This window comes from Falsiroseomonas sp. HC035 (assembly GCF_050563525.1).
In the GTDB taxonomy this organism is placed as follows: domain Bacteria; phylum Pseudomonadota; class Alphaproteobacteria; order Acetobacterales; family Acetobacteraceae; genus Falsiroseomonas.
The window spans coordinates 57,672-114,359 of record NZ_JBNXUN010000015.1 but is presented as its reverse complement, the minus strand read 5'-3'; the positions used below and the strand labels follow the sequence as shown (position 1 = coordinate 114,359).

Below are 56,688 nucleotides of genomic sequence, written 5' to 3'. Positions count from 1 at the left end.
CGCTGCCTCAAGCGCTTCGTGGCCCGCGAGATCTTCGGCTATCTCTGCCGCCCGCCCGGCCCGCCCAAAAATGCTCCAGCAACCGCTTGACCGATATAGGAGCTTCAGAGCCTAAGTTTTTTATGAAGATATTTGAGGCCAAGCTTCGACGCAAAAAGTTGGTCAGTGCTGGCGATTAAGAGGTACCCGTCGCCAGTCGATCGCCCGGCACCCAGGAGTGCGCTACGCAATGCCGACGCCGAATTGCAGGTTCCGCTGCTACGCATTGCGCCGATCACCAAGTGGCGGCCCGGCCTTATTGAGCCTTGCTCCGAACCCACCCAACACAGCAGACTTTAAGGGCACTCCGTGAAGCCGTTCGCTTCCCGGGTTCCGTTCGGGCACCAGGCCAAAAGTTGTCTCACGTAGGCGCCGCGGGACGTCTGGCTAAGCGCCCGGATTTGGGGTAGGGCTGCGTTTGCGGCCTGCGCGGTCGGGAACTCGATTACGCTCCGATAGGATCCTTGCCGGCGATAAATCGTTGCGCTCGGAAATCCGTTCTGCTTAGCCCGATCCACTTCCGGCCGCGCCGCCGCAGCGCTATTGTCGGCGCCGAACACGACGAGCGCGGCGACGGGCGCCACCGGAAGTGCGGAAGACGCCTCACCACGCTCGCGATTCGAGCCGGCGATGTCGTGTGTTGGGGGCGATAGCTGCGGAGGGAGCTCCCATGGCCGCCAGACGAGCGCAGCGACGAGAAGAGCGGCGGCCGCGAGCCCCCCAGCCGTCGCGAGGCCCGGTCCCCAGGGCCGTCCCATCCCGCCGGTAGCCGGCGGCGCGGCTGTCTCGCCCGGACCAGCCGGTGGAGCACCCTGCCGGGGCAGCCGGTCAATGGCTTGGGCTAGCTGGTCCAGATCGTAGGGCCACCGCCGGTCGCTCAGCTCCGCCGCGTTCCGCCGCGCGAGCGGCCTGATCTCCTCGGGTAGCTGATCGGGCGCGGGCATCCTGGCACCTCCGACCAAAACTGGGATGATCGGCATGCCGCGACGCAGGGCAGTGGCTGTTTCCAAGCGTACGACATCGCCCGGGTCGTCGAGGCGGCGAGCGCCCGCCTCGGCGGCTACCCAGGCGGGTCCAATTATCACGAGAGCGCAGTCGGCGCGGTGCAGCGTTTCCTTAATGGCGTCGAGGAAGTCGACGCCTGGTCCCATGCTGTTGATGTCCTGGAAGACGTTCTCCGCCCCGAACCGCTCAGAGAGATCGTCGACCAGCCGGCCGACCCATCCCGCGCTGTCCTCGCGTCGGTAGCTTACAAAAATTATCGGCCGTTCCACGGGCAATCCTCCTCAGCCGACCACTGTGCGCCCGGGGCCGCGGGCGGCCTCGCGGCGCTCCCCCAAAGCGCTGTTCCCGGCCCGGCGCCGAGCGGGAGGCGCGGCGCTCCTCGCGCGGGCGTTGGAGCAGGTCCGATACATGGCCTGCGGCGACCAGTCCGCGGCCGCCTTCGGTTGGGGCCGACCCCTGAAAACAGCGGCCGGGGCCGCCTTGTGGCGAAAGGTCGCACATGCGGCACAGAATGCGCCTTCGTTGGGCAACTCCTCGCCGAGGCGCCGGATCTGGCTGCGGCTGTCGCCGCCGCCAAGGACCTCCGTCGCGTGCTGCGTCGCGAGGGTGGCGAAGGTCTCGAAGCCGCATTGGTCGCCGCGGAGCGCACTTCCCTCGCCAGCTTCGCCGCGAGCCTGCGTCGTGACGCCGATGCGGTGCAGGCCGCGCTCGAGCTCCCCTGGACCACCAGCCCGGTGGAGGGCCAGATCAACCGCCTCAAGATGATCAAGCGCACCATGTACGGCCGAGCCGGCTTTGCCCTCCTCCGTGCCCGCGTGCTCCACGCCGCGTGATGCCGAAATGGCAGCACGGGAAGTGCGGAAGAACCCAGCTCTGAGTGGCAATCAACACCGATGCGCCAGAGCCTCCGCTAACCAGCCGCGACCCCTGTCTCAAAGCATTCGACGACGGACAGGCGTGCGGGCAGCCTGAGTGCGGGGCGCAGGGGACCCGAGAATGGCAGACATTTTCCTCAGCTACGAGAGCGATGACGGCGCGACGGCGCGGCAGTGGCATGCCTCGTGGCTCAGGCACGGTCCTCACCACGTTCCCGCACCGCCCGCGCAAGCTCTTCCAGCGCCTCGATCATTTGGCGAAGCCCATCCCGCGCCGCGACCTGGCCCTCCATCTCGAAGGCGCCGCGCAGCACGTCCGCCAGGAAGTCGAGCTGGTCCAAGGCCGATGCGAACATGAGCCTGGAGCCGTTCCGCCGCCAGGGGCGGAGATAGAGATCCAGCGCCTTGTCAAACCCCTCGCCTGTCGCGAGGGCCCGCAGCACCGCGGCATCCGCCTCGGCGATTCCGTCGAAGAAGTCGCCGCTTTGCGCATAGCGTGGCGCGGCCATGGCCACGACCTGCGCGATCAGCTGCATCGCCGGCTCGAGCGTCGCCTTCGGGTCGCCGAGGCGCACCAGCAGGATGATGGCGGCGGCCTGCATCGACAGGTGGTAGGGCTCGACAGGCTTGGGGTCAGTTGGCTTGGGATCAGCCGGCTTAGGCTCGGGCGGCTTCGCCGCCTCCGCATAGGCCTTCTGCATGTCCCGAAGCGCCGCAAGCCGTTCCGCGCCGGTCCGGAGTTGCGCCAGCCGCTTATGGCAACTGCCCAGGAGCGCGTGGCGCTCCGCCGTCGGATGCCCGATCCCGACGAGGCTCTTGAGCTCCTTCACGGAGGTCGCGATGTCCTTCTGCGCTTGCTTGACGGCCTCGGCCGCCCAGTCGGCGTCGCGAACTCGGCGGATTGCAAGGCGTGCGCGCAGATTAGCGCGCTGTTCGATCACCCGCACCGGCATGTCCGCCCGCTCGGCTTCCATGGCCTTGTTGTACCAGCCCAGGGCCGGCTCCAACTCACCCAGGTCGGCGAAGGTCTGGCCGAGCTTCGCGGCGACCTCGGCATGACCCGTGAAGTCGGCCCCCTTGCGCTGCGCGCCCACCCGGACCTGCTTCAGGCGGTCGAGCAGTTTGCCGAGATCGCGTTCGGTGCCCGTCGCGGCCGCGCCGCGAATCTCGTCCAGGGCCTGGAGAACTTCGGCCGGCGAGGCGAAGTCGCGCAGTACCGGAGCCTCGGCCTTGCTGATTCCCTTGTGCAGCTGCCAGTCGGGCTCGCCGTAGCATTGGTAGGCGCCCCAGGTCGTCGTATAGCCGTAGTCCCGGTAGATGCGCTGGCGCGCCGCCTTCACCGTATCACCGAAGGTGCCGCCGTCGAGCAGGCCGCGATAGAAGGTGTCCGCGAAGGTCTTGGCGGCGGCATCATCCACCGCCCATCCCGCCGCCACCACCGCGCGCGCACCCATCTCGATCAGCTGCACGGAAACGGTGGCCGCCAGCTGCGGCAGGCTGCCCCCGCGGGCACGGAAAACCTCGGCGGCGCGATCGATGGCCCCGACATGGCAGCAGTTCACGAAGGCCAGTTGCGGCGGCACCGGCATCTGGTCGAGCAGCGCCGGGCTCAGGACGAAGGGGCCGCCCAGCACGATACCGGTCTCCTCCGGCCCGTCGGGGCTGAATCGGTGGCGGACCACGCCGTGGGCTGCGATGTGCACGATCGACCAGGCATCCTCGTAGAGCAGGGCCAGGATGCGGGCCGGGCTGGCATCCTGGCCGGTGACCAGGGTGACCTGGTAGCCATGGACGGCGAGCAGGCGGGCCACCACCTCGGCCTCCTCCCGGGCGCCGGGCAGCGGCGGGAAGCCCTTTGTCGGCACCGCGGTGGGATCGCCGACCACCAGGGCGCGCCGATAGGACAGCGCGGCGGCCCGCGGCCGGTCGCGGAACCGCCGGCGGATGAGCTGCCGGATGGCGCCGGCCCGCACCGCCGGCGGCATCCGCCCGCCCTCGGCTTCGCTGCCCGGCTGGACCTGCCATGGCCGCCGGTCGTCCAGCATTTCCCACGGAAAGGACGCGGTCTCGGCATCCAGGATTAGGCGGAGATTGCGATCCTCCTGGCTTCGCTCCTTCAGGCTGTCCGGCCAGAGCAATTCGAACAATGCGCGGCCCGGCGTGCCGAATTGCGGGGCTGCGCCGGACGACCCGGCGACCTGTTCGGCGAACAGGTCGATGACGCGTTCATTATACGCCAGCGACAGCGCCTCGACCCGCGCCCGGCCCGAGGGGGCCGAGAAGTTCAGCGTGCGCCGGTCGCCCTCGCCCTCCACCGTGACCTGCACCGGCTGCCACCAGCCCGGGTCGCCGGTCGATGCCAGTCGCCGGGCACCGCCATCGCGCGACTGAATCCTCGGCACCAGCTCGATCTGCAGCTGCCCGGCATCAGGGCTGGATTGGAGGCGTTGCAGCTCGTGCCAGATGTCGATGGCGCGGTGTTCAAACAATTCGACGATCTGCAGCTCGGCAATGGCGCCGGCCTCGCCGAGCGCACGCCGGGCGCGCGCCGCCGCCCGCACCAGGGCGCCCACCGCGTCGCGGGTCGAAACGCCGCCCTCGCCGGCGCCGACCAGGACCGTGGACAGGGCCCGGCGACGGCGTTCGGCCTCGCCGCGCGCGATGCGCTCCTCCTCCTCGGCCGCGTCGAGATGCAGGAAGCCGCAGAGATAGACCTCCTCCAGCAGGCCACCGGTCAGCTCGCCGGGCACGCCGAGGCCCATGACGATAGCGCCCTCGGGCCGATGGCGGCGATCGAGCATCACCTCCGCTGAGCCGCGCGGCCCCGGATAGAAGTCGAGCCGTTGGCGGGCGGACAGCCGCCCATCCATGAGCCGGTCGATCGCCCGCTCGGCCCCCGAAATGGTATCGCCGATGTAGTGCCCGACCATGACGGGATAATCGGCCATGGCGACATGCCCATGCACCACGCTGACCTTGATCCGCGCGGGCGGCGGCGGCGCCGCCGCGGCCCGCGTGCCGCCCAGGGCGGCGGCGGCGAGTTCCGCTAAATCGGGCTGGATTGGCGGGATCTCCCGCAGCAGCGGCGGCAGGCCGGTGCCGCGCTGCGGCGTGGCCGGCGGCCGATCCGACAGCAGCTGTGTGGCGGCGCGCTGCAGCAGTTCCACGAGGCCCGGAAAGGCATCGGCATGGCGTGGCAGGTCGCCATGCGCCGCGGGCACGAACCAGCTCCGCATGCCCGCCATGATGCCGCTTCGCCACGGCACCCGGCCGTCGCCCTCCGCTGTCATGGCGAAGCGCAGCGGGTCGAGCGCAGCCCCGTCCGCCAGCAGCCGCTCGGGTGTCGGTGCCTGGCCGGCGACGTACAGGACCTTCTCCGCGGCGAAGGGCGCGGCGTCGAAGCGGTCGCGCATCGCGCGGGCTTGGGCGAGGTCGTCCTGATCGGGCAGCACCCAGCCCGCCCGGTCCGGATCCAGGCCCTGCAGTTCCTTCCACGCCGCGAGAGAGAACAGATCGAAGGCCGGATCCCGCGGCAGCATTTCCAGCAGGGCCGGGAAGCGGGCGATGACGGTCAGCAGTTCCTTCGCGTTCTGCGTGATGTCCAGCATGTTCAGGGTCTGCAGCGTCCGGTCGCGGCCGAGCAGCACGAGCGGCACGGCATGGGAGCCGCCATTCGGTGTCCCAAGCATGATGAAGCGGTTGTCTTTGCTGGCGTGGAACCTGTCCCCCACCATGCGGTCGCCGAGCGCCGCACGGGCAACTAGTCCGCCCTGCGAATGGGCGAGTATGCGGACCGGGCGGTCGGTCCGCTTCAGGGCATCCTCCAGCGCGCGGCGGAACAGCAGGCCGGTCGCCTCGATCGACAGGCGCCAGTCATAGGCCCAGGGCACCACGTCATGCGAGGCGGTGAGGTACCGGCAGAGGCCGCCATAATATAGCGCGATGGGGCCGCCCGGGCCGACCTTCTCCGCCGCCATGCCGATCCGGGCGCAGCCGCCGAAGGCCATCTTCAGCGGATCGAGCCAGACCCGCTCCCCATCCACCGTCAGGTGGCTGCCCATGATGCCCGGCAGCACGAAGACGAGCGGCCGGCGCGCATCGTCGCGGGCCGCGGCCAGGGCCGGCATGGCCAGGTCCTGATCGGGCATCAGCGCCTGGAACCCGGCGGCGTCGTCCCTTTCGCGCAGCAGGCCGCGCACCAGCAGGGCCGCGGTACGCTCGTTGCTGAAATAGGCGAAATGGCTGACCGCCGACCCGCGATCGGTGAAGCTGCGCGCGCCACCATCCGGCCGCCGCATGCCGCCATCCATAGAATTCGTGTTCACCACCAGGTCGTGGTCGGTCTGGTAGAACAGGTCGGTGGCGAGGATGGCGAGGCGGCGCAGGAATCCCTCGCCCTCGATGTCGCCGCGAATGGCGGACAGGTCCGCCTTGGTGACCACATCGGGCCGGTTGAGGACCTGGACCAGCGGCAGGCCCGGCATCATGGCCTCCAGCCCCGGCAGCACCGAGGCGTCGGCCTTTTCCTTCACCACGGCGATGGTCAGGGCCTTCAGCAGGTCATAGGCCTCGGCGACCGCCGGAATCGGAACCAGTGTGACGAGAAGGCCCAGCGCGTTCAGCAGGCCGTTCAGCCAGAGGTCGAGGCGATCCGAGGCGAGGATGGTGCCGCGGGCCGGGCAGGCGACGCGGACGAAGCGGTCGACGCTGATCTTCCGGTCCGCCAGCAGGGCGCCGAGCTGGTCGAGAAGGCGCTGCGTGCCGGCATCGAAGCGGGCCTTCTCCTCCGCCGTGAAGGCGGCGTCGCGCCCGACAAGCTGGCCGCGGCACAGCAACTCACCCACCAGGCCGCCACGGCTGTGGCTGACCAGGTGCACCTTGGCCCCGGCCGGCAGGGCCTGCAGCGCGTCGATCGCGTTCTGCACCGGGCTGACGGTCAGCGTCCGATGTTCGAGGGTGAGGATGCGGTTGCCATAGACCTTGGTGAGCTGGCTCCACTCGGTCTCGCGCCCGGCCAGGCCCGAGAAGCTGCCCATCGTCGAGGACGCCGTGCCGTGCAGGAACAGCAGCCAGGGTTGCTCCGAGACCGGCAGGGGAGCGCCGATGGGGGTCAGCGTGGCGCCGTCCCAGTACTTCATCCCGGGCTCTGGGCACTGGCGGTCTTCCACCGCCTGGCCGAGGCGGGCGGCCACATGCTGCCCGACCACGCCGACCAGCGGCTTGAGGCCGAGGACGCGAATGCTGCGCAGCGCCCAATCCACCAGCCCGCGCTCGCCCGACCCTATCGGCAGGGCGGCCGGTATCACCACGGCAGCGGCCTCGCCGCGCGCGACGGGCAGGCCGAGCCGCGCGGCCAGATCGTCCGCGCGGACGAAAATCCGCGCGCCGCCATCGAGTTCGAGCTCCACCACGTCTTGGTCCGCGACCTCGGCCGGCAGGCTGATGGCGGCGCCGCGCAGGGCGCCGGTGCGAAAGGCCTCCTCGACCTCGATCTGCAGCCCGGCATCGGCGAGGGCCTGTTGCGCCTCGGGGCCGACGGGGGACATGGCCTTCACGGCCGGGTCAGGCGCGCCGTGCACCAGGATCTGGACCATGCCCGTCGTCACCCCCATCCGACGATCCGCCGCCGCAGGCACGGGGATCGCGACATGAACTCGTTACCTCACCGTGTAGCGGAACTCGCGCGTCCTGTAACGAAGAACCGAGAGCCTGTCCGCTGTACCGCCCACGGATGCTGAGACACCGAGCTGCAGCCTATGCGGCGAGAGCCGCGGATGAAAGCTGATCCTGCCGAACGGCGGTGGGCGGCCTGAAGCCGTGTCGCTCGATCAGCCAGGCCGCTGACTTGCCGGAGAACACCGCCGCCAGCATCTCCATGGCCTGCCGCTTCCATTCGCCGACCATCGTCTGATGAATGCCGTGCTTCGCCGCCAGTTGCGCCGTCGTCAGCTCACCACGCAGCGCCTCCAGCGCCACCTTCGCCTTGAAATCCGCCGAATACCGCGTCCGCTTGCCCGTCATCCGGGTCCATCCTTCTCGCAGGCGAACCGAGCTTAACCACCTGTCCGAGATCCAGGGACCACCTCAGTCACAAGGGTGCTGACACCGGTCACGTCCGCCGCCGCGATGCCGCCAGTGGCCTTGTTTTACTCCGCCACGCTGGCCTGGTTTTGCTCCGCCGTTGACACAGAGCGGAGCGTAGGCGGGGCCGGACGGCCAAGCCTGCGTCGTACTCGCCTCAATTCGTTACGAGTGGGATTGCCGTGGGATGCGGCGTTGACGATCATGGTGGCCATGAATGGCAAATTGGGTCCAACCTCAAAAGCCGAAGGCTCGCCCTCCTCGGCAACCTGCCGACGGCGCCAGACGGGCTGACCTGTGCAACGACGTGCCGCTCGAGCGAGGAAGATCATGCGCATTTTCGTCTCCTCATCCTTCGAAGATCTAAGGGAGCACCGCTCTGCAGCGATCCGGGTTCTGAGACAGCTGGGGCATGAGGTGCTGGCGATGGAGGACATGATTGCCGGATCGGCGGCACCGCTGGCCAAGGTCATAGAAATGGTCGATCGCAGCGAGGCTTATGTCGGGATTTTCGCATGGCGCTACGGCTACATAACTGATGAAGCCGCTGACCCTCAGAAGCCTGCACTGATCAACATCCCCGTCGTGGGAGGGGCAATTCACGGCCAGACCTCCATTACACACTACGAGTATCTTCGCGCAGTGCAGCGCAAGCTCCCAATCATGGCCTTCCTTCTCGACGAGCAGTATCCGTGGCCGCCGCATTTGATCGACGGTCACGACGTGATGCGTGCTCAGGCACCCAAAGATGCCAACAAAATTCGCGCTCTCAGGCAGATGCTACAGCAGGAGCTGGTCGTATCCTGGTTCACTACGCCGACGGACCTGGAGGCACGCGTCAGCGCTGCGGTCACGATGGCCGGTCTAACGCGCCAGCTTGACCTACAACCAGCGATGGCACTCGGCCCGAATGCCGGCACCCCAGGCGATACCTCTGCTGGATACGGCATCACGAAAGCCATCGTCGCCGCAGGCGATAACCAGCGCGCCTTGAAGCTCGATCTTGCGACGACGTGGTGGTCTACACGCCTCTATCTAATAGCCACACTTGCAGAACGGCTGACTCAGGCCCGACGCATTCTTGTGGTCAACACAACTCTTACAAAATCGCCGGCGGCCGCGGGTCTAGCGGTACCCACGACGGCATCACCCGTCGAGGAGCGCTTTGTTGGGCAGCTTTCCGTGAGCGCAATCCTTTCCATCATCGGTTCCAGGTTGCCTCAACTCAACAGATTCTCGCAATGGCTGCGGGAACGTCCAATTGAATACAACGCGGTGGACGCAGAGATCCACGAACTACTCGACGGCTGGAGTGCTGCATTCAGCGATCAGCTTGGATCACACGCCAACGAGGAAGCGGCGAAGGTCGACATAACCGCCGAGCTGTTGCGTCGCTGGTTTGGCGATGCCCTGCTGCAAGATCCAATGCACATCGCCGACCTGCAACGGGCATCGGTGGTCGATCTGCTTCGCCTGCTTGACTACCCAAACGACTACGTACCTGTGCTCACTCGCCATATTGCCGCCCAAGAAGGCGAGCCGACGATCGAGCGCGTGGATGTCGTGGACAAGAGCGCATTGAATGCAAGACTCGCGCGAAGCTACCTGCTTGAATTGATGGATCGCGCACGGATTATCTGACTGAACCGCCCCAAGTTTGCTGGAGGCTCCAACAGTTGAGAGGATGGGGTCATGAAAAAGAAGACGTCGAACCGATTTTCGCCTGAGGTCCGGCAGCGTGCGGTGCGTATGGTGCTAGACCACGTTGGCGGATTATGCATCTCGATGGGCTGCATTCGCCTCGATAGCAGCCAAAATTGGATGTACCGCCGAGACGCTTCGGTAGTATGTGCGGCAGACGGAGCGCGACGCAGTCCAAAGGCGTGGCTTACGGACCTCACCACCACCTGGACTGGCGAGGGCCAAGCGGCGGTCTTCGTCGCCGTCGACCATTGCAGCGCCGAGTGCGTCGGCCTCCACGCCCGGAACGCGAATTGCTTCAAGCCCTCGAGCCGCTGCGCTGGAGCGTGCGGCGCTGCTTCGGCGGCTTTGCCAAGGGCATCGCGGCGGGCCTCACCGTCCGCCACGACCACGGCTCGCAGTACCTGTCCGATGTCTTCCAGAGGGAGCCCCGTTTCCGGGCCATCGAGGTTTCACCCGCCTTCGTCCGCGCGCCGGAGGGCAATGGCTGCGCGGAACGCTTGATCCGCACCTTGAAGGAAAACCTGCTCTCGGTGCGGACCTTCGACACCGTCGAGGAGCTGCGGCAGGCGCTGATCGAGTTCCGCGAAATCTTCAATGCAACCTGGCAGATCGGGCGACACGGCTTCAGGCCGCCGGCGCTGTTTGACAGGATCAGCTTTCATCCTCGGCTCTCGCCGCATCGGCTACAGTTCGGTGTTTCAGCATCCGCGGGCGGTACAACAGTCACGCCTTTTGAGGGAAGGATCGCCAAGAGCCGCCACCTACTGCGCAACAGAGCCGGCCGGATGTAGACGAGTCACGTCTCGGTGTGACGTGAAGCTCGGCTTCCCCTCCGGCAACTTAGTTGCCTTATGCTTCCGGCCGTATTCCGAGTTCAAAGTGTTTTTTTTGGAGCGAGAAGCCGATGCCTTGCAGGTCCGCAGGCGGTAGGGAACCCTTTGAGTGTACGGTACAGGGTGTAAGCCCGCGTCCTGCGTTTATATGATCAGCCGCCGCTCGACACCGAACTCCCTCATCAACCTTGAGTATTGTTTAAATTCGCGAAGCATCTCTGAGACCAGCCGATGGCTGAGACAGCCCCCAGACAGTTTCATTAGCCGTCTGCAAACCTTATTGAGTGGAGTCTGAAATGAGCATCGGTGTCTTCATATCCTATAATCATACTGATGCACCGATTGCGGTGGCATTAAATCAAAGCCTGCTAGCCCTTTCGCCAGAGCTGAGCGTGTTCATAGACCATTCAGGTCTCGAAGCAGGTGATGAGTATGAGTCTAAACTAGCGCGCTCGATCAGCGCCTCCCAGTGGTTCCTCATCGTCTGTAGTGGGGCACCGCGCCTCGAACGAGATATGGGCTGGTGCCTGTACGAAGCAGGCCAATTTAGACAAAAGTTAGTTTCGGAAAAAAGTGAAAGTCTGATCAAGAGCCGGCTGGTTGCAATTCATGATGATAAGAGGCCTAGACAGCTTTCGCATTTTCAAAGCACTTTTATTTCCGGCCAAGACCGCCTGGGCCGGCCGCTTGATCTCAGGCCCAATATCGAAGACAACATCGCATTCGAGAATACTGAGTTATATTTTTTGTTCGAGGCGATTATCAGGCGATCGCGGGAAGAACCTCTTCGCGATCTATCTGACACGAACGTCCGAAATTTACTTCGAGAAGGCACTAAAAAGGTGATCCGCGCCTTCTTGGACATGCAGGCTGAAGAAAAGCTGCCAGAGATCGTACTACAGCCTCGCATCTCTTTCAGACTTCCGCCGACTGTGGGACGTAAACCCGTGTTGCTGACGGCTGACACCAAAATTACAAGTTACGAATCATCACTTAGCAGTATCTTTGGAATCAATGGCGCCGACACTACTTGGGGGGAGATAAAGCTTCAGTGCCAAGGCGAAAATGGAAATGACGCGGCATGGGTGACCGATATCGAAAAAGCGGCCGGGCAAGTTTCCTTGGATTTAGTTCCGGAGCAGCCTGTTGGACTGTGTGTCTCGAAATCGGATGGAAAATTCTATAGAGTTCTTCTAGCGCGATATGAACCGTTCAAGAGCAAGGCTCGCACCTGCTATGCCGTCTTCATCCCGACTCGCCCTCGTGGCTTTGACTTGCGACAGCGAACATCAATTCTGTTGAGTTCGCTCATTCTTGCGATCCGGTTTAGGCAGAGGATCCTCCCCTACATGGAGAAAATCGAGGCTGCACCATGGAATGCAAAACCCGATAAAGTATTTGCATTAGAGAAGGAGTTAACACAGATAGAAACCGAGGCGCAGGAATTCGGGCTTGTGCTTTCAGACAGCAAACATGACGATCCGCCGCTCCTTGGAATTCTTAGGGAGGGCGAGTCGAAGCAGTTCGTGGAAATTTGCATCGCATCTTGGAAGCAAGGGAGGCCAGCAGTTGGCACTGCGTTCAGCGAATTACGCTCAACTGACGGCGAGCCGCCGGCACTAGAGGTGTTAGAAAAAGTTCAGGAATATATTCTTCGGGAGCTCCAGAAAATCAAACATGTAAATGGGCGGTTCATCCAAATTCTTGCGGAAGAACTTCTATTCACTGAGCGAGTGGGCGTCGGTGAAGAAAGCATGCGAAAAGCTTAGCAGCCCGTTCCCGAATCGGGCCTATGTTGATTCTGTCGCCGTCGGGCGGTGGTGACGGCTCCAAAGCTCCTATATGGTCGAGTTGTCCTCGAGACCCGACCGGATGAAAGGTTGCGCGGGCCGGCGGCGGCCTGCGGCACGAGCGGCACCAGTCCCCAGCCTGCCGGTGCGTCAACAGCGTGGATGCCGATTGACAGGAGGAGCCTCATGGAAAGGTTGTTGTTCATACGAGACTCTGAAGGCGCGCGACGATTGCCCGTGGAAGACGCGCATTGCCAAGCCGAAGCGCGATGGCTTCCTGCGCTGGTACAGCGATGATGCAGCCCGCCGCGCCGCGGTCAACGGTGCTGTCGCGGAAGTGGTGGGAAATCGGAGTGGCGGAGTCTCCGGCGAGTTCAAAACGCAAATCCTGGTGTTGTCGCGCCGGGCGGAGACCACGCCATGGAGCAGGATAGCGTTCAAGGGTTGACCTGCCCCCGATTGGGGAACCACGAAACATGTGGTTCACTACCTGGCCACGGCGCCTGAGTTCATGCGTCACCCTGTGGTAGCCGTACCCGGGGAACTCATCTTGGCTGGTGCCGATGAGCTCCTCCAGCTCGTTGTCCTCTAATGCGGCATCGCCCTCCTGAGCTTGAAAGTAGTAGCTGCTGCGCGGTAACTCGATCACTTGGCACCCCCTTCGGATGAAGCAGGCCTGGGGCCGGTGATGATCGATGATGTTTTGCTGTTGCTCACGAGGCGCAGGCGCGGCGTTTTTTTGCCAAGTCAAGCTCCACTGTGAGCTGACCGACCTCGCGTTCCAGCGCGGCGATCCTGCCCTCGTCCTTGTTAACGATAGAGGCGTCTGCCTTCTCGCTGCTGAGCTCTCCACGGTTGTACTGGGTCAGCCAGAGCTGAAGCAGATTGGTTGACAGGTTGTGGTGCCTGGCCGCATCTCGGCGGCCGATGGCGCCGCTGCGGATGTCCTGGCACAACTGAAGCCTGAACTGCGGCGAGCGGCGGCGGTAGGGGCCTCGGGACGATACGACCTTCTCCTGATTGAAGGCCCGGCCAGCGTGTCAGTTCCAGAGCGCCAAGTGGTCCAGCCGCAGGGGCTCACTCCAACGCCGGATCAGTTCTCAGCAAACCTCCACACTAACGTTCAGAAACCACAGACGCGTCCGAAACTCCGTGCGAAAGCGGCAGATTTCACCTTAGTTCGTCCTCGTATTTTTTCGAAAGAGACCAGCCAAAATCCGGCTTACCGCCCCTCATTCCAGTCTGCTGCCGACTCAGGAAACCTAGGTAACGGAGCTGCTCAAGCCGATAGTAGAGATCCGTTTGAACCGATCTAAATTGGTTGATTATCTCTTCCTGCGGAATATTGACCCGAGGCCCTCGCTGACGAGCGATAAAATCTACGATGTCGCCTTGAGTCGCTCCGATGCGGGCCCGCTTAGCCCCAAAGGTCGCCTTAACCTCCTGCTCAACGTCATCGTCGAAGAACGACTTGTTCTCAACGTATGCGGCGAGGCGGCTCATATGGCCGACGGCAGCAAGGCGGTTCCTGCTGGACCAGCCGAGGGTTTCGTTTACCTGTTCAAGAAGCTGACTTAGGGCTACAATATCCTGCAATTGGCCGCCCGCAGCGCCCCGAAATGGGCCGGGGATATCCTTATCCTTAAGGCCTCCCCCAAGCAATGGTAATGTCTTTTTGGCCTGCGACCATGTCGCCCCGAGCTCGAAAAGCACCCACTGCGACGTAAGACTGTGTGGCGTGAGTATGCCGATGACAATTTCGGAAGATGCAAGTTCCTGCCGGAGCGCATCTGGCGCCATAGCTCCTAAATCGAGCCTATAGCCAGGAACAGATGAGCAACGGATCGCACCTGTTGGAACGGTCATGGCCGCATCTATCATCGTGATAATACGTTGCGCTATTCCAACGTCCTCGTGGGCGTGGCTGATGAACAGCTTGATGCAATTAGCCACAGCGGTGTGATCCTCCCCCTTTGAAGTGATCCGCCTAGAAGTTGGGTTTATACCGGAGTGGTCCGGCCCCCGTCTCTGGTCCGGGTCTACGCAAGTTTTTGGGCTGGTTGACCATGGTCGGCGAAGGCCCTCGGGGTCAAGTTTCCCAGGGCTGAATGCGGCCGCTCTGAAACGCCCCGGGTTCGCCGGAGGCCGGTGAGCTTGAGTCAGGCCGCCATGGCGGCTGGCTCGAGCTGAGCGTAGTAGCGGGCCTCGGCCTCGGCTGGCGGCATGTTGCCGATCGGCTCGAGGAGGCGGCGGTGGTTGAACCAGTCCACTCACTCCAGGGTGGCGTACTCGACCGCCTCCAGCGAACGCCAGGGGCCGCGGCGCCGGATCACCTCGGTCTTGAACAGACCAATGACGGCCTCGGCGAGCGCGTTGTCGTACGAATCGCCGACGCTGCCGACAGAGGGCTCGATCCCGGCTTCCAGAAGCCGCTCTGTGTACCGAATCGAAACATATTGCGCCCCCCTTGTCGCTATGATGGGTCAGGCCGCCCCGCGTCGGACGGCGTTCATGCAGCGCCTGTTCCAAGGCATCAAGAACAAACCCTGCATGCGCCGTCCGCGACACCCGCCAGCCGACGATGCGGCGGGCGAAGACGTCGATGATGAAGGCCGCGTACACGAAGCCCTGCCACGTCGCCACATAAGTGAAATCCGACACCCACAGCACGTTCGGCTGCGGCGCCCGGAACTGCCGGTTCACCTTGTCGGTCGGGCAAGGCGAGGCCTTGTCGGCCATCGTGGTCCTGGTCTCCTTGCCGCGGACCACGCCACGCAGGCCCATCCGCCGCATCAGGCGTTCCACGGTACAGCGGGCCACCGCGATGCCCTCGCGGCAGAGCTGCCGCCAGACCTTCCGCACGCCGTAGACGCCGAAGTTCTCGGCATGGACGCGCCGCACCTCTGCCAGCAGCAGCGCGTCCCGCTGCGACCTGGCCGAGCCCAGGGCGGGATCGGCGCGCTGCGCGACAAGGGCGTGGTAGGTCGACGGGGCGATCGGCAGCACCCTGCAGATCGGCTCGACCCCGTATGCCTCGCGATGATCGTTGATGAAGGCGATCATGGCTTTGATCGGCGGTCGAGCTCCGCCATCGCAAAATACGCCGACGCCTTGCGCAGGATCTCATTGGCCTGCCGCAGCTCGCGGTTCTCCCGCTCCAGCGTCTTGATGCGCTCGCGCTCCTCCGTCGTCGCGCCAGGCCTCTGGCCCGCGTCGCGCTCGGCCTGCCGCACCCACTTCCTGAGCGTCTCCGCGGTGCATCCAATCTTGGCTGCAATCGAGGCGATTGCAGCCCATTGCGAGGCATGATCGCCTCCATGGTCCAGCACCATCCGCACCGCACGCTGCCGGACCTCAGGCGAAAAGCGGTTCGACGTCTTCTTCGTCATGACCCCATCCTCTCAACAGTTGGGGCCTCCAGCAAACTCGGGGCGGTTCACATCGCTGGCCGCCATGGTGGTGCACAGCTTCCAGGCGATCACGTAGCGGGAGAAATCGTCGAGCACGGTGGAGAGGTAGAACCAGCCCCAGCCGATGACCTTGAGGTAGGTGAAATCGGTCTGCCACAGCTGGTTGGGCACGGTGGTCTTGGTGTGGAATTCCTCGGCCGCCTTGACCACGATGTAGGCTGGGCTGGCGATCAGGTCATGCGCCTTGAGCAGGCGATAGACCGAGGCTTCGGAGACGAAATAGCGCGCATCATCGGTGAAGCGCACGGCTAGTTCGCGGGGCGAGAGTTCGGGCTCGGCCAGCGCCAGGTCGATGATCTGACCGCGCGTTGCATCGGCGATGCGGTTCCAGACGCGATCTGGGCGCGAGGGGTGGTCGGCCAGGGCTTCTGGGCCGCCACGCTGGTGGCGGTCATACCAGCGATAGAAGGTCGCTGGCGGGATGCCCAACTGGCGCAGCGTGCGCCGCGCGGGCAAGTGAGACTGCTCGACGAGGCGGATGATCTCGAGCTTCTCGGCGGCGGAACATCTCATGTGCGGTCGTCCCCAGCCGCGATCATGCTTTTTTTAAGCAAGCGCAGCTCGAGCGCCTGTTCGGCGACGACCTCTTTCAGAGCACGGGCCTCGTGGCGGAGTTCCTTGACCTCGTCGGTGGTCGCGGCGCGCGCTGTATCGCCGGCCAGGCGGCGCTTGCCGGCTTCCAGGAACTCCTTGGACCAAGCGTAGTAGAGGCTCTCGGCGATGGCCTCGCGGCGGCACAGGGCGGCGATGCTCTCCTCGCCGCGTAGCCCTTCGAGGACGATGCGGATCTTGTCCTCGGCCGAGTGGTGCTTGCGGGTCGCGCGACGAATGTCGCGCACCAGCTTTTCGGCGGGCGGCTTGGCGGCAGGGGCGGAGGATTTCTGGCTCATCTTCACTCTCCTGGGGGTTACGATGAGCCAGAAATCCTCCTTTCCTCAACATCGCCGTTTTGTCTCAAGGGTGCTGACGTCGGACACGGCCAGCACCATGTTCGAGGTCACGGATTGCGGCTCGATCAGGCCCGGCGAGAACGGCGCCTGCAGCACCCTGGCAACCCATCGCCGATACGCGTCCTCACTGAGCCGGGCGCCGATCGCGGCAATGCCAAGGATCACGCCGAGCGGCGGCAGTACCGCTCCAAGAGTGGGCGCGAGGGCGGGTAGCGCGGTCGTCAGCCATTGGCCCAAGGGGTTCTCGGCGCGGAGCCGATCGGCGAGCGCGGCTGCCGCGGCGATGCTGGAGCTGGCCGGCGCCGCGCTGTCGAGCGGGGCCACGACGGTCGAGAGTTCCGCCAAAAGAAGCCGAGCGCGCTCCGCCTGCGGTGCCGGCAGGGCGTTTGCCGCCGCGGTGAGGAGCGGCCTCCAACGCGCGAGCTCCGCCGCCGCGCTGCCGCTCGTCACGGAGGCGGCGGGCGGCGCCGAAGTTGCGGAGCCTGTCAATGGCGTCGCCTGCACCGTAGCCGCGCCGGGCGACTCACGGCCGGTCCGGGCGCGGGCCGCGCGGAGGCGTTCATCGAGCCGGTTGAGTTGATCCGCCGTGACGTCGAGCGCCACGAGCCATTGGCGATGCTCCGCCTGCAACTCCTCGACCACAAGGTCGGTGAAAGCCACCACGGCCTGCGGGTTGCCCGACGCGATTTCGGCGGCGACGCGGTCGACGCCGGACGCCAGCGCCCGCAGCTTCTCCGCCGTGCGATCGTAGAGATCAGCGTTGCTGCGATCGCGATAGAGATTTTCGCGGTCGATGACATAGGCGCTTACCGCCGTGGCGAGGACGCCTACGACAAAGAGCCATTCGGTGCGGACGTCGAACAGCAGGGAGAACGCCGCCGCGCTCGCCAGCGCGGAGAGGGCAAGGGCGACGCCAGTCCAGAGGCTGGTGATCCCGGCTGAGGAGCGATGGCGTTCCGCGCGTCGCGTATAGTACTTGCGCTGGTCTTCCAGGAGATCGGCACAGACGACGTCCAGAGTCTCGCGAGCCGGTCCAGGCCCAGCAGCCGCCGCGAGCCGCGCGAGCGTTGCAAATTTCTGGCCGCGGGCGAGTTCGGCCTGGGACGGGAGCGCGCGCCAGCGTCCCAGCCGGTCGCCGTCGCGCACGAACTGGCCACTGATCGTGGCGAGGATCGTGAAGACTGTGATTGCCACGCAGCAGACCCAGGTTGCCGTCTCGATCTGCGGTTTCCATGCCGACCACGTCTGTCCGGCAACCGAGCCGGCGAGGATCAGGCCGCTGAGAACACCGACGCCGAGAACAAGGAGATTGAGCGCGCCGAGCAGGCGGAACAGCCAGGTCTGCTGGCGAACGGCCATCGTATCCCGCTCGGGGAACTCGGCAACCCGCGACCGGTATTCATTCGAGCTTGTGATGGTCCGCAGACTCGGCACCGCGGCCGCGTCGTTTGCCGGAGGTGTCATGGCTTGCCCTTATCTTCCTGTGCGCATGGCGTGGTTCCTCGATCCGATGTCCGGGCGTGGCGCCGGGCTTGTCCCGCTGGCGTCGTCACGGCCGAGGTGTGGCTGCGCTTGCATCGGCGGCGTCTTCCAGGAAGAAGCGGCGACGCTGCTCCGCCGTCAGCACAAGCGGAACGGCCGATCCGGTCGGGCCGGCGAATTCTCGCGGCACTGACCCGCGCGCGCGCTCAAGGAGCAGTCGATCGGTTGCCGGGTACGGCCACAGCCGCACCGTTCCGTCATCGCCTGCGCTAACCACCCGAGTCCCGTCCGGGCTGAACGACGCGGCTCGCACCCGACCCATGTGGCCGCGCAGGATCAGCGGCTCGCCGCTGCCGTCGGCTCGCCACAACCGCACGGTTCCGTCATCGCCTGCGCTCACCACCCGTGTGCCGTCTGGGCTGAACGACGCAGCGTAGACGTTATCCTGATGGCCGCGCAGGATCAGTGCCGCGCCGCTGCCGTCCGCCCGCCACAGCCGCACCGTGCGATCCATGCCTGCGCTCACCACCCGTGTGCCGTCCGGGCTGAACGACGCAGCGTACACCGTATCCCGGTGGCCGCGCAGGAACAGTGCCGCGCCGCTGCCGTCGGTCCGCCAAAGGCCTATCGTGCCGCCAACGCCCGCGCTCACCACCCGCGTCCCGTCCGGGCTGAACGACGCGGCGTAGACTTCATCCTGGTGGCCGCCCAGGATCAGCGGCTCGCCGCTGCCGTCGGCCCGCCACAGCCGCACCCCGCGGTCGCGGCCCGCGCTCACAACCCACTTACCGTCCGTGCTGAACGATGCTGTTTTCACGTCACCCCGGTGGCCGCGCAGGCTCAGCGGCTCGCCGCTGCCATCGGCCGCCCACAGCCCTACCCAGCCGCGCGCGCCCGCGCTCACCACCCGCCTCCCGTCCCGGCTGAACGACGCGGCGTTCAGCCCATCCTCGGCTCCGCGCAGGATCAGTGGTTCGCCGCTGCCATCGGGCCGCCACAGCCGCACTACTTGGTCATCGCCCGCACTCACCACTCGCATACCGTCCGGGCTGAACGACGCGGCGTAGACGTCACCTTGGTGGCCGCGCAGGATCAGCGGCTCGCCGCTGCCATTGACCCGCCACAGCCGCACCGTGCCATCATAGCCCGCGCTCACCACACGCGTCCCGTCCAAGCTGAACGAAGCGGCATGTACTCCTCCCCCCAACACTCCTCCCCGGTGGCCGCGCAGGATCAGCGGCTCGCCGCTGCCATCGGCCAGCCGCAGCCTCACCGTGGCGTCAACACCGGCGGTCACCACCCGCATACCATCCGGGCTGAACGACGCGGCGTAGACGTCACCCTGGTGGCCGCGCAGGATCAGCGGCTCGCCGCTGCCATCAGCCCGCCACAGCCGCACCGTGCCGTCCTCGCCCGCGCTCACCACACGCGTCCCGTCCCGGCTGAATGACGCGGCGTACACCACCCGCACATGGCCGCGCAGGATCAGCGGCTCGCCGCTGCCATCGGCCCGCCACAGCCGCACCGTGCCGTCCCGGCCCGCGCTCACCACCCGCGCGCCGTCCGGGCTGAAGGACCCGGCGTTCACCGCCCGCTCGTGGCCGCGCAGGATCAGCGGCGCGCTGCTGCCATCGGCCTGCCACAGCCGCACCGTGCCGTCAGCGCCCCCGCTCACCACCCGCGTCCCGTCCGGGTTGAACGCCGCGGCGATCACCGCGCCCTCGTGGCCGCGCAGGATCAGCGGTTCGCCGCTGCCATCGGCCCGCCACAGCCGCACCGTGCCGTCATAGCCCGCGCTCACCACCCGCGTCCCGTCCGGGCTGAAGGACGCGGCGCGCACTGAGCCTACGTGGCCGCGCAGGATCAGCAGCGCGCCGCTGCCATCGGCCTGCCACAGCCGAACCGTGCCGTCCCGGCCCGCGCTCACCACCCGCGCCCCGTCCGGGCTGAACGACGCGGCGTACACCTCATCTTGGTGGCCGCGCGAGATGAGTTCGATGCGCGGCGCGGCCAGGGCGGCATCCAACGCCGAGGCCAATTCGCCGACCAAGGGCTTGTCGGGCTTCTCAAGGTCGCGCGGTAGGCCTTCGAGGGCCAGCAACATCGCCGTCGTGGCATCGCCGCGTGCCAATTCCTGTCGCACCAGCGGCGCAAGACGAAGCGCCTCGCGGCGCTGAGCTTGTATTAGACGCGCTTCGGCGAGCCCCGCACTGGCTACTGCGGCGTCCCGCTGTTTGGCTTCGCTCCTGGCAAGCCGTGCTGCTGTCGTCCACTGCCAGCCGAGCAGGCCAGCGAGACCAAGGAACAGCAATGCGACCGCTGAGCCCGCGCGCAATTGCCACAGGCGACGCGACGCCAGCTCCCGTATCGTCTTCAGCGCATTCTCCCGCTCACGCTCCCGGTCAGCACGCGCGACCTTGCCTTGCTCCAGGAAGTCCCGCTCGAGAGGCGAGAGCCAGTCCTTGTGTCGCCCGGCCAACGCCAGGTAGTCGTCCAGATCCCCGCCTTGAGCGACGTCTTCCGTCCGCCTTCCTAGTTCTGCCCAGCGCCGCGCGGCGTCCATCAGCCGATCGAGGATCCGCTTGTCCCGGCCTCGCAGGGGTTCCTCGCCGCTGCGACGCAGCCAGCGCCGCAGCCGCGCCCACTGCGTGGCGAGCTGCTCATGCGCGAGCTCGACGCTGCCCGCACCCGCCTCCTCCCCAACTGCCTCGTCGTCGCCCTCCAGCGGCCGACCGCGTCCCGAGACAAGCAGCCGCCGGCATCGCCTGGTGGTGAACTTCCTGGCCACTACCAGTGCATCGGCGGAAAGCTCGTCCTCATGCGCGATGCGACGTGTGAAGCCGCCGCCGTCGCCCGCCCGGACGAGTCGCATGAACAGCGCCTCCGCCACGGTACGCTCCGACGCCAGCAGCATCTCGGGGTCCTGGGCCGCATTGAGGTAGACGTCCTCGGCCGCGGTGGCGAGCGCGCCTTCGAGCCGCCCGATGGCGTCGTAGGCCACGACGAGGTCGCCGCCATGGAGGTGACGACGGCGCCACGCCTCGGTCAGCGCCATTTCGAGCAGCGCGAGGTTGCCGGCTTGGTCGGTGACGTCGAGCAGCACGGCATCGGCCAGCGCCTTGGCATCGGAAGCGGCGATGCCAGCGAGCATGAGCGGCTTTTCGACGGCGGCCCGCAGCCCCTCTGGGCCCATCGCGCCGAGCAGCAAGCGACCGGCCTTATCGTCGGCATTCAGCCGGTTCCAGAGCGGCGTGTGATCAGCGCAAAGATTGAAATAGTCCCGGCGCATGGTGCCGACGATGCGCCGGCTGGTCTCGCCGGGCGGCGCCAGCAGGAGCATCGCATCCAGGAAATCCGTGCGGGCCTGGTCGTCGATCGTCTGCGTCCACAGCTCTTCCAACTGGTCGACGACGAGCAGCAGCTTAGCATCGTGAGGCCCCGACAGCCGCAGCGCGTCAAGGATGGAGGACGCGTTCCGGCTGCGGAGCGCCGGGCCCAGAGCCAGTATCGTGTCGGCCGGGACGCCCGCTGCCCGTGCCGCGGACTGCGCAGCTTTGACAAGTTCTTCGAAGGGATCCCGCCCCGGCCGCATCTCCACGACGTGCCACGCCGCCGCGTCGGGGCGCCTGCCCAGGGGGTCAGCCAGCGCGCCTTCGCGGACGGCGGGGATCAGGCCAGCCTTGACGAGCGATGACTTGCCGGCCCCGCTCTCACCGACGACCACGAGAAGGTTGGTCTTCTTGAGCCTGGCGACGAGGGCTTTCACCTCGGCGTCACGCCCGAAGAACAGGGCGGCATCCTCCGACCCGAAAGCGTCGAGGCCCATGAACGGCTCTTCGACCAGCGCCACCGGCGCGCCCGTTGGCAGGTCGACCGCGGCACGGACCAACTCCTGGATGCCCGCCGGTCCCTGATCGAGCCGGACGCCCTGGAATTGTCGGGCGAATGCTGGCAACAGACCGATATCGGCTGGATCGTCGGCGATGATCGGGATGAACGGGAACCTTCGCCCATTGCGCTGCTCGCTCACCACCCGATCGAGCGCGGCGCGTACCTCGAAGCGTACCCAGTTCCGCGCGCCCTCGCGCGTCAGCAGCAGCGCAAAAGCGGTCGCCTCGTGCTCGACCGCGTGCTCGAGTTGCTCCTGCCAGGGCTCGCCGGCACGCAGGCGGCCGGGCCGCTTGTCCAGCCACACAGTGAGGTCGAGGCCGGTGCTCCGCGCGGCAGACTCGATCGCGTCGGCCAAGGCAAGCGCCCGGTCGCTGTCCGCACCAGCGTGTGAGATGAAAAGGCAGACGCTCACTGGACGGACTCTTGCGACATCGGCGGTGCCTCCCCGTCAGCCATACTGATTAACGCATTGCTTTGGCGCGCTAGCAACGACCTGTTATCGTTTGGGCAATCTATGGAAGTATCGAAAACAAGGTAAGCTCAACGTTTTCGACATTTGGGACTGCTCCGTGGTTGCCGGACGACTGAAAGTTCGAGCTGCGGCAGCTCGACCCCGACGTGGCGGTTACCTTCCTGAACGAGACGGATGGCACTGCCATCATCGGCCACGCGCTGCTCATGGAGGCCTGCTCGCCGATCGTGGCCAGGCACACCGGCAGCGCCACCGACTGCGAATACGAGGTCGCCTGGGCCAACACCAATGCCGTGCGGATGGAATACACCTCGACCGCCGACTGCGCCGGCAATGCCGTCTGCAACCAGCATCGAACACCCGCCTCGCGTCTGCTGAGGGTACCCGCGTCCACGCGTACGCTGATCCATGACCTCCGACCCACGGCATGTGTTGAGCAGGCTTGCAGGCCTGCGCGAAGTTCTGCGAATTTCGTATTTCGGACGGGAGCGGAACTCATGCGGACGCGGTGGGCCCTGGTTGCCGGAACCGGAAGGCGTTTCGGACTGGCCGAGACGACTACGTGGCCGACTGAGGCGATCGGCTCGGCCCTCGCCCGGGAGGGTCACGGCCTCGTGGTCGGCGGCTGGCACGGCGTCGACTACATGGCTGCGGAGGCTTTCGCGGTGGCGCTCGCCGCCGCGCGACCCAACGTCGCCCTCAGCGACCTGCTGATCCAGGTGGTGCCCCGCGGCACGGAACCGGTGTTCCAAGGAGGCCGCGTCGTCTCGGTCGACACCGGTCCCGCCGAGTGGGTCGAGGCGCTGCGCTTTGCCGACGTGGCGATCCTCATTGGCGGGATCGGCGGCACCTACCGCACGTATGCCCACGCGATGCAGGAGCGGAGGGCAGTCTTTCCTGTTGCGAGTGCGGGGGGCGACGCCGCTGCGGTGTTCGCAGAGATGGGCCAGCGGTGGCACGCCGCCGGCGTTTGGGGCGTCTCGCGGACCAGCTTTGAGCGGGTGCTCGGCCACGGCATCCAAACGAAGGCCGATGCCCGGGGTCTCGCCGAGGGGCTTATGATGCTGCTGGCTGACCACTTCGCGTTCCAGGACGCGGAGTTCGAACGCACTAAGCTATTTGTCTCCTACGCTCGCGCAGACCGGGACCTGCTGCTAACAGTGAAAACGCAGTTGCGCTCTATGCCCGAACGGTCCGTAGAGGTCTGGGAAGACAGCGAGATCGCCCCAGGCACCGACTTTGAGAGGCAGATCCAGCGTGCCATGTCGGCCTCGAGAGCGTGCTTACTGCTCGTGACACCGGATTTCCTGTCGTCAGCGTTCATCAGGGAGCACGAACTGCCCTTCCTGGTGAGGGCCTCCGAACACGACTTAATGCGTTTGTTCTGGGTCCATGCCAGGCGGGCGCCGTTCGAAGGGACGGCGCTCGCGGCCAAGGAGGCGGCGCACGATCCGAAGCGGCCGATCGCGGAGATGCCGCCGTCCGAGCAGCGCGAGTGCCTCGCGCAGATCTGCCTTGAGGTGGCACGTTGCTTGCGGGAGGGTGCGCCGCAGGAGGGCGCGAATGGTCCTGTGAAATCTTGAACTACCTTGCCCCAATTGAGACCAAGCCGGGCGCGCTGGACCAAGCGGCGGCACTGCAGTGCTGGGCCTTGCCGCCGGCGTTCCAGCACCTGCGTCACCTGCTGGAGGCGCGCGTGCGCAACCCCGGCAAAGGAGTTCATCCAGTTGCTGCGCTGGTGGAGGTCGCCGCCAAGGAGGTGGTGGCGGCCGCGGTGGCCGATGCCAGGCTAACGATCATCGACGAGCTTGCGGTTGTAGACGTAAGCGTCGCGGCGGCGGCACATTGCGGCGCGGGCTAGCCCTGTGATCGAAGGCGGTCATGGGCAAAGCGCAGACGCTGCCGATCGAGGCTGAGGATGCTCATACGATTGATCGTATGAGCTGCGCGAGGCGCCGGTCGAGGTCATCACCCGCGGCGAGCGACGGCGGATTTGGACGCCCGAGCAGAAGCGCGACATCGTCATGGAGAGCCTGGAGCCGGGCGGCTCGCCGATCGCGGTGGCACGGCGACATGGCATCGGCAGTGGGCTTCTCTACACCTGGCGTCGGCAGATGATGGAAGGCCAGCTCAAGGCGCGGCTGCCTATGCCGCCGAGCTTCGCGCCGGTCTCCGCGGTGCCGGACGGGGCGGAGGCGGCAGCGGAGCCGCCGATGCAGCAGGCGGCGCCTAGGACGGCGCTCTCCGTCGACACCTCGGCCCGGATCGAGATCGTGCTGCCGGATGGTGTGACGGTGCGGGTGGGGGCGGCGGTGGACGAGGCGGCGCTACGTCGCGTGCTGGCCGCGGTGGGTCGCCGATGATCGCCCCGCCTGCCGGATTGCGGGTCTGGCTGGCCTGCGGCGTGACCGACATGCGCAAGGGGATGACGGGCCTGGCGATGCTCGTGCAGCAGGGCCTGGCGGAGGATCCATTCAGCGGTGCCGTCTATGCCTTTCGTGGCCGCCGGGCCGGGCTGATCAAGCTGATCTGGCACGATGGGGTTGGCCTGTGCCTGCTGACGAAGCGACTTGAGCAGGGCCAGTTCGCTTGGCCGACGACCACGACGACAGGCTGCATCGCCTTGTCCACGGCGCAGTTGGCGGCGCTGCTCGACGGCTGTGAATGGCGTGCCCCGGTGCCGCGCCGCAGGCCGGAACTGGCTGAGTAACAGCGCCGCGATTCAGCTGGAAACGGTAGGTCCGACGCGACGGCATCCGGCACCATCGCGGCGTGCAGATCGACCTCGACACGCTGCCCGACAACCCCGCCATCCTGCAGCAGATGCTGCGAGAGGTGGTCGCCGATGCGGCGCATCAGCACGGCGTGCTGCATGCCGAGAACGACAAGCTGCGGCTGCTGATCCAGCGTCTGCTGCGTCAGCAGTTTGGCCGCCGGTCGGAGCAGCTGAGCCCGGACCAGCTGCAACTCGGGCTCGAGGATCTCGAGCAGACGATGGCCGAGAACCAGGCGGGGCAGGATGCGGCGGAGGCGCGGCAGGGCCGCCGCCGCACAGCACCGCCCCGGCGCAACCACGGCGCCCTGCCGGAGCATCTGCCGCGCTACGAGGTGCTGATCGACGTTGAGCAGCGTGACTGCCCCTGCTGCGGCAGCGCACTGCATGCCATCGGCGCGCTCCGCACCGAGCAGCTCGACATCGTGCCCGCCCAGCTGCGGGTCCGCGTCACCCGCCGCCCGCGCTATGCCTGCCGCGCCTGCGAGGGTGCCGTAGTGGTGGCGCCTGCGCCGGAGCGGCCGATTGATGGCGGCATGGCGACGGAGGCGCTGATCGCGAATGTGCTGGTCAGCAAGTTCTGCGACAGCCTGCCGCTGTACCGCCAGGCGCAGATGTTGGCGCGGCAGGGCGTGGTGCTCGATCGATCGACGCTGAGCAATTGGGTCGGCCGGGCCTGCTGGTGGCTGACCCCGCTGTATGACCTGCTCCTCGGCACGGCGCTGTCCTCCGCCAAGCTGTTCGCCGACGACACGACGCTGCCGGTGTTGGACCCCGGCCGCGGCCGGACCAGGACCGGGCGGCTCTGGTGCTATGCGGTCGATGACCGGCCATGGTGCGGCCCGGGCCACCCGGTGGCGGCCTATGTCTACTCCGAGGATCGCAAGGGCATGCGGCCCACAGGGCACCTGGCGGCATTCCAGGGCGTGCTGCAGGTGGATGGCTATCCCGGGTTCAAGCGGCTGGCGGGCGACCGCACCAACGCCTCGGTCAGCCTGGCGTTCTGCTGGGCGCACATGCGGAGGTACTTCTACGAATTCCATGTATCCACCCAGTCGCCGCTCGCGGCCGAGGTGCTGGCACAGGTCCAGGCGCTCTACGCGATCGAGACCCAGATCAGCGGCCATCCCGCCGAACACCGGCGACAGGTGCGGCAGGCGCGAAGTCGACTCATCGTCGAGGCCCTGCATGGCTGGCTACAGGTTCATCAAGACCGCGTCTCCGCCGCCTCGGACTTGGCCAAGGCCATTCGCTGCGCTCTGCGGCATTGGCCGGGCCTGACCCTGTTCCTCGACGATGGGCGGGTCGAGATGGACTCGAATGTGGTCGAGCGCGCCATCCGTCCGATTGCCCTCACTCGCAAAATTGCACTGTTTGCCGGAAGCGATGGCGGAGCGCGGCACTGGGCGATCGCGATGACACTCATCCAGACCGCCAAGCTGAACGGCGTCGAGCCGATGACCTGGCTGACAGATGTGCTGGAACGCATCGTCTCCGGGCAGACCAAGGCCACCGACCTGGGCTCACTGCTGCCGTGGAACTGGAAGCCAAATAACCCTGCCGCGGTATCCGACATCGCAGCGTAGACGCCAGAGATCAAACGGTGCCTACCGTCAACGCAATTCCGCCCCTGTCGTCGCCGCGACGCTCTGATGTCCGCTTTCAAGAGCTTTCTGCAGCTGGGATCGCCGCGCGAGGCGGTTGCCTGACTCTGGCCGAACACGGGAGGAGGCGAGGCGGATAGACGTCGGTGATCAAGCTCTGATCCGCGGGTTGGCTACCGCATCTCCGATTATGCGTCCGGGGCGTTCCCGATCTTACTGCGGGCGTCGGTCTGACCGGCCACAAAGCGTCAGACGGGAGTTCCCCTGCCGTTGCCTCGCCCCCACCCTTGCCCAGCCCTATGACCGCAGCGTGGGTGGGCTGCGCCTACGCGGACTTCACCTCCTTCCCGATCGCCCAAATGAACCCTGCGAGTTCACGTGCGACAGCGGTGACGGCGACCGTCAGCTTCTTGCCGCGCGCCGAGAGCGCTCGATACCTGCCGCAGAGCCGCGCCTGCGCCTTGTGCGCAATGTCGCGCACCGCGGGCGAGACGTGCCGATGCTGGTAGAGCTTCTTGGCGCCGACGCGTGGCGGATGCCGATAGGTCCATGCACTCTCGACGAGTGCCCGTCGAATTCGTCCGTTCCCGGCTTTGGTGATGCCGAGGCGGCGCACCGTGTCGCCTGTTGAGCGCTCGCCCGGCACCAGGCCGAGATAGCCCATAAACTGGCGCGCACTGTCGAACCGGGCGAGGTCACCGATCTCGGCAGCAATCGCCACCGCTGTTGGCACCCGGATGCCGCGCAGTGCCTGCAAGGCCTCGACGAGCGGCGCCAGCGACCACCCCGGCATGAACTCGACGATGGCCACCTCGATGCGCTCCAGCCGCTCCTTGGCGTGCCGGGCTGCCAGGATGAGCTCCTGCAAAACGAACTGCTGGGGCGGATGGTCGAAGGCCTGCTCGGCCAGCCAGCGCTCGTGTCGGGCGCCCCAGGTGGTCTTCCCGGGGAATGCGCGCCCATGCTTCAGAAGCATCGACGAGATCGCTTGGCGCTTTCGGCGCAGATCATCGACAGCGGCCCCGCGGGCGCGTGCCAGGTCGCGCATCGCCTCGTGTGCCTCGTCTGGCACCCATACGGCGGTCAATTCACCAGCCCGGAGCAGCCGAGCCAGGGCAGTCGCGTCGCGCCGGTTCGTCTTGACCCTGTCGCCCGGCTTACGCGGGATCAGCGAGGGCGCCACCACGGTGCAGGCGTGACCAAGGGCAATCACCTGGCGATAAAGGCCGTAGCCGGTCGGTCCGGCCTCATAGCAAACATGCAGCTTACCGTGCCGCGCGGCCAGCCGGGTCAGCAGCTTCCGCACCACATCGGGACTGGCGTCAACTTCGCCGATATAGCGCACCTCACCAGTTCGGCCGGGCTCCGCAACAGCAATTGCGTGCTTCAGCTTCGCAGCGTCGATCCCCACGAAGACGGTGCTATCATCCTCCACGGCTCGTCCTCCCTGCGCTGAGGATAGGCCCGCCCCTGCGGGCAACCCTCGTTCACCCGCGCACTGTAGGACGAGCCACCAACCTCCACGGCGGACATACGGTCTTACCTGAAGCGGGCGGGTCCTGCTGATGGCGAGGATTGGTCGCCTCGGTTACGCCAGTAGATCTGCTGCTCCTCCGCAACAATGGCCTCAACGTTCTCGACGAAGCAAAAAGGCCTCTTCCTCCTCCGCTATGCCATGGTACTCGCTCGCGCCGTTTGTATAGAGCCGGACCTCACGCTTGATCCGCTCGCTGGCGCCTCGATATGCGGCCCACGTTTCCTCGTAGCGCGCGATCTGGCGCCACCCCTCCAACAGCGCCACGGTCACGCCGAGCAGCGCAGTCAGCACCGGGATATGTGATGCCCCACCGAAGACCTGTAGGAAGGTGGTCGCCGCGCCGGCCGCGACTATAGCGATGCCAAGCGCTTGCGCGCGTGCTTTGAAGCGCAAGGCGCGCTCGCTATACCAGCGCCGCTGCCCGCCGAGGTCGTGCTCGAGGTACTGCTCGGCTTTAAGTGCCCTTGCCGACGCGCGCGGGTCACGCTCTGAGACCTGTTCCGCTGCCAATCTGTCCTCCGTACGCTCGAGCCGCCAAACCGAAAACAATTCTATCAGCTAGGCGATCGAACGAAACGGTCTTCCCGACAGACCTGTTGGCGTGCATGAGCTACACTGGCCCGGCAGCGCGCGAGATTCGACCGAGGCGTCAGCGAGGTGCTTCGATCGGCTTTCGATGTCGGTGATAGTTCATAAAAAGACGAGGCCCACATCATCGATCCCATCCTAGAACACCGCAACGAATAAAGCTGACCATCGTGCGTGACGATAACATGGAGACAACCGCTGCCGTCAGCGATAATGTAATTTTTCTTCCGGTCCACAATGGCCAGCTGACGCGGCAGCTTAATTATCACTACGAAATGCCTGTCCGACATCAGTCAAAAGGTGCGATCCTGATGACCAGGAAAATCGACCTGAGCCTTTTGCGAAAATCCGTTTTTGATTTGGAGGATTTCCAAATTAGCGGCTTTGCAGCTTGCCAACTGATCTTGTTTATGAAAAATGCCTGTTTGTAACTAAGAATGTCCGCTTCGCGCCAAGTTTGGAGGCACCGTAATGAGTGAATTGGAAAATAGACTATCAAAGATCTCCATCGTATATGGTGATATATTCAAGATGCCTGTCGACATTTTAATTCTAAAATACGCCGATGCGTTTCGCGGGGCGGACTTAAGGGCGGCCGAGATCTTAGGTATCTCGAATAAAATATCGCTGAGCCGAGGCGAACATCGAAGCTTTAGAAGCAATGAGAGAATTGCCGCTCCCTTAATTTGTTTTGTGGGTGTGGGGCGATTGGGCGACTTTCGGTATCAACAAATTCGAGAATTTGGTAGAAATGTTCCTACCATAGCAAAAGTCGTACAGCCGGGCGCGCGACAGTTGGCGATTACGATTCACGGCCCAGGCTACGGCCTCGACGAGCGAGAAGCAGTGTTCGCGCTTTTTGCGGGCATTATTGAAGCAGGTCAACCGACCGAAAGATTTGATAGCAAGGCCGACATCTCGATCATCATTGTCGAAAAAGATAAAAAAAGATATGGGCGAATCCAAGGTTATCTTGATGAGTTCCTAAAGTTTTTTGCAGGACAACTTTGGGATCAACGTCTTTCTTTCGGAAGGGATGATGCAGCTTTTAGGGGTCAGTTTGAAAAGGATACGCTAGAGCTAATGCAGTTTGGTGCGGTCTCGGAAGAAAAGCCACATGTCTTTGTTGCAATGCCTTTTGCTAAAGAGTATATTGATGAATGGGAGCTTGGGTTACGTGAGCCAGTTAATGAGCTAGGTTTTCTTTGTGAACGAATGGATGCCGAGGTTTACACTGGAGATGTCTTGCAGCACATAAAGAGGCGCATCGAGAGCTGCAACGTACTTCTGGCGATCCTGACTGGAGACAATCCAAACGTTTATCTTGAGATTGGATATGCATGGGGCAAGGGAATACCAACCGTGCTGGTAGTGCGTGAAGGGCACAAGGTTCGATTTGATGTTCAAGGCCAGCGCCATTTGACATACGAAAGTGTCTACGATTTGCGGAAGAAAATAAAGACTGAATTAGAAGACTTAAGGAAGCGTCGGTTGATTTGAAGCCTGATGTCCAAAACCGCGGATCCGAGGATCTCCAAATCGATGAGGAGTGAGAGAAGGAAATGATACCGCGCTGGCTCAAGAGATATTACCCATCTGCTGCGCTGTATAAGTGGAAGGTCCGCCACATCCGCGCCGATCCTCCTGCTGACATTCCTACGAACCGGCGCTCGAGCCTGACGTCCCGCGGTCGCAGAGCGTGGCGCGGGCGAATGACCGTCGCATGGTGAGCAGCATCATCTACGTTATCCGCGATGGATTGCATGAGCATGATATCCCCGCGGCCGACGGGCCGGGCGGGTAGGTATGGGATCGCTTCGTGCTCTGGAGCCGCCCGCAGCGTGTTCGACCGCTCCTTTAGACCACTGGCCGCCGCTGCTGGACCGGGCAATCGGTTGGCAAACCAGGGTCGGCCGGAGGTCAAAGTTCCACGCCATCTGCGGCGGCGAGGACCTCTTCTGATGCTGCTGACAAAGGGGCAGGCAGCGACCATGACGAGAGAATCGACCGTGTCGGAATGAGCCACGTCCATCGGCGGATTCAGCCCCAGGTCCGGTCCGAAGCCGGGCGCCGGAGGATCACGTCGCCGTCGCGGAGCAACTGCTGCACCAACTCGCCGGCGGCGACCTGAGCCGCATATTCATGACCTGTGCGCCTCGCCTAGCCCCGGTCGTTTAACTGCATCGCTTAGGCGAGCGCGTCCGCCACCTCCTCCGGCATGGCCGGTCTCAGGACTTGGCCCTGATGCTCTACCGGCTGCTCTGCCGGAACATACGCCCTGGCCTCGCGGAGCTCGCGGAGTATGCCCGCCACGGCGGCGTCAATGGCCGGGACTGGCAATGCCGGGAGCAACCCGCAACCCAGGCCTCGCGCCTCCGCAGCCGCCTCTGCAACGCTCTTGCTAGCGTCGAGACGGCGGCATTTGAGGCGGCTCGCATGCGCCGCAAGGTCTCGGGATCGATAGGGTCGGACGCGTCCATGCCGATCAGCATGTTCTACTTATGTTCTAGCCGCAAGTGCGAAGGCCGCTGGTCTCATGAAGGCGCGAGTATCAACGTCTCGCGCGTTCGGAAGTTAGGCGCAACGTGATGACGTCGTAGGCAAGATAGCCGCTACCAGGGCGCGCTCCGCTTCACCAATTCATCTCTAGGTTGTTGATTGTCACTGAGTGTCAAACGGCGCGGAAACGGGGCTCTGGCGCAGTTTCCGTGCTGGTTTTGGCGTTGATGTAGGGAGCCTGCACCGAGGGAGCGCTACCGATGCACCTCCTGGACCCACGTCCTCTTCTGCCCGCTGGTCTTCTGGTCGACGCATTGGACATCGGCGCCGACTGCATCACCATTCTTGCCCACCCAGCGGCAACGGCCTGCTGTTGCCCGTCCTGTGGCGAGCCGTCCGGCCGAGTGCACAGCCACTACCAGCGGCGACTGCTTGACCTGCCCTCGCACGGGCGGATTGTCGAACTTCGTTTGCGGGTGCGCCGCTTCCGCTGCTTCACGGCCGCCTGCACGCGACAGACCTTCGTGGAGCCGCTGCCGACCGAGGTCGCCGGGCGCTCTGGGCAGCGCACTTCACGGCTGGATGGTTTGGTCCAGCATCTCGGCATGGCGCTGGGTGGCCGGCCTGGCGCCGGCCTCGCTCAGCGCCTGATGTTGCCGGTCAGCAGGGACACGCTGCTGCGTGTGGTGCGGAGCCGTGCGCCGCCCCGACCTGGGCCGATCCGTGTCATCGGGGTTGACGAGTGGGCGTGGCGGCGGCGCCAGCGCTACGGCACCATTATCTGCGAGCTGGAGCAGCGGCGGATCGTCGACCTGCTACCTGACCGTGAAGCTGCCTCGGTGAAGGCCTGGCTGCGCGCGCATCCGGAGATCGATGTTGTGGCCCGCGACCGTGCAGGTGGCTTTGCCCGTGCGGCCAGCGAGGCCGCGCCCAATGCGATCCAGGTCGCCGATCGCTGGCACCTCATGGAGAACGCAAGCGCCGCCTTCCTGGAAGCCGTACGCGCCGTGCTGGGCCCGATCCGCCGGGCCCTCAGCCGCGGCGCAATCAACCCGGACCTGCTGAGCGCCGCCGAGCGTCTGCAGTACGAGGGCTACCTTCGGCGCCAAGAGGCGAACAACGCCATCCGCGCGATGGCGGCTGTCGGCACGGCCATCAAAGAGATCGTCCGCCGCACCGGCCGAAGCCGCAAGCTGGTGCGGGCGGTGCTGCGGCATGCCGAGGACGAGGTGTTCCGCGGCCGCACCAGCAGCCTGGACCCGTGGCTGCCGCGGCTGGAGGAGCGGTGGGAGGCCGGGTGTCGCAACTCAGCCGACCTGTGGCGCAACCTGCGCGCCGAGGGCTTCGGTGGCTGCTCGCGGGTCGTCACTGAATGGGCCACGCGGCGTCGGCGCAGCGAGCAGCCCGATGGCGGCGCAGCCGGCAGGATGCCGCCGGCCAGGACCATCGCGTGTGGATTCCGACGATGTCGGCCGCCTGTTCCGAGGCGAAGTCGGCCACGTATTCCGAACTCATGTCGGCCGGCCATTCCGATTGATGTCGGCCGGGTGGTTACTGGTCAGCGGGCAGGTTGTTGTCTCCATCGGGTAGGCGGTTCAGGTCAAGCGTCTGGTGCTGTCGCGGCCGTCCGCTTCCGTCGCAGGCTGTCGCCGCGGAGCTGGATGCGGTGCGCGTTGTGGACGAGGCGGTCCAGGATGGCGTCGGCCAGGGTGGGGTTGCCGGTGATCAGATCGTGCCAGCGGTCCACCGGCACCTGGCTGGTGATCAGCGTGGCGCCGCGGCCGTAGCGGTCCTCGGCGAGTTCCAGGAGGTCGCGCTGCTGCTCGGGCCCAAGTGGCTCGAGACCCCAGTCATCGAGGATCAGCACCTTCACCGCGCCCAGCGTGCGCATCAGCCGCGCATGCCGCCCGTCGCCGCGCGCCAGGCCGAGGTCGGCGAACAGCCGTGGCACCCGCTGGTAGAGTACGGAGTGGTTGTCGCGGCAGGCCTTCTGGCCGAGGGCGCAGGCCAGCCAGGATTTGCCGACCCCAGTCGGCCCCTCGATGATCAGGTTCTCCCGCGCCTCGATCCAGCCGCCCAGCGCCAGCTTCTGGAACAGCGGCCGGTCGAGGCCGCGGCTGGTGCGCCAGTCGATGTCCTCGATGCTGGCCTGGTGCCGCAGCTTGGCGAACCGCAGCCGCGCCTTCAGCCGCCGGTCCTGCCGATCGGCGATCTCGCGGTCGAGCAGCAGGCCGAGCCATTCGGCAGGGGCAAGCTCCCCGCCGCTGCGGCTCTGCAGATCCTCGAATGCTCGCGCCATGCCGGCGAGGCCGAGCTGGCGCAGCTGGTCGAGGGTGGGATGGGTCAGCATGGTCTGTCTCCTCAATGGTAGTAGCCGGAGCCCCGGAGGTTCGGGTGCAGCAGGGGCAACTCGTCGCTCTCCCGCGGCCGGCGCGGCGCCGGCTGGCGGTCGAGGTTGTTCTGCAGGATCGACTGGATGGAGCCGTAGGACCGGGCGCCGATCTCGAGGCCTCGTGCGCAGGCTGCCTCCAGCCGGTCCCGCCCATAGGTCCGCAGCAACCGCAGGATGCCGAGGCAGGCACGGAACCCCTGCTCGGGATGCGGCCGGCTTTCCAGAATGATCGCCGTCAGCGCCGCGGTGGACGCACCGATGGCCGCCGCCTCCCGCCCGATCCGCTCGATGGTCCATTCAGCATGGCGCCGGTGCGCCTGCGGCATGTGCTCGGTGAGCGTGGTGTGCCGGCCGCGCAGGCCTCCACGAACGTGCACGGCGACGCGCTCGCCCTTGTGGAACAACTCCACTGTTCGGGCGGTGACGCGGGCCTCTACCTGCTGCCGCAGCAGCCGGTGCGGCGCCGAGTAGTAGTGGCCGTCGACATCGACGTGGTAGTCGAGCCCGACGCGGCGGATCCGCCATTCGGCGTAGACGAACGGCTCCGCCGGCAGGTCGGCCAGTGCCGGGCGGTCCAGCTCCTCGAACAACTGCCGCCGGCTGACCCCGAGCCTGCGCATCGGCCGGCCGTTCAGGTCCACCAGCAGCGCCGCGATCGCCCCGTTCAGCGCCGCCAGCGAGCCGAACCGCTGATGCCGCAGCCGCGCCAGTATCCAGCGCTCCACCACCAGCACGCCGGCCTCGACCTTGGCTTTGTCACGTGGCCGCCGGATCCGCGCCGGCAGGATCGCCGTGCCGTAATGGGCCGCCAGGTCCCGGTAGGTCGGGTTGAGGCCGGGCTCGTACCAGTTGGCCCGCAGCACGCCGCTCCGCAGGTTGTCCGGCACGATCTGCCGCGGCACCCCGCAGATGAACTCCAGCGCACGGACATGCGCGCCCACCCAGTCCGGCAGCGTCTGCGTCCACACCGCCTCCGCGTAGGTGTAGCTCGACGCCCCCAGCACCGCGACGAACACCTGCGCCGTGCGCACCTCGCCAGTGGCGGGATCGATCACCTCCGCCGTCTGCCCGGCGAAGTCGACGAACAGCCGCTCCCCCGCCGGGTGCACCTGCCGCATCGTCGGCGACAGCCGGCCCTCCCAGCCGCGGTAGAGGTCGCACCAACGGCTGTAGCCGTAGCCGCCGGGCTGCTCGCGCCGGTATTCGTCCCACAGCAGCATCAGCGTCACGCCCGGTCGGCGCAGCTCCCGGTGCACCGCGACCCAATCCGGCTCGGCCTTTCGTCGCAGCCCGACCTGCGCACCCCCGCCGGCGAACAGCAGCGCCTCCAGCGCGCCGTCCGTCACCGTCGCCGGCAATGGCCAGATCAGCCCCGCCGCCGCCGCCCGGTCCAGGCACAGCCGCGCCGTGCTGCGCGCAACGCCCACCGAGCGCGCGATCGCCCGGTCGGTCGCGCCCATCTCGTATTTCAGCCGCAGGATCTCTCGCACGCGTCGCATCGACACTCTCTCGGCCGGCATCCAGCTCCCCCTCTCGCGTCCATCGCGAAGGGGGCCCGGACCCCGCCCAGCCGTCGAGCAACCACCACCCCTGCAGGGGTGGCCGACTTCAAATCGGAATGGCCGACTTCATCTCGGAATCACCGGCCGACATCAAATCGGAAACGGTGGCCGACTTCCGTCGGAATCCGCACCATCGCGCGGGTCATGCTCGCCGGCCGCGACCGTCTCGCGCGGGCGGAGGCGGTGATGGTCGCCACTGTCGAGGCGGCTGTCCCGGCGCTGGCGACGGCACGTGATCTGGTCGAGCGCCTCCACCGCATGTTGCGGTCCCGAACATCAGACGCATTGCCGGCGTGGATTACCGATGTCAGTGCCAGCATGCTCGCCGCCTTCGGGCGGGGCATCGCGCTTGATCAGGCGGCAGTCCGCGCGGCGCTGACCGAGCCGTGGTCCAACGGCCCAACTGAGGGATGCATTACCAAGCTCAAGCTTGTCCGACGGCAGATGTACGGCCGCGGCAAGCTTGACCTGCTGCGGGCGCGGCTACTCGTCCCTGCGTCGCCATGACCAGCACGGAAACTGCGCCAGAGCCCTTGTTCCATGCCGATCCACACGTTGGCGGCCCGAGGAGAAGCTGCGGATCCTGGCGGAGTTGGACGAGCACGGTGTCAGGTTCGACGACGTGGCGCGGCGGCGTGACTTCAGCCGCAGCCTGCTACGGCAGTGGCGTGATGCGCTGCGGCGCGGCCGGCTTGCTTCGGGTGTTGCAGCTTTCGTCCCGCTGCGCGTCGTGCCTGAATTGCGGGACCAGTTGCTCCTGCCTCACTGGCGGCCTGCGCGGGTCCTGACGGCGAGCCGGACGAGCGCATCGAGATCGTGTTGGCCGACGATACCGCGGTGCGGGTGACGGAGCGGATCAGCACCACGGCACTGCGTCGCGTCCTGGCGGCGCTGCGCGGATGATCCCGGTTCCCTCCGGCGTACGGGTATGGTTGGCGGTCGGCCACACCGACATGCGCCGCGGCATGAGTGGTCTGGCGCTGCAGGTGCAGGAGGCACTGGGCCGCGATCCTTATGCCGGCGATCTCTACGTGTTCCGCGGGCGCCGCGGTGACCTGGTCAAGATCGTCTGGCACGACGGGCTTGGCATGTCCCTTTATGCGAAAAGTCTGGAGCGGGGACGCTTCATATAGCCTGCGCCGGCGGACGGATCGGTGGCGATCTCGGGCGCGCAGCTGGCCTAGATGCTCGACGGGATCGACTGGCGGAACCCGCAGCGGACATGGCGGCCGGAAGTCGCGGGTTAGGTCGCTGCACCCTACAGGAGCTTCAGAGCCCTTCTCAGCCATGCTCCGTGTATCCGAGCATTGCTCACATAAATTATGGTCCTTGGAAGATCCAACTAGCGGATTGGCAATCCGCATATGGGGTCGCTAATAGCAACCCCATGCTGGTTTGCAAAATCTGTCGTGTCGATCGCTGGGCGCCCAGCCCTACGTTCCGGCAGCAACAGGCATGCTACTGTTCTAAGATCCCCCGGCGGCATCGCGATGTTCCAAACTTGAGCCCCCCCGCCTTCAGTCACCAAGACTAATCGTGTTCCATCGGGCGAGAACGTGCCCGCCACAATGGGAGTCTGCGCCCACGGAGGACTGCGGCGAAGTGGGAGCCCCACGCGGACGCCGCTTGAGAAATCCCACAGCTGGGCCCTGCCATCATTTCCAATAATAAGAAGTTTAGATCCGTCTGGGCTGATTGTAGAATTATATACCGCAGTGTCATTACGTATAGCCTGACCCGCCGCTAATCCAGTAATAACATCTTTGGCTTGCAAAACCCCATCCTGCTCATATAACCTGACGGGGCGACCGTCGATAAAACCAACTGCTATAAATGTCTTATTTTCGGGTAAATCATTTACTAACACTGAGGTAGTCGAGATCATTCTAGCTGCGGAAGACAGGTCGTCCATAATCCAGATCTTTATCAAATCATCTGAGGCCGTAATCATCTGCCTCCCATCCGGATGAACTGAAATAAATTTCAGCCCATCTCCATGCTGATCATTAAACTCGGCAAATCTCGATTCATGAATATCCCAAAAACGGATCGAGCCATCTCGAGTTCCGATAATTAGCCACCGATCGTGATTTGCAAATGTATGGACCGTGATCTCGCGTTCAAATCCAATTCCTGCGACCTCGATGACTTCTTCGTCATAATCCACTTCTGATTCGGCCGTGACGGGGGCTCTATTTCGTCGAATTCGTACTGCCCCACTATCATCTACCACCGCCATCGTTCTTCCGTCAGATGCCAGTACCGCATTCTGAAGATTTGTACCATTCAAGTATCTCACAAAGCCACGGCTTGTATCCCAAAGTCGGATAGTGCCGTCAAGGGATGCCGTAACGATTTTAGAGCCGTCGGAATTTGAAGCTGAGGCGCGAAGCGCCGTATCATGCTGAACGTCTGGACCTACTTCTGCACGTGAACTAATATCCCAAACGCGGACAGTTCCATTAGCAGAAGACACAATCAGCCGCCTTCCATCAGAACTAAACGTCGCCATAACTACTGGTCCGGGATGATGAAAAGGAGAGCCCATCTGCTCTCCGGTCATGCCATTCCACAAGTACACAGCGCCGTCACCTCCGAATGTGATCAACTGGCTCCCATCATGATTGAAACTAGATGGACCCAACAGTCCGTCATAATACCCGTTTCGTAAAGGCGCACTGATTTGCTCGCCGGTCAAAGTGGCTCGCAGATCAGCGAGATTGCCGGCCGTTATGAGGAAGCGGGCTCCATCTGGACTGAAGGTAGCTGAAACGATTTCCCCTCCGCGACTTGGAAGTTCAATAGACGGGCCAATCGGCCGGGCGTCGGCGCTGTTCCATAGTCTTGCCCTCCAGTCACTATCAACTGTAAGTACTATTGAACCGTCGCGGCTCAATGCCAGTTGTATTATCTCACTTCCCTGCAACATTGGATTGCCGTTTGGCATCCCAGTCTGACTATCCCATAACCTGGCCGTCCCGTCGTGCGATGCAGTCACTACTCGTGTCCCATCCCAGCTGAATAAAGCAGCGCTTACACGGCCGGTGTGGTTCATTGTTAAGCCGATTTGCCGCGTCGTAGCGACGTCCCAGATTCGGACAGTATTACCAGAGACAGCAAATACTCTGTTACCATCCCGGTTGAAGTCGCCAAAGGCGATTTGTTCCCCGTCAAAAAGCGGAGGTCCGATTTGCTGCCCTGTGTCAGTAGACCACAGTCGAGAGTCGGTCGATTCAGAAATGCTTAAAATGTGTCGTTCATCGGTGCTCAAGCGAACTTGGGTCACCAAGCCGGCATGGCGGAGAGGCGGTAAAATTTCCAGTCGCAGACCCAACGCCTGCCCGAGTACAATAAGCGCCCGCTGCACAACTGGCCGCCGGTCGGTCGAGCTTCGCGGTAAAGAAGCGAGAGCAAGCTTGAGTGCATCGGAGCCCCTCCCATCCCGGTAATGCGTTTCGGCTAAGGCGGCCAGCGCCATAGATTCGTTTGCAACAGCGGCATTTCGCTGCCGCATCGCCACCCATGCTGCCGCACTCGCAGCCATGAAAAGCACCGCGAGTACGGTTGTAGCCAAAGTAGCCAAACGGCGCGTCAGCCGGAATTGGCGGACATCCTCGCCATCAAGCTCGTCTTTTGACTTACGTAGCAGCGTCGCAGCGAGATCAAGGACCGCTTGCCGGAATCGTGAGTTTTCTACGGTGAGTTGTTTAGGCTGCTGCGCCCAGCGCATATCAACGTACAAAGGTTCTTGTTGAAATACGCCTGCCAAACGTCGCGGTAAAGCGGTTGTGATTAACCAATTAAAATCGCGGTCGACCTCATTCCAAAAAATTTCCCCGCTCGTGAGAACTATTAATATGGTGCTAGACGATCGATTTTTTAACCACCAGTCGATCTCCCTTGCGACCCAAGATGATGTAGAGGCCATCGGTGAAGCTAGAAGAACGAAGTATTGCGCATGACTGAGTGCAGATTCTATCGAATCCCAGAGACCCGGGCTGGCAGACAAATTAGTCTGATCTAAAAATACGCGCAAACTGCGCAGACGGTACCAGGGCTTTGCAACCCGATGAAGAGAATATTGCAGAGCTGGTGCAAGAAGGCCATCGGTCGCATGGCTATAGGATATAAAGGCATTATAAATCCCACGCTGCTCCATATTGGTCCTCCCAAAAGACTCTGGCGGTGTCACCAACCTCGGCACAGCCAACGTCTGCAAATGACCGGGAAAGTTAGCGGCGTGGACGCCATGTGTTTAGCGTCTGTAGGGGCTCTGATGACCTGCCGCCGATCGGGGATCCATGGGCTATGAGAGACTTGGCCCGTGTTCTGGCCTGGCCGTCTGGCCCTGCCGGAGCGGAGCGTAGGCGGTGCCAGACGGCCGCGGCAACACCGCTTCCGGCGCCGGCGGCCGATAGCCCAGCGCACTGTGCGGCCTGACCGTGTTGTAATGGCGCCGCCAACGCTCGATCAGCACCTCCGCCTCCCGCAGCGAATAGAAGATCTCCCGGTCCAGCAGCTCATCCCGCAGCTTGCCGTTGAACGATTCATTGTAGCCGTTCTCCCAGGGGCTGACGGGCTCGATAAACAGCGTCTTCACGCCAATCCGACCGAGCCAGCCGCGCACCACCTTGGCCACGAATTCCGGCCCGTTGTCGCAACGGATATGCTCCGGCGGCCCGTGCTTGACAAACAGATCCGTCAGCGTCTGGAGCACGTCATCCGAGCCAAGCCGACGCGCCACCACGATCGCCAGGCACTCCCGCGTGTACTCGTCGATCACCGTCAGCATGCGAAACCGCCGCCCGTCATGCATGCGGTCCTGCACGAAGTCATACGCCCATGTCTGAACCGCCCCGGGTTTGTCGGAGGCCCCAACTGTTGAGAGGATGGGGTCATGACGAAGAAGACGTCGAACCGCTTTTCGCCTGAGGTCCGGCAGCGTGCGGTGCGTATGGTCCTGGACCATGGAGGCGATCATGCCTCGCAATGGGCTGCAATCGCCTCGATTGCAGCCAAGATTGGATGTACCGCCGAGACGCTTCGGAAGTGGGTTCGGCAGGCCGAGCGCGACGCGGGCCAGAGGCCTGGCTCGACGACGGAGGAGCGCGATCGCATCAGGACGCTGGAGCGCGAGGTTCGCGAGCTGCGGCAGGCCAATGAGATCCTGCGGAAGGCGTCGGCGTATTTTGCGATGGCGGAGCTCGACCGCCGATCGAAGCCATGATCGCCTTCATCGACGATCACCGCGAGGTCTACGGTGTCGAGCCGATCTGCAGGATGCTGCGGATCGCCCCGTCGACCTACCATGCGCGTGTCGCGCAGCGAGCCGATCCGGCAAAGGCTTCGCCTCGCGCCCAGCAGGACCTGGTGCTCATGGCGCAAATCCGGCAGGTGCATGCCGCCAACTTCGAAGTCTACGGCGCCCGCAAGGTCTGGCGGCAGCTCTGCCGCGAAGGCATTGCAGTGGCCCGCTGCACGGTGGAACGCCTGATGCGGCGGATGGGCCTGCGTGGCGTGGTCCGTGGCAAGGAGACCAGGACCACGATGGCCGACAAGGCCTCGCCTTGCCCAACCGACAAGGTGAACCGGCAGTTCCGGGCGCCGCAGCCGAACGTGCTGTGGGTGTCGGATTTTACCTATGTGGCGACCTGGCAGGGCTTCGTGTACGCGGCTTTCGTCATCGACGTCTTCGCCCGCCGCATCGTCGGCTGGCGGGTGTCGCGGACGGCGCATGCAGGGTTTGTTCTTGATGCCTTGGAACAGGCGCTGCATGAACGCCGTCCGACGCGGGGCGGCCTGACCCATCATAGCGACAAGGGGTCCCAATATGTTTCGATTCGGTACACAGAGCGGCTTCTGAAAGCCGGGATCGAGCCCTCTGTCGGCAGCGTTGGCGATCCGTACGACAACGCGCTCGCCGAGACCGTCATCGGCCTGTTCAAGACCGAGGTGATCCGGCGCCGCGGCCCCTGGCGCTCGCTGGATACGGTCGAATACGCCACCCTGGAATAGGTGGACTGGTTCAACCACCGTCGCCTCCTCGAGCCAATCGGCAACATGCCGCCAGCCGAGGCCGAGGCCCGATACTACGCCCAGCTCGAGCCAGCCCCCATGGCGGCCTGACTCAAGCCCACCAGCCTCCGGCGAAACCGGGGCGGTTCAGGGAGCAGAAGACCCCGCGCTTGAGCCGGCGCCGGGTGAGCGCCGAGAAGAAGCCCTCCACGGCGTTGAGCCAGGACGCGCTGGTGGGCGTGAAGTGGAAGGTCCAGCGGGGATGGCGGACCAACCAGGCGCGCACCTTGGGGTGCTTGTGGGTGGCGTAGTTGTCGACGATGGCGTGAACCGTCTTACCGACCGGCACCGCGGCCTCGACCTGATTGAGGAAGCGGATGAAATCCTGATGGCGGTGGCGCTGCATGTTGCGGCCGATCACCGTGCCGTCCAGCACGTTCAGCGCGGCGAAGAGCGTCGTCGTGCCGTGCCGGATGTAGTCGTGGGTCATTGTCCCGGCTCGGCCCTTCTTCATCGGCAGGCCGGGCTGGGTGCGGTCGAGCGCCTGGATCTGGCTCTTCTCGTCGATCGACAGCACGACGGCATGGGCGGGCGGATCGACGTAGAGGCCAACGACATCGCTGAACTTCTCGGCGAACCTCGGATCGTTGGAGAGCTTGAACGTCTTCATCCTGTGCGGCGTCAGCCCGTTGGCCTGCCAGATGCGCTGCACGCTGACGGCGCCGATGCCGGCCGCCTTGGCCATCGCGCGGACACTCCAGTGCGTGGCCTCACCAGGCGGGTCGGCCAGTGTCAGGTCGAGCACGCGCTGGACGGTCGCGGCGGGCAGCGGCGGCTTGCCGGGCTTGCGCGTCTTGTCGCGCAGCAGGCCATCGACGCCTTCCTGCATGAAACGCTCCTGCCACCGCCAGACCGCCGGCTTGGAGAGACCCGAGCGGTGCATGATCTCGGTGGTCCCGCAGCCGTCGGCGGTGGCGACAATCACCCGCGCACGGGCGGCGTGCTTCTGCCGGGTATTCCGACCCGCGACGATCGCTTCGAGACGAATGCGATCCTGCGGCACGACCGAGACGACGATGCCTGCTCTCATTCCAAGAGCTTGGACCACACTACCCGCTCAGGGAATCCTCTGAATGGGGCAATCCACTAGAGACGCAGGTCAAGGCCTTCGTCAGCCACTACAACCATCAGCGCTACCACGAGAGCCTGCGCAATCTCACACCAGCCAATGTCTACTTTGGCCGTGGCCAGACCATCCTGCTCGAACGTAAACGCATCAAGCGGCAGACCATCTAACAGCGCGGCTTGATCCGCCACCAGCACGCCGCCTAACCTCAAACCCGATGTGCCAGAGCCTCCGTTAGCCAGCCGCCTACGCTGTCTCAAAGCATTCGACGACGGACAGCTCACGAAAACCTTCATGACGGCCCCGCCCTCCGCGTCTGGCCTGAGACCAGGTTTGTCAGATGTCGATGTTCATGATGTTGTCGGCGATGTGCCGGCCGAGCTTTTTCTCCAGCGGGTCTTCGGCTGCGGCAATCGTGGCGGAGCTCAACATCAGCTCACGCTGCTCGGTGCTGACCGAGGCATTCACTTCCGACAGCCGGGCAAACAGCACTTGCGTCAGGACGCGCGTGGCGGTCAGGCTGAAATGCACCGCCTTCAGCGCCGCGCCGCCACCGTCGCCTCCATCGATGAAGTTGATCCCAAACTGCGCCACCGACGCCCTCTGGCTCTTGCGCCGAAACAGCGTGAGCCAGGGTGCATCCTCGTCCATCGCCTGTAGGCCCTGCAGGACAGAGATGACTATTGAGCCCGCGGCCGCCGCCGGCCCCAGTGCCGCGGCCAGCACCGGGATGATCGCCTTGTGCAGCTCCGCATCCCGGTCGGAGATCTCCTGCGTTGCCCTGACGCCCCCGACCGGCACCCAGCCGACCTGCCCGAGCACCGTGTTAAAGCTGCCGAACCACGCGCGCGGGTCTTGGTCGCCCGGATTGGCTTTCTCCGCGGCCAGCTGCGCTAGAAGCAGGCTGTTGCTGATGGCGGGCCGGATTGCCTCCCCCACGCGGCTGGTGAACTCGGTCAGCTGCGAGCCGATGGCGACGCCCTGCGGGGCATCGGTGAATTCCGGCGGCCGGGGCGGCGCATCGCCTGGCCCGCGGCTGCGCGCGGAGGGGAGTTCGACAGACTGGATATAGGCTGCAACGTCGCTCATTACGCGCTCCTCCCAACCACTGGCCCGTACAGCATCGCCCGATAATTCGGGGCAGATCAACGCCAGGCTTCGAGTGGCGCATTCGGCGCAAGGTCCGGGATGCGCGCGATCCAGTCGGCTTCGCCGAAATCCACACCGCCGTCCCGCTTGCGCGCGAAGCCAGGCACGCCCGCCTCGACCCGCAGGTCGTTCAGCCGGTTAAGCCAGCCGCGCAGAAAGCGGTCCTGCCCAGGGGCCTCCGCAAAGCGGTGGTAAAGACCTTCGCGGATGGAGCAGTAGCGCGCCACTGCGTCGGGCGGGTCGCAGGCGTCGCAGGCCGTGCGCGTGTTCGGGCCGAAGGCGCCGTCGGCATCCACCCCAACGGTCTGCTGCAGGATCTTCACGGCGCGCCCTGGCCCCATGTTTACCGCCGTGTCGAACTGCACCAGGTCCAGCTGCGCGCGCAGCACGTCGCAACTGGCCTTTTCCCAGTAGCGGCTGCGGTAGATCGCGCCGAGCTCCGCATCCGAGATGCCGGCCACATCGGTGGCGGGCAGCCTGTTCGCGGCTCGCCAGGAATCATACACTTGCTGGGTGACGCCCTTCATCGTCCGCCCGCCGCGGTCGGCCGGGTCATCGCTTAACCCACCTTCCCAACGCAGTACGAAGCGCAGCGCGCCATCGAAGCCACTGGCCATTGCCATCCTCCTGGTTCACCCCGACGCCATCCCGGAAGCCGCATCCTGTAGCTCCCGCCGGACCTCGGCGAGCCGGGCGAGCAGCGCGGCCCGCGCCGCCTCTGCCATGCCCGACGCCGCGCCCAGCACGTCCTCGTAGAATTCGAGCTGCTCGCTGACCGACATCAGCTTCACCGGTGAGCCGACATGGCGCCACGACCGGTGATAGCGCTCCACGATATCGCCCCAGCTCGCCGCCTCAGCGTCCAGCCCGGCCATCGCCGCCATCAGCGCCGCGTCAGCGGAGGCGATGAGCTGCCAGAAATCGTCCGCGTCGGGCGCCACGCTGCCGCGCAGCTCCTTCAGCAGTGCGATGACCTCGGAATCGACCGGATGCCCGGCGCGGAGCGCCAGGCAGAGCCCTGCCGAACACAACATGAGCTGCGGATAGCGGTGATCCTGGCCGGGCCCGGGCCGCGCCCGCTGAAGCGCGATCGCGCGGTCGTAAAGCTCCGCCATGCGGCGGAGCTCGTGCTCCACGTCGGTCCCCTCGCGCGGCGACGGCGGGCCGAGCGCCAACAGCTGGGCGAGCCGCTTGGCGCAGCCGCCCTGCAATGCAAGCCGCTCGGCCGTCTCGCCGAGCGCCTGCGTCAGTCCGACCAGCCGCGTCTCCGCCTCGGCGACGACGCGGACCGCGTCCGCAAGCACGTCACGATCTATCGGCCTTTTGCGCGCCTCCGTGCAGGCCTGTCGCACCTGAAGATTCGCGAGCTGCTCGACCGCCCGCACCCGCCCGCGCGCATTCGGCTCCGCGACGGCTGCTGCGTAATGCCCGATCGCGTCGGCAAGGTCACCCAGCTGCGCATGCGCGTCGGCGAGCGCGAAGCGCAGGTCCGCGTCAGAGAGCCAGCCCTTCCGCTCCGCCTCCGCCGCTACGGCGGCGAGCCGCTTGCGCTGGCCGTCCAGGAAGCGGCCGATCGGCTGGCTCGGGTCGCGCTCAAGCCCGATATTCGCTTCCTCCGAGACCTGCTGCGCCGCTTCGATCGCCTCGTCCACCAGCGCGAAGCTTGGTGCGGACGCGGTGGCGCCAGCGGCCGGCGGCAGGAAGTCGCTGAGCCGGAAATCGGGGTCGCCGTAGCATTGATAGGCGCCCCAGGTATTGCCGTCCGGCCGCAGCGCGTAGGCGGCGCGCCGGGCCGCGAGCGTGGCGCTGCCGAAATCCGCGCCGTCGAGCATCTCCTTGTAGAAGCGCAGCGCGAAAGCCTCTGCCGCGTCGTCGTCCACCGCCCAGCCTGCTGCGACGACGCAGCTCACGCCGGAGCGGATCAGCTCGACGGCGACGCCCGCCGCGAATTCCGGCCGGCCGGCGGCGGTCGCCTGTCGCGCCCGGTCCTCGGCGAGTGGGTCTACCTTGCCGAGGTGGCAGCAATTTACGAAGACGATGCTCGGGCAGACCGGCAGCTTCGAGAGAACGGAGGGGCCGAGCACCACGCCGCCACCAAGTACCACGCCGGTGACCACACGCTTCGCGCCGTCCGGGCCAGGCAGGGCCTCGTTGACCACGCCATGCGCCGCGATGTGCACGATTTCCCAGGCCTCCGCGAAGAGCTGGCGGCAGACCTGGTCCGGCATGACGCCGTCTCCGACCAGGACCTTGGCGGTGAAGCCCGTCTCCCGCAGCAGCTTGTGCACGGCCTTCGCCTCGCTCTCGGCCGAGGGCAGCCTCGCGAAGCCCTCGGTCGGAAGGCCTCGGGGGTCGCCGATGACGAGCGCGCGGTGGCCATGGCGCAGGCGCACCGGCTCGCGCCCGCGCGCCTGCGCCAGCTGGCGCACAAGGCCCGCGCGCACGGCGAAGGGGCGCTGGTCCCCGGCATCGCGGTCAACGATCCAGGGCCGCCGGTCGTCCAGCAGCTCCCAGGGGAAGCGGGCGCTCCGCTCGTCCAGGATCAGCCGGCGGTTCCGCTCCTCCGCGCTGCGGTCCTTGAGCGACTGAGGTAGCAGCATCTCGAACAGTACACGCCCGGCCGAGGCCGGTGCGCCGGGCACGTCGACGTCGCCGATGGCGCGCGCCACCAGCGGCTCGACAAGGTCGAGATCGGCGGGCACCGCCTGGGTCTCCGCGCGCGCAAGCCCGTCCGCCACCTCGAAGACGAGGTTGCGGTCATCCCGGCTCTCACCGGTCATCCGGATGGTGATCGGCAGCCACCAGCCGTTATCGCGGCCCGGGGCGCCGCGGCGCCTGCGTCCAGGGCGCGTCTCGATCCGCGGCGCCAGCTCGAAGACGCGGCCGAACTCCGGCTGCGTCTCGACGGCCTTGGCTGCGGCGTGCCAGATGGCCAGCGCGCGGTCTTGGATGACCTCGACGAACTCGATTTCCTGGAACCCGGCCCAGACCGCGGCGCCGGCAGCTGGCCCCGCAGTCTCGGTCGATGTCAGGACCGCCTGCGCCTCGGCCGCCGCCCTGAGCAGGGCGATCACCCCGTTCGCGACCGCGAGGCCGCCATCGCCCGTGCCGACCGCAAGGACGCTGAGGCCAAGCGGGATGGGCTCCGCTTTCTGCCTGGCCCCAGCCGGCCGGTCGGCAGCGCGGCGGCGGTCCTCTTCCGCGGCCGCGAAGGCGAGCAGCCCGTGCCGCAGCGTCTGGCGCAGCGGGCCCATCGAGAGGCTCGCGGACTGGCCGAGGCCGACCACAACAGCCCCGCATGGCCTCGCGGCAGGGTCGACGACGACCGTCACGGAGCCGAACGGACCGGGGTAGAGGCCGAGGCGGCGGCGCTCGGTGAGGCGGAAGCCGAGCGCGCGGTCGAGCTGCGCCTCGGATCCCGCGAAAGTGTCACCCTCGTAATGGCCGACCAGAACCGGATGGCGGGCGAAGGCGAGGTGGCCATGCGCGACGGTGAGCCTGATCCGCGCGCGGTCTGCGGCAGGCCCGCTCATTGCGCGGCGCCGCGCGGCGTTGCCGGCGGCGTCACGGCACCGTCTGCCGGCATCGCGTTTGTCTCCCTGGCTTCGCTGGCCCTGGCCGCCCGGCGCGACGCTACCGGCTATGTTGCGGCGGTGGCAAGCGAAACTGCCGCGCCGTCGCGGCTGGCGCTGTGCCGGCGCGGCGCTTGCCGGCCTGCCACGAGCGTGATCGCGGCGGAGATATGCGGCATGGTAATGAAGATGCCGGGCCTCGCCTCGCGCAGGCGTTTGAACGGGAGCGGGACACCGATGAACAAGCTGGATGTCTGGGACGCGAAGTACGGCCAGCCCCGGCCGCGCAGGCTGCTCGCACTCGACGGCGGCGGCATTCTCGGCGTGATGACGCTCGAGATCCTCGCCGTGATGGAGCGGCAGCTCGCGGAGACAACAGGCGCCGGGAAGACGTTCAGGCTTGGCGACTACTTCGACTATGTCGGCGGCACGAGCACCGGCGCCATCATCGCAGCCGGGCTCGCGGTCGGGATGACCGCGGGGCAACTCCTGGACTTCTATGTCGAGACCGGGCCGTTGATGTTCGAGAAACGGTTCTTCCTGCAGCGGATCCGCAGCTTCTACGCGGCCGACCCGCTGCGCGGGAAGCTGCAGGAGGTGCTTGGGGCGCGGACGCTTGGCGCATCGGATCTGCGCTGCCTGCTGCTGGTCGTGACGCGAAACGCCACGACCGACAGCCCCTGGCCGGTCACCAACAACCCCTTTGCGCGCTACAACGAGGCGGGACGCGCGGACTGCAACCTGCAGATCCCGCTCTGGCAGCTGGTACGTGCCAGCACCGCCGCGCCGGTCTACTTCCCGCCGGAGGTGCTGCAATGGGACCCCACCGATCCTGCCAAGACCTTCGTCTTCGTGGACGGCGGCGTGACGCCCTACAACAACCCGGCACTCCTGCTCTACCGCAAAGCCACGCTTCCGCAGTACCGGCTGGGCTGGCCGACCGGCGAGGACAAGCTGACGATGGTCTCGATCGGCACGGGCTCCGCTGCCCGGCTGGACCAGGACCTCGACGCGCGCGGGCGCCTCATTCCCGCCGACGTCGCGCGCCTTCCGGGCGTGCTCATGGGCGGCGCCAATGTGGACCAGGACATCAACTGCCGCGCCGTCGGGCGCTGCGTCTTCGGCGCGCCGATCGACCGGGAACTTGGCGACATGCGCCCGCGGCACGGTGACCCGCTGACCGGGGAGCCCGTGCCGCTGCGCGAGGATTGCGGCCGGGCGTTCCTCTACGCGCGCTACGACCCGGACGTTACGCGGGTGGGGCTCAACGCGCTCGGGCTGCAGGACATCGATCCCGACGAGGTCCAGGCGATGGACTCCGTGAAGCACATCGCCGCAATGCGCCGCGTGGGTCGCGCCTATGCCGATCGCTTCGTGGACATGAGTGTCTTCGGCGACCCCGCCGCAGGCCAGTGAGTAGAACGCTAGCCAGAAGGAGCAGGCTTGGTGCAGGACCATCACAATGCGCCCGCCGCGGTGGTCGCCCTCGCCGGGCGGCGCGTGGACGCCGAGGACGCCGAAACGCAGCGCTTCCCCTCCACGCAGGTGCCGCTGGTCCGGGAGCGGCTCGCCGAGCTGCTTGCCGCCGAGGGCGCGGAGGCGCTCGTCTGCTCGGCCGCCTGCGGCGCCGACCTGCTGGCGCTTGAGGTGGCGGAGCGGCTCGGCCTGCGCCGCCGCATCGTCCTGCCCTTCGCGCTGGGGCGCTTCCGCGAGACATCGGTGGTGGACCGGCCCGGTGACTGGGGGCCTGTCTTCGACCGGCTGGTGGCGGCCGCGGAGGCGGCCGGGGACCTGGTGGTGCTCGAGGCCGGCGACGGCTCCGCCGCCTATGCCGCCGCGAACGAGGCGATCCTGCGGGAGGCGCGGGCGCTCGCCACTGGTGCGCCACGTCGGCTTGTGGCGGTAGTGGCCTGGGAGGGGTCGGCGCGGGAGGGGAGCGACGCTACCGAGGGCTTCCGGCAGCTCGCCACGCAGGCCGGCTTCGAGCCGCGCTTCGTCCCGACGCTCTGAACGGATGACCGGGAGGCAGTGGGGAACATGCAGCGCGCTTTTGTCATCCGCCCGTTCGGGACGAAGACGGACACCAAGGGCAAGGCTGTCGACTTCGAGGCGATCCATTCGGCGCTGATCGCGCCGGCGCTCGCCGCCACCGGTCTCGGCGGCGGCACCACGGGCGAGATCGTCGAGGCCGGCAACATCCGCGAGGACATGTTCGCGCTCATCATCGAGGCCGACATCGTCGTCTGTGACATCACCGTGCATAACGCGAACGTCTTCTACGAGCTCGGCATCCGCCACGCGCTGCGGAAGAAGCGCTCCGTGCTGATCAAGGGCGGCCCGGTCGCCGATGCGACCCCCTTCGACATCCTGACCGACCGCTACCTCGCCTATGAGGTGGACGATCCCGGACGCGCCGCGGGGAAACTGGCGGAGGTGATCCGCGCCACACTGGCCGACGACCGGGCGACCGACAGCCCCGTCTTCAAGATGCTTCCCGCCCTGCCGGAGGTCGATCCGACATCCGTGCAGATCGTTCCGCAGGACCTGGCGGAGGAGGTGGCCCGCGCGGCGGCCGCGCGGTCGCCCGGCTGGCTGCGCCTGCTGGCCTCTGAAGTGGCGGGGCGACGCTTCCAGTGGCCGGCGCTCCGGCTGATCGGGCAGGCCCAGTGGGATGCCGGCGATTACGAGGGCGCCCGCCGGAGCTGGGAGCAGGTCCGGGCGAACGACCCGGATGACCTCGCCGCGAACCTTGCCATGGCCAATCTTTTCGAGCGGCAGTACAAGGCCGGGCAGCGACCCGAATCGCTCGAAGCCTCGAACCACGCGATCGCGCGCGTCCTCACGAACGGCCGCGCGAGCACCGAGCAGCGCGCGGAAGCCCTGGCGCTCGAAGGCCGGAACACCAAGACGCTCTGGCGGCTGGATTTCGAGAAGCTGCCGGATCTCGCAGCCCGGCGGGAGCGGGCGACGAACCGCAGGCTGCTGAAGGCCTACGAGGCCTATCGCGCCGCCTACCTCGTAGACCTGAACCACACCTGGTCGGGCCTCGCCGCCCTGCAGATGGGCATCGTCGCGCAGGAGCTGGCCCGCGAGCCATCATGGGAGGACGCCTTCGACGACGCCGCCCAGGCGGCGGCCTATCGCAGCGAGCTGGACCGCCAGGTTGAGTCGCTCCGCGCGGTGGCGCGTCTCGTGGTGCAGGCAGCGCTCGGCCGTCTCCCGCGTGGGCACAAGGACCGGGTCTGGGCAGAGATCAGCCGCGCCGACCTCGCTTTCCTAAACGGGGAGAGCGCGCAGAAGGTCGCGAAGGCATATCTCGATGCTTTGCCGCGCAGCAACTTCTTTGCCTGGAACGCGGCCAGGACGCAGTTGGAGCTGTTCGCCACGCTCGGTATCCGCGCGGAGATCGCCACGGAGGTGATTAGGGCTGTGGATCCGGAGATCCGGCGGCCCGAGCCGGATCCGGCGTTGCACATGGTCGTCTTCGCCGGCCATCGCGTGGACGAGCCAGGCCGCGCCGAACCGCGCTTCACGCCCGCGATGGAAGCACAGGTGCGCGCGCTGATCCGCGATGGGCTGAGCCGTCGCCAAACCGATGGAACGCGGCTGCATGTGCTCGCCTCCGGCGCACCGGGCAGCGACGTCATGTGCCATGAGCTGTGCCAGGAGCTCGGCATCGCCAGCACGATGTGCCTGCCGATGCCGCCGGACGATTTTGGCCGCCTCGCCTTCGGCAGGCTGGATGACTGGCGCTCGCGCTTCCTGAGGCTTCTCGACGCAGCGGCACCGCTCCAGCTCGGCGACAGGGAAGGGCTGCCGCGCTGGCTCCAGGGCTCCGGCCTCGACCCCTGGGAACGCGGTAATCGCTGGGTGCTCGAGATGGCGCGCAGCGCCGGCGCACGGAAGGTGACGCTGGTCGCGCTCTGGGACGGCAAGCCCACCGGCGCCGCGCTTGGCGGCACCGCCCACATGTTGGAGCTGGCGCGCAACGCGGGGACGATCGACGTGGTCGTCCTCGATCTGCCGCTGCCGTGAGGGGTGGCCCTGGCCCCTCCGCTCAGTCCCTCGCGCGGCCACGGCGGGGTGGACTTCCCCCCATGGAGTGGAGGGGTGAGATCAGAGCATCATGCGGCTGAGCGCATGGCGGTCGCTTCCATTGTCCGGCGTCAGCACCCTTGGGACAGATGAGCAGAGTTGAGGAACGGAGGATTTCTGGCTCATCGTAACTGCCAGGAGAGTGAAGATGAGCCAGAAATCCTCTGCCCCCGCCGCCAAGCCGCCGGCCGAGGAGGTGGTGCGCGACATCCGCCGCGCCACCCGCAAGCACCACTCGGCCGAGGACAAGATCCGCATCGTCCTCGAAGGTCTGCGCGGCGAGGAGAGTATCGCCGCGCTATGCCGTCGCGAGGCCATCGCCGAGAGCGTGTACTACGCCTGATCGAAGGAATTTTTGGAAGCCGGCAAGCGCCGCCTGGCCGGCGACACGGCCCGCGCCGCCACGACCGACGAGGTCAAGGAATTGCGCCAGGAGGCCCGCACGCTGAAAGAGGTCGTGGCCGAACAGGCACTCGAGCTGCGCTTGCTGAAAAAAAGCATGATCGCGGCTGGGGACGACTGCACATGAGGTACCCGGCCCACGAGAAGCTCGAGATCATACGCCTCGTTGAGCAGTCCCACCTGCCGGTTCGGCGTACGCTGCGCCAGTTGGGCGTGCCGCCGGCGACTTTCTACCGCTGGTACGACCGCGACCAGAGCGGTGGCCCGGAAGCCCTGGCCGACCGGCCTTCGCGGCCGGATCGCGTGTGGAATCGCATCCCGGATCCGACACGCGACAAGATCATCGACCTGGCGCTGGCCGAGCCGGAATTGTCATCACGCGAACTCGCCGTGCGCTTCACCGAGCAGCAGCGCTACTTCGTCTCCGAAGCCTCGGTCTATCGCCTGCTCAAGGCGCACGACCTGATCACCAGCCCGGCTTTCATCGTGGTCAAGGCGGCCGAGGAGTTTCACACCAAAACCACCGCGCCCAACCAGCTGTGGCAAACCGACTTCACCTATCTCAAGGTCATCGGCTGGGGCTGGTTCTACCTCTCCACAGTGCTCGACGACTTCTCGCGCTACGTCATCGCCTGGAAGCTCTGCACCGGCATGGCCGCCAGCGACGTCACCGAGACGCTGGAGATGGCGCTCACCGCCTCAGGCTGCACCCAGGCCCGCGTGCGGCACCGACCGCGCCTGCTGTCCGACAACGGGCCCTGCTACATCGCGGGTGATCTTGCCAAATGGCTCGCCAACAATGCCATGGGCCATGTCCGTGGCGCGCCTTGCCATCCGCAAACTCAGGGCAAGATCGAGCGCTGGCACCAGACCCTGAAGAACCGCATCCTGCTCGAGAACTACTACCTGCCCGGCGACCTCGAGGCGCAGGTCGAAGCCTTCGTCGCTCACTACAACCATCAGCGCTACCACGAGAGCCTGCGCAATCTCACACCAGCCGATGTCTACTTCGGCCGCGGCCAGACCATCCTGCTCGACCGCGAACGCATCAAGCGGCAAACCATCCAACAGCGCCGCTTGATCCACCAGCAACACGCCGCCTAACCTCAAAACCCGATGCGCCAGAGCCTCCGTTAGCCAACCGCCTCCGCTGTCTCAATGCATTCGACGACGGACAGTGAAGCCATGGTTTTATGACACAGTAGTGCTAAAGACACGCTGCATGCTCGACGAAACTCGTGGAGTGCGGCGTTGTTCGATGGGAGTCGCTACTCAATGCGGGACTGCGCCGCGTCAGGGGCCGGCGTATCGAGGCCGCAAATCGGATCTGAGATGCGAACTCCGTAGCGATTAGCCAAGGCAGTCAGATCCTTGTCGATGAGCAGGGCGCAAGCTGCTGCGGTGATCGGCCCTCCTGGCCATCCAACGTCCCACAGCCGTGCGGTGCCGTCCCAAGAGGCCGTGACCACATGCGCACCGTCAGAGGAGAAGTAGGCAGACTGCACTGGCCCCGCGTGTCGCATGGGCGAGCCGATCGGTGCACCGCTGCTTGCATCCCACAGCTGCGCCGTGCTGTCCGATGAGGCAGTGACCACGCGCATGCCGTCCGGTGAGAAGGAAGCGGACAGCACCGCTCCGTCATGGCGCAGAGGCAGTCCGATTGAGGTACCGCTGCTTGCATCCCAAATATACGCCCTGCGATCCATAGAAGCAGTGACTATGCGCGTGCCATCCGCGGAGAAGGCGGCGGATAGCACCGGATCTCTGTGACGCAGAGGCACCCCGATCAAGGCACCGCTGCTTGTACTCGACAGCCGTGCCGTGGAGTCGTTTGAGACGGTGAGTACCTTTGTGCTGTCGGGAGAGAAAACGGCATAATGCACTAAACCGCCATGTTCGATAGCCATACCAATCGCAGCGCCGCTGCTTGCATCCCACAGCCGCGCCTTGCTGTCTCCTGAGGCGGTGACTACGCGCATGCCGTCGGGCGAAAAGGCGGCATTAGTCACGGTCCCAGCGTGAGGCATTGGCGCGCCGATAGGAGCACCGCTGCTCGCGTCCCAAAGCCGCGCCGTGTGGTCCAGCGACGCGGTGACGACGCGCGTGCCATCTGGGGAGAAGGCAGCGGAATGCACGGCCCTGTCATGGCGTAGAGGCACGCCGATTGAAGCACCGTTGCTTGCATCCCAAAGCCGTGCCGTGCGATCCAAGGAGGCGGTTACGATGCGCCTTCCGTCTGATGAAAAGGCGGCGGACCGCACCGTATCTCTGTGACGCAGGGGCACGCCGATCGGAGCGCCGCTGCTTACTTCCCACAGCCGTGCCGTGCCATCCGATGAGGCGGTGACGACGCGCGTGCCGTCCGGAGATAAGGCGGCGGACTCCACCTGCCCATTGTGCCTCATGGCCAAGCCGATCGGAGTGCCGGTGCTCGCATCCCACTGCCGCGCCATGCCGTTCCGGGACGCGGTAACAACGCGCTTGCCGTTCGGCGAGAAGGCGGCAGTTTCCACCGCTTCCTCATGCCGCATATTCGGCCCAATTGGGGCACCGCTACTCGCGTCCCACAGCCGCGCCGTGCCGTTGCCCTCAAAGACGTTGCTGGCGCCGGTGACAACCCGCGTGCCGTCCGGGGAGAAGGCGACAGACTGCACCGCCCCCTCGTGGCGCATGGCCAGCCCGATCGGGGCACCACTACGCGCATCCCACAACTGTGCAGTTCCGCCTTCGGAACCGGTGACCAAGCGCGTGCCATCCGCCGAAAAGGCGGCAGCGATCACCGCTCCTCCGTGCTGCATGCTTGGCCCGACCACCATGCCACCGCCTACGTCCCGAAGCCGCGCCGTACCATCACTGGAGCCAGTAACCACGCGCGCGCCGTCTGGCGAAAAGGCGGCTACATTCACAACCTGCTCGTGGCGCATCGGCTCGCCGGTTGAGACACCGCTGCTCGCATCCCATAACCGCACCGTGCGGTCCCACGATGCCGTAATCACGCGTGTGCCGTCCGGCGAGAAGGCGGCTACAGACACAGTCTCGCCATGGCGCATCGGCTCTCCAAGTGGAGTACCACTGTTCGCATCCCATAGCCGCGCTGTTTTGTCTTCTGAAGCGGTGACCACGCGCGTGCCGTCTGGCGAAAAAACCGCAGACAGCACCGGGCCCTCGTGGTGCATGTGCTCTCCAATAGAGGCACCGCTGCCAGCATCCCACAGTCGCGCAGTTTGGTCTCCTGACGCGGTAACGATGCGCGTGCCGTCCGGCGAAAAGGCTGCGGACAGCACCGGGCCCTCGTGGTGCATGGCCTCACCAACCGGGGCACCGCTGCTCGCATTCCACAGCCGCGCCGTGCTGTCCCCCGAGGCGGTGGCGACGCGCGTGCCGTCGGGGGAGAAGGCGGCGGACCAGATCGGCCCCTGATGGCGCAGCGGCCAAGCAACTTCAGGCCTTCCCGCCGTGCCAAGGCCCATGCCGCGTATGGAACTCGCCAGCATTGGGCGTGGGTCGCCTCGGTGCCGTGGCCAGGACGCGAGAGCTAGCGCGACCCCATCTGCGTGCTGCCCCTGCAGACTGGCCGACTCGGACAGCGCCGCAAGTGCTCGGCTTTCATTCTGGATGGCCTCAGCGAATTGGCGCTCCGTCTCAATCCTCTGGAAGTAGAAGGCAAATGCCGCCACGACAGCGGCTGCAGCGGAGATGCTGATGGCAGCGACCGCAGCATATGCCAGCCGGATCGCTCTGCGCCGCTGATGCAGATCCTCCCCTGTAATCGCATCCTTGTCTACGCCGCGGAGTGTTGCCGCAAGCGAGGCAACCGCATCTCGGAAGCGCGGGTCCTCAATGTGAAGGTCACGATCGGGGACGGCAACCCAGGTGAGGTCAATCCAGAGCGGCTCGCGGGTCAGACCGCCAAGGGCCGCTGGCGGCAGCGCGGTTGTAGCGGCAGCGTCGATCGTCCCGCGCGCCGCGTCCCAAACTATGCTTCCGCCGGTCAGTACGATCAAGAGACTGGAGTCTCCCTTGCTGGCCAGCCAATGCGCTATCTCGCGGTCCACCCAGCATGAACGCGCCGCTTCGGGTGAGGCCATAAGGAGGAGGAAGCGAGAGTTGTCCAGCGCCGTTTCGATCGTGCCCCAAAGGTCGGGTCGTGCCCCGAGGTTGGTCTCGTCCCGGTATAGCCGCAGCGCGCGCAAACGGTACCAGGGCTTAGCAAAGCGGTGCAGCGCGCGCTGAAGCGTATCGGCAATCGCCTTCTGGCGGGTGTCATGACGGTAGGAGATGAAGCCGTCGTAGGTTGGTGCACTAGCACCCACTGCGTTTGAATGTCCCAATGTTTCTTGCAGAGGTGGCTCAGTCATCTGAACTGCGGATATCTGCGCCATTATAACCTTCTCCCCATTTGTCCATCGCCACAAGCGGTGAGACAGCGGAGGCAACTGACTGACGGAGGTTCTGGCCTCACTTCCGAGGAAAATAGACTATATGCTGGTTGTGGATCAAGCGTAGTCGCGGCAACGAGGCCCTTCTTCCGTTGTGGGCGGTGAATGTGCTGGGTCGGCGCGGGGGTGGAGCTTCGGGCGGACGTTATGGCCGACAGTATTGGTGACGCGAAGGGTGGCTGGTAGCGCCGGGTCGAGGTTCTGACAAAGTCTTACCGCCGGCGGAAGTGGTCGGACGACGACAAGGCGCGGATCGTGGCGGAGACGCTGGAGCCTGGTGCTGTCGTGGCCGAGGTGGCGCGGCGCTGGCATGTCTGTTCGCAGCAGGTGTTCACATGGCGGC

31 protein-coding genes, 13 pseudogenes and 2 other annotated features (1 of these 46 cut by a window edge) are annotated in these 56,688 nt (G+C 65.7%); of the genes and pseudogenes, 23 read left to right on the top strand and 21 right to left on the bottom strand.

Going from position 1 to position 56,688, the window contains the following annotated elements; all coding sequences use genetic code 11:
* Window positions 1–335: 335 nt before the first annotated feature.
* Window positions 336–1,313 (bottom strand): toll/interleukin-1 receptor domain-containing protein, encoded by a 978-nt coding sequence (locus ACLF3G_RS23705; protein WP_430671864.1) that lies wholly within the window; start codon window positions 1,311–1,313, stop codon window positions 336–338.
* Window positions 1,314–1,673: 360 nt separating this feature from the next.
* On the opposite strand from ACLF3G_RS23705, the pseudogene ACLF3G_RS23700 reads away from it, so the two are divergent.
* A pseudogene (locus ACLF3G_RS23700) lies at window positions 1,674–1,877 on the top strand (transposase); the annotation flags it as partial.
* A 233-nt stretch (window positions 1,878–2,110) separates the two neighbouring features.
* Here the strand turns inward: ACLF3G_RS23700 and ACLF3G_RS23695 are convergent.
* Both ACLF3G_RS23695 and ACLF3G_RS23690 read right to left on the bottom strand, forming a co-directional pair.
* Window positions 2,111–7,531, bottom strand: a complete 5,421-nt coding sequence (locus ACLF3G_RS23695; RefSeq protein WP_430671863.1) for a DUF7379 domain-containing protein — start codon at window positions 7,529–7,531, stop codon at window positions 2,111–2,113.
* Window positions 7,532–7,754: 223 nt separating this feature from the next.
* Window positions 7,755–7,940 (bottom strand): annotated as a pseudogene (locus tag ACLF3G_RS23690) (transposase); the annotation flags it as partial.
* A gap of 390 nt (window positions 7,941–8,330) precedes the next feature.
* Here ACLF3G_RS23690 and ACLF3G_RS23685 point away from each other — a divergent pair.
* The 4 genes and pseudogenes from ACLF3G_RS23685 (at window position 8,331) to ACLF3G_RS23670 (ending at window position 12,306) form a co-directional block, all read left to right on the top strand.
* Window positions 8,331–9,641, top strand: coding sequence for a DUF4062 domain-containing protein (locus tag ACLF3G_RS23685; RefSeq protein WP_430671862.1), 1,311 nt, complete (start codon window positions 8,331–8,333; stop codon window positions 9,639–9,641).
* A gap of 51 nt (window positions 9,642–9,692) precedes the next feature.
* A pseudogene (locus ACLF3G_RS23680) lies at window positions 9,693–9,843 on the top strand (IS3 family transposase); the annotation flags it as partial.
* A gap of 41 nt (window positions 9,844–9,884) precedes the next feature.
* Window positions 9,885–10,440: pseudogene (locus ACLF3G_RS23675) on the top strand (IS3-like element ISMtsp5 family transposase); the annotation flags it as partial.
* Window positions 10,441–10,833: 393 nt separating this feature from the next.
* A complete protein-coding gene (locus ACLF3G_RS23670; RefSeq protein WP_430671861.1) occupies window positions 10,834–12,306 on the top strand; it encodes a toll/interleukin-1 receptor domain-containing protein in 1,473 nt (490 codons plus the stop codon).
* 223 nt (window positions 12,307–12,529) lie between these two features.
* On the opposite strand, the gene ACLF3G_RS23665 is transcribed toward ACLF3G_RS23670, so the two are convergent.
* The 7 genes and pseudogenes from ACLF3G_RS23665 to ACLF3G_RS23635 form a co-directional block, all read right to left on the bottom strand.
* Window positions 12,530–12,976, bottom strand: a complete 447-nt coding sequence (locus tag ACLF3G_RS23665; RefSeq protein WP_430671860.1) for a hypothetical protein — start codon at window positions 12,974–12,976, stop codon at window positions 12,530–12,532.
* 64 nt (window positions 12,977–13,040) lie between these two features.
* The gene (locus ACLF3G_RS23660) at window positions 13,041–13,283 is read right to left on the bottom strand and encodes a hypothetical protein (RefSeq protein WP_430671859.1); all 243 of its coding nucleotides are present in this window, start codon (window positions 13,281–13,283) and stop codon (window positions 13,041–13,043) included.
* Between the two features lie 214 nt (window positions 13,284–13,497).
* A pseudogene (locus tag ACLF3G_RS23655) lies at window positions 13,498–14,247 on the bottom strand (hypothetical protein); the annotation flags it as partial.
* A gap of 239 nt (window positions 14,248–14,486) precedes the next feature.
* Window positions 14,487–15,716, bottom strand: a pseudogene (locus ACLF3G_RS23650) (IS3 family transposase).
* Window positions 15,316–15,432 (bottom strand) — a sequence feature (AL1L pseudoknot). Its footprint overlaps the pseudogene before it by 117 nt.
* Window positions 15,717–15,764: 48 nt before the next feature.
* Window positions 15,765–16,687, bottom strand: a pseudogene (locus ACLF3G_RS23645) (helix-turn-helix domain-containing protein); the annotation flags it as partial.
* 45 nt (window positions 16,688–16,732) lie between these two features.
* The gene (locus ACLF3G_RS23640) at window positions 16,733–18,211 is read right to left on the bottom strand and encodes a hypothetical protein (protein WP_430671858.1); all 1,479 of its coding nucleotides are present in this window, start codon (window positions 18,209–18,211) and stop codon (window positions 16,733–16,735) included.
* A gap of 85 nt (window positions 18,212–18,296) precedes the next feature.
* A complete protein-coding gene (locus tag ACLF3G_RS23635; RefSeq protein WP_430671857.1) occupies window positions 18,297–22,532 on the bottom strand; it encodes a TIR domain-containing protein in 4,236 nt (1,411 codons plus the stop codon).
* 206 nt (window positions 22,533–22,738) lie between these two features.
* On the opposite strand from ACLF3G_RS23635, the gene ACLF3G_RS23630 reads away from it, so the two are divergent.
* From ACLF3G_RS23630 to tnpC, 5 genes are all read left to right on the top strand, one after another.
* The gene (locus tag ACLF3G_RS23630) at window positions 22,739–24,175 is read left to right on the top strand and encodes a toll/interleukin-1 receptor domain-containing protein (RefSeq protein ID WP_430671856.1); all 1,437 of its coding nucleotides are present in this window, start codon (window positions 22,739–22,741) and stop codon (window positions 24,173–24,175) included.
* Window positions 24,172–24,453: a hypothetical protein gene (locus tag ACLF3G_RS23625; RefSeq protein ID WP_430671855.1), complete on the top strand. Its 282-nt coding sequence runs from the start codon at window positions 24,172–24,174 to the stop codon at window positions 24,451–24,453. The genes ACLF3G_RS23630 and ACLF3G_RS23625 overlap by 4 nt, the downstream gene beginning before the upstream one ends.
* Window positions 24,454–24,535: 82 nt before the next feature.
* Window positions 24,536–24,955, top strand: coding sequence for an IS66-like element accessory protein TnpA (gene tnpA, locus ACLF3G_RS23620; RefSeq protein ID WP_430671867.1), 420 nt, complete (start codon window positions 24,536–24,538; stop codon window positions 24,953–24,955).
* Window positions 24,952–25,302 carry an IS66 family insertion sequence element accessory protein TnpB gene (tnpB, locus tag ACLF3G_RS23615; protein ID WP_430671854.1) on the top strand — a complete coding sequence of 117 codons (351 nt, stop codon included), beginning with the start codon at window positions 24,952–24,954 and terminating at the stop codon, window positions 25,300–25,302. Before tnpA (ACLF3G_RS23620) ends, tnpB (ACLF3G_RS23615) begins: the two co-directional genes overlap by 4 nt.
* A 113-nt stretch (window positions 25,303–25,415) precedes the next feature.
* Window positions 25,416–26,951 (top strand): IS66 family transposase, encoded by a 1,536-nt coding sequence (gene tnpC / locus ACLF3G_RS23610; protein WP_430671866.1) that lies wholly within the window; start codon window positions 25,416–25,418, stop codon window positions 26,949–26,951.
* Window positions 26,952–27,294: 343 nt separating this feature from the next.
* Here tnpC and ACLF3G_RS23605 read toward each other — a convergent pair whose 3' ends face one another.
* Both ACLF3G_RS23605 and ACLF3G_RS23600 read right to left on the bottom strand, forming a co-directional pair.
* The gene (locus ACLF3G_RS23605; RefSeq protein ID WP_430671853.1) at window positions 27,295–28,404 is read right to left on the bottom strand and encodes an IS110 family transposase; all 1,110 of its coding nucleotides are present in this window, start codon (window positions 28,402–28,404) and stop codon (window positions 27,295–27,297) included.
* A 192-nt stretch (window positions 28,405–28,596) separates the two neighbouring features.
* Window positions 28,597–29,016 (bottom strand): DUF4231 domain-containing protein, encoded by a 420-nt coding sequence (locus ACLF3G_RS23600; RefSeq protein ID WP_430671852.1) that lies wholly within the window; start codon window positions 29,014–29,016, stop codon window positions 28,597–28,599.
* Window positions 29,017–29,264: 248 nt separating this feature from the next.
* On the opposite strand from ACLF3G_RS23600, the gene ACLF3G_RS23595 reads away from it, so the two are divergent.
* The 3 genes and pseudogenes from ACLF3G_RS23595 to ACLF3G_RS23585 form a co-directional block, all read left to right on the top strand.
* The gene (locus ACLF3G_RS23595) at window positions 29,265–29,525 is read left to right on the top strand and encodes a hypothetical protein (protein WP_430671851.1); all 261 of its coding nucleotides are present in this window, start codon (window positions 29,265–29,267) and stop codon (window positions 29,523–29,525) included.
* 40 nt (window positions 29,526–29,565) lie between these two features.
* Window positions 29,566–30,594, top strand: coding sequence for a hypothetical protein (locus ACLF3G_RS23590; protein ID WP_430671850.1), 1,029 nt, complete (start codon window positions 29,566–29,568; stop codon window positions 30,592–30,594).
* A gap of 1,259 nt (window positions 30,595–31,853) precedes the next feature.
* Window positions 31,854–32,861 (top strand): annotated as a pseudogene (locus tag ACLF3G_RS23585) (ISL3 family transposase); the annotation flags it as partial.
* Window positions 32,862–33,193: 332 nt separating this feature from the next.
* Here ACLF3G_RS23585 and istB read toward each other — a convergent pair.
* Together istB and istA are read right to left on the bottom strand one after the other, a co-directional pair.
* On the bottom strand, window positions 33,194–33,943 hold the full coding sequence (gene istB, locus ACLF3G_RS23580; protein ID WP_430671849.1) for an IS21-like element helper ATPase IstB: 750 nt from the start codon (window positions 33,941–33,943) through the stop codon (window positions 33,194–33,196).
* Between the two features lie 11 nt (window positions 33,944–33,954).
* On the bottom strand, window positions 33,955–35,484 hold the full coding sequence (gene istA / locus ACLF3G_RS23575; RefSeq protein WP_430671848.1) for an IS21 family transposase: 1,530 nt from the start codon (window positions 35,482–35,484) through the stop codon (window positions 33,955–33,957).
* Between the two features lie 207 nt (window positions 35,485–35,691).
* On the opposite strand from istA, the gene ACLF3G_RS23570 reads away from it, so the two are divergent.
* The 3 genes from ACLF3G_RS23570 to tnpB (ACLF3G_RS23560) are packed head-to-tail and all read left to right on the top strand — an operon-like array spanning window position 35,692 to window position 36,680.
* Window positions 35,692–36,054 (top strand): transposase, encoded by a 363-nt coding sequence (locus ACLF3G_RS23570; RefSeq protein ID WP_430671847.1) that lies wholly within the window; start codon window positions 35,692–35,694, stop codon window positions 36,052–36,054.
* The gene (locus ACLF3G_RS23565; RefSeq protein WP_430671846.1) at window positions 35,978–36,394 is read left to right on the top strand and encodes a transposase; all 417 of its coding nucleotides are present in this window, start codon (window positions 35,978–35,980) and stop codon (window positions 36,392–36,394) included. The genes ACLF3G_RS23570 and ACLF3G_RS23565 overlap by 77 nt, the downstream gene beginning before the upstream one ends.
* 52 nt (window positions 36,395–36,446) lie before the next feature.
* Window positions 36,447–36,680, top strand: coding sequence for an IS66 family insertion sequence element accessory protein TnpB (gene tnpB, locus ACLF3G_RS23560; RefSeq protein WP_430671845.1), 234 nt, complete (start codon window positions 36,447–36,449; stop codon window positions 36,678–36,680).
* A 209-nt stretch (window positions 36,681–36,889) separates the two neighbouring features.
* On the opposite strand, the gene ACLF3G_RS23555 is transcribed toward tnpB (ACLF3G_RS23560), so the two are convergent.
* Together ACLF3G_RS23555 and ACLF3G_RS23550 are read right to left on the bottom strand one after the other, a co-directional pair.
* Window positions 36,890–39,706: a TIR domain-containing protein gene (locus ACLF3G_RS23555; protein ID WP_430671844.1), complete on the bottom strand. Its 2,817-nt coding sequence runs from the start codon at window positions 39,704–39,706 to the stop codon at window positions 36,890–36,892.
* Between the two features lie 147 nt (window positions 39,707–39,853).
* A pseudogene (locus tag ACLF3G_RS23550) lies at window positions 39,854–40,390 on the bottom strand (integrase core domain-containing protein); the annotation flags it as partial.
* Window positions 40,391–40,444: 54 nt separating this feature from the next.
* Here ACLF3G_RS23550 and ACLF3G_RS23545 point away from each other — a divergent pair.
* Window positions 40,445–41,673: pseudogene (locus tag ACLF3G_RS23545) on the top strand (IS3 family transposase).
* Window positions 40,729–40,845, top strand: a sequence feature (AL1L pseudoknot). (Overlaps the previous pseudogene by 117 nt.)
* Window positions 41,674–41,710: 37 nt before the next feature.
* Here ACLF3G_RS23545 and ACLF3G_RS23540 read toward each other — a convergent pair.
* Window positions 41,711–42,652: pseudogene (locus ACLF3G_RS23540) on the bottom strand (IS630 family transposase); the annotation flags it as partial.
* Between the two features lie 56 nt (window positions 42,653–42,708).
* Between ACLF3G_RS23540 and ACLF3G_RS23535 the strand changes: the two are divergent.
* A pseudogene (locus ACLF3G_RS23535) lies at window positions 42,709–42,858 on the top strand (integrase core domain-containing protein); the annotation flags it as partial.
* A 166-nt stretch (window positions 42,859–43,024) separates the two neighbouring features.
* Here ACLF3G_RS23535 and ACLF3G_RS23530 read toward each other — a convergent pair.
* Genes ACLF3G_RS23530 through ACLF3G_RS23520 form a run of 3 tightly spaced genes read right to left on the bottom strand, consistent with a single transcriptional unit; the run spans window position 43,025 to window position 47,370 of the window.
* A complete protein-coding gene (locus ACLF3G_RS23530; RefSeq protein ID WP_430671843.1) occupies window positions 43,025–43,777 on the bottom strand; it encodes a hypothetical protein in 753 nt (250 codons plus the stop codon).
* Between the two features lie 56 nt (window positions 43,778–43,833).
* Entirely contained in the window at window positions 43,834–44,454 is a 621-nt protein-coding gene (locus tag ACLF3G_RS23525) for a glycoside hydrolase family 108 protein (RefSeq protein ID WP_430671842.1), read from the bottom strand.
* A 15-nt stretch (window positions 44,455–44,469) separates the two neighbouring features.
* Window positions 44,470–47,370, bottom strand: coding sequence for a CHAT domain-containing protein (locus ACLF3G_RS23520; protein WP_430671841.1), 2,901 nt, complete (start codon window positions 47,368–47,370; stop codon window positions 44,470–44,472).
* On the opposite strand from ACLF3G_RS23520, the gene ACLF3G_RS23515 reads away from it, so the two are divergent.
* The 4 genes and pseudogenes from ACLF3G_RS23515 (at window position 47,278) to ACLF3G_RS23500 (ending at window position 53,010) form a co-directional block, all read left to right on the top strand.
* The gene (locus ACLF3G_RS23515) at window positions 47,278–48,825 is read left to right on the top strand and encodes a patatin-like phospholipase family protein (RefSeq protein WP_430671840.1); all 1,548 of its coding nucleotides are present in this window, start codon (window positions 47,278–47,280) and stop codon (window positions 48,823–48,825) included. The two genes, ACLF3G_RS23520 and ACLF3G_RS23515, sit on opposite strands and share 93 nt — an antisense overlap.
* Before the next feature lie 30 nt (window positions 48,826–48,855).
* On the top strand, window positions 48,856–49,419 hold the full coding sequence (locus tag ACLF3G_RS23510) for a hypothetical protein (RefSeq protein WP_430671839.1): 564 nt from the start codon (window positions 48,856–48,858) through the stop codon (window positions 49,417–49,419).
* A 27-nt stretch (window positions 49,420–49,446) separates the two neighbouring features.
* Entirely contained in the window at window positions 49,447–51,444 is a 1,998-nt protein-coding gene (locus ACLF3G_RS23505; RefSeq protein ID WP_430671838.1) for a tetratricopeptide repeat-containing protein, read from the top strand.
* 208 nt (window positions 51,445–51,652) lie between these two features.
* A pseudogene (locus ACLF3G_RS23500) lies at window positions 51,653–53,010 on the top strand (IS3 family transposase).
* A 164-nt stretch (window positions 53,011–53,174) separates the two neighbouring features.
* Here ACLF3G_RS23500 and ACLF3G_RS23495 read toward each other — a convergent pair.
* On the bottom strand, window positions 53,175–56,288 hold the full coding sequence (locus tag ACLF3G_RS23495; RefSeq protein WP_430671837.1) for a TIR domain-containing protein: 3,114 nt from the start codon (window positions 56,286–56,288) through the stop codon (window positions 53,175–53,177).
* A 258-nt stretch (window positions 56,289–56,546) separates the two neighbouring features.
* Between ACLF3G_RS23495 and tnpA (ACLF3G_RS23490) the strand changes: the two genes are divergently transcribed.
* Window positions 56,547–56,688, top strand: the 5' portion of a protein-coding gene (gene tnpA, locus ACLF3G_RS23490) for an IS66-like element accessory protein TnpA (protein WP_430671865.1). Its footprint extends 167 nt past the window's final position; 142 of the gene's 309 nt are visible here — the first part of the coding sequence; the start codon lies at window positions 56,547–56,549; its stop codon lies off the right edge, out of view.

Excerpts from the sequence above, each read along its gene's own strand:
- ACLF3G_RS23505 (WP_430671838.1), top strand. The coding sequence starts at position 49,447 with ATGCAGCGCGCTTTTGTCATCCGCCCGTTCGGGACGAAGACGGACACC.
- ACLF3G_RS23555 (WP_430671844.1), bottom strand. The coding sequence starts at position 39,706 with ATGGAGCAGCGTGGGATTTATAATGCCTTTATATCCTATAGCCATGCG.
- ACLF3G_RS23640 (WP_430671858.1), bottom strand. The coding sequence starts at position 18,211 with ATGACACCTCCGGCAAACGACGCGGCCGCGGTGCCGAGTCTGCGGACC.
- istB (WP_430671849.1), bottom strand. The coding sequence starts at position 33,943 with ATGCTGACCCATCCCACCCTCGACCAGCTGCGCCAGCTCGGCCTCGCC.
- ACLF3G_RS23590 (WP_430671850.1), top strand. The coding sequence starts at position 29,566 with ATGAGTGAATTGGAAAATAGACTATCAAAGATCTCCATCGTATATGGT.
- ACLF3G_RS23530 (WP_430671843.1), bottom strand. The coding sequence starts at position 43,777 with ATGAGCGACGTTGCAGCCTATATCCAGTCTGTCGAACTCCCCTCCGCG.
- ACLF3G_RS23525 (WP_430671842.1), bottom strand. The coding sequence starts at position 44,454 with ATGGCCAGTGGCTTCGATGGCGCGCTGCGCTTCGTACTGCGTTGGGAA.
- ACLF3G_RS23570 (WP_430671847.1), top strand. The coding sequence starts at position 35,692 with ATGCTCGCCGGCCGCGACCGTCTCGCGCGGGCGGAGGCGGTGATGGTC.
- tnpC (WP_430671866.1), top strand. The coding sequence starts at position 25,416 with ATGCTGCGAGAGGTGGTCGCCGATGCGGCGCATCAGCACGGCGTGCTG.
- ACLF3G_RS23515 (WP_430671840.1), top strand. The coding sequence starts at position 47,278 with ATGGCCGACCAGAACCGGATGGCGGGCGAAGGCGAGGTGGCCATGCGC.
- tnpB (WP_430671854.1), top strand. The coding sequence starts at position 24,952 with ATGATCGCCCCGCCTGCCGGATTGCGGGTCTGGCTGGCCTGCGGCGTG.
- ACLF3G_RS23695 (WP_430671863.1), bottom strand. The coding sequence starts at position 7,531 with ATGGGGGTGACGACGGGCATGGTCCAGATCCTGGTGCACGGCGCGCCT.
- istA (WP_430671848.1), bottom strand. The coding sequence starts at position 35,484 with ATGCGACGCGTGCGAGAGATCCTGCGGCTGAAATACGAGATGGGCGCG.
- ACLF3G_RS23520 (WP_430671841.1), bottom strand. The coding sequence starts at position 47,370 with ATGAGCGGGCCTGCCGCAGACCGCGCGCGGATCAGGCTCACCGTCGCG.
- ACLF3G_RS23495 (WP_430671837.1), bottom strand. The coding sequence starts at position 56,288 with ATGGCGCAGATATCCGCAGTTCAGATGACTGAGCCACCTCTGCAAGAA.
- tnpB (WP_430671845.1), top strand. The coding sequence starts at position 36,447 with ATGATCCCGGTTCCCTCCGGCGTACGGGTATGGTTGGCGGTCGGCCAC.
- ACLF3G_RS23685 (WP_430671862.1), top strand. The coding sequence starts at position 8,331 with ATGCGCATTTTCGTCTCCTCATCCTTCGAAGATCTAAGGGAGCACCGC.
- ACLF3G_RS23670 (WP_430671861.1), top strand. The coding sequence starts at position 10,834 with ATGAGCATCGGTGTCTTCATATCCTATAATCATACTGATGCACCGATT.